53 protein-coding genes (2 of these 53 cut by a window edge) are annotated in these 57,671 nt (G+C 45.3%); 26 read left to right on the forward strand and 27 right to left on the reverse strand.

Annotated elements, in window-relative coordinates:
• Positions 1 to 217: the start of a TetR/AcrR family transcriptional regulator gene (locus D5I41_RS13130; RefSeq protein WP_119010169.1), read on the reverse strand. It extends 380 nt beyond the left edge of the window; 217 of the gene's 597 nt are visible here — the first part of the coding sequence; the start codon lies at positions 215 to 217; the stop codon falls past the left edge of the window.
• 340 nt (positions 218 to 557) lie between these two features.
• Here D5I41_RS13130 and D5I41_RS13135 point away from each other — a divergent pair, with 340 nt between their 5' ends.
• A complete protein-coding gene (locus D5I41_RS13135) occupies positions 558 to 1,787 on the forward strand; it encodes a DUF3179 domain-containing (seleno)protein (protein ID WP_119010170.1) in 1,230 nt (409 codons plus the stop codon).
• 297 nt (positions 1,788 to 2,084) lie between these two features.
• Here the strand turns inward: D5I41_RS13135 and D5I41_RS13140 are convergent, their stop codons facing one another.
• Positions 2,085 to 2,339, reverse strand: a complete 255-nt coding sequence (locus tag D5I41_RS13140) for a CorA family divalent cation transporter (RefSeq protein WP_371860109.1) — start codon at positions 2,337 to 2,339, stop codon at positions 2,085 to 2,087.
• Positions 2,340 to 2,455: 116 nt separating this feature from the next.
• Between D5I41_RS13140 and D5I41_RS13145 the strand changes: the two genes are divergently transcribed.
• Positions 2,456 to 2,851: a DUF2391 family protein gene (locus D5I41_RS13145; RefSeq protein ID WP_119010171.1), complete on the forward strand. Its 396-nt coding sequence runs from the start codon at positions 2,456 to 2,458 to the stop codon at positions 2,849 to 2,851.
• A 22-nt stretch (positions 2,852 to 2,873) separates the two neighbouring features.
• On the opposite strand, the gene D5I41_RS13150 is transcribed toward D5I41_RS13145, so the two are convergent.
• From D5I41_RS13150 to D5I41_RS13165, 4 genes are read right to left on the reverse strand one after another with little or no spacing between them, the layout of a single operon-like run.
• Positions 2,874 to 3,632, reverse strand: coding sequence for an iron ABC transporter ATP-binding protein (locus D5I41_RS13150; RefSeq protein ID WP_119010172.1), 759 nt, complete (start codon positions 3,630 to 3,632; stop codon positions 2,874 to 2,876).
• Between the two features lie 2 nt (positions 3,633 to 3,634).
• Positions 3,635 to 4,585 carry an iron chelate uptake ABC transporter family permease subunit gene (locus D5I41_RS13155; RefSeq protein ID WP_119010173.1) on the reverse strand — a complete coding sequence of 317 codons (951 nt, stop codon included), beginning with the start codon at positions 4,583 to 4,585 and terminating at the stop codon, positions 3,635 to 3,637.
• Complete coding sequence (locus D5I41_RS13160; RefSeq protein WP_119010174.1) at positions 4,578 to 5,534, reverse strand: ABC transporter permease; 957 nt, start codon at positions 5,532 to 5,534, stop codon at positions 4,578 to 4,580. The genes D5I41_RS13155 and D5I41_RS13160 overlap by 8 nt, the downstream gene beginning before the upstream one ends.
• 22 nt (positions 5,535 to 5,556) lie before the next feature.
• Positions 5,557 to 6,477: a siderophore ABC transporter substrate-binding protein gene (locus D5I41_RS13165; RefSeq protein WP_208639144.1), complete on the reverse strand. Its 921-nt coding sequence runs from the start codon at positions 6,475 to 6,477 to the stop codon at positions 5,557 to 5,559.
• A gap of 105 nt (positions 6,478 to 6,582) precedes the next feature.
• Here D5I41_RS13165 and D5I41_RS13170 point away from each other — a divergent pair, with 105 nt between their 5' ends.
• Both D5I41_RS13170 and D5I41_RS13175 read left to right on the forward strand, forming a co-directional pair.
• Positions 6,583 to 7,521 (forward strand): LysR substrate-binding domain-containing protein, encoded by a 939-nt coding sequence (locus tag D5I41_RS13170; protein WP_119010176.1) that lies wholly within the window; start codon positions 6,583 to 6,585, stop codon positions 7,519 to 7,521.
• Between the two features lie 140 nt (positions 7,522 to 7,661).
• Entirely contained in the window at positions 7,662 to 9,635 is a 1,974-nt protein-coding gene (locus tag D5I41_RS13175) for a TonB-dependent receptor domain-containing protein (RefSeq protein ID WP_119010177.1), read from the forward strand.
• An 81-nt stretch (positions 9,636 to 9,716) separates the two neighbouring features.
• On the opposite strand, the gene D5I41_RS13180 is transcribed toward D5I41_RS13175, so the two are convergent.
• The 4 genes from D5I41_RS13180 to D5I41_RS13195 all read right to left on the reverse strand — a co-directional run bounded on the left by D5I41_RS13180 (position 9,717) and on the right by D5I41_RS13195 (position 13,553).
• Positions 9,717 to 10,769, reverse strand: a complete 1,053-nt coding sequence (locus tag D5I41_RS13180) for a DUF2955 domain-containing protein (RefSeq protein ID WP_119010178.1) — start codon at positions 10,767 to 10,769, stop codon at positions 9,717 to 9,719.
• A complete protein-coding gene (locus D5I41_RS13185; protein WP_119010179.1) occupies positions 10,759 to 11,934 on the reverse strand; it encodes an HlyD family secretion protein in 1,176 nt (391 codons plus the stop codon). Before D5I41_RS13185 ends, D5I41_RS13180 begins: the two co-directional genes overlap by 11 nt.
• 103 nt (positions 11,935 to 12,037) lie before the next feature.
• Positions 12,038 to 13,186 carry a DUF481 domain-containing protein gene (locus D5I41_RS13190; protein ID WP_119010180.1) on the reverse strand — a complete coding sequence of 383 codons (1,149 nt, stop codon included), beginning with the start codon at positions 13,184 to 13,186 and terminating at the stop codon, positions 12,038 to 12,040.
• A 97-nt stretch (positions 13,187 to 13,283) separates the two neighbouring features.
• Positions 13,284 to 13,553 (reverse strand): hypothetical protein, encoded by a 270-nt coding sequence (locus D5I41_RS13195; protein ID WP_119011514.1) that lies wholly within the window; start codon positions 13,551 to 13,553, stop codon positions 13,284 to 13,286.
• Positions 13,554 to 13,772: 219 nt separating this feature from the next.
• On the opposite strand from D5I41_RS13195, the gene D5I41_RS13200 reads away from it, so the two are divergent.
• Positions 13,773 to 14,189: a CBS domain-containing protein gene (locus tag D5I41_RS13200; protein ID WP_119010181.1), complete on the forward strand. Its 417-nt coding sequence runs from the start codon at positions 13,773 to 13,775 to the stop codon at positions 14,187 to 14,189.
• A gap of 223 nt (positions 14,190 to 14,412) precedes the next feature.
• Positions 14,413 to 15,183 carry a uridine phosphorylase gene (udp, locus tag D5I41_RS13205; protein ID WP_102451815.1) on the forward strand — a complete coding sequence of 257 codons (771 nt, stop codon included), beginning with the start codon at positions 14,413 to 14,415 and terminating at the stop codon, positions 15,181 to 15,183.
• Positions 15,184 to 15,257: 74 nt separating this feature from the next.
• Here udp and D5I41_RS13210 read toward each other — a convergent pair whose 3' ends face one another.
• Complete coding sequence (locus D5I41_RS13210) at positions 15,258 to 16,418, reverse strand: Card1-like endonuclease domain-containing protein (protein WP_119010182.1); 1,161 nt, start codon at positions 16,416 to 16,418, stop codon at positions 15,258 to 15,260.
• Between the two features lie 224 nt (positions 16,419 to 16,642).
• Between D5I41_RS13210 and hinT the strand changes: the two genes are divergently transcribed.
• The 6 genes from hinT (at position 16,643) to D5I41_RS13240 (ending at position 21,790) form a co-directional block, all read left to right on the forward strand.
• Positions 16,643 to 16,993, forward strand: coding sequence for a purine nucleoside phosphoramidase (hinT, locus tag D5I41_RS13215; RefSeq protein WP_017029721.1), 351 nt, complete (start codon positions 16,643 to 16,645; stop codon positions 16,991 to 16,993).
• Positions 16,994 to 17,001: 8 nt separating this feature from the next.
• A complete protein-coding gene (locus tag D5I41_RS13220) occupies positions 17,002 to 18,396 on the forward strand; it encodes a COG3014 family protein (protein ID WP_439959659.1) in 1,395 nt (464 codons plus the stop codon).
• On the forward strand, positions 18,396 to 18,785 hold the full coding sequence (locus D5I41_RS13225; protein ID WP_119010184.1) for a YcfL family putative periplasmic lipoprotein: 390 nt from the start codon (positions 18,396 to 18,398) through the stop codon (positions 18,783 to 18,785). The genes D5I41_RS13220 and D5I41_RS13225 overlap by 1 nt, the downstream gene beginning before the upstream one ends.
• Before the next feature lie 9 nt (positions 18,786 to 18,794).
• Positions 18,795 to 19,385 carry a penicillin-binding protein activator LpoB gene (gene lpoB, locus D5I41_RS13230; RefSeq protein WP_017029724.1) on the forward strand — a complete coding sequence of 197 codons (591 nt, stop codon included), beginning with the start codon at positions 18,795 to 18,797 and terminating at the stop codon, positions 19,383 to 19,385.
• Positions 19,386 to 19,620: 235 nt separating this feature from the next.
• The gene (ycfP, locus tag D5I41_RS13235; RefSeq protein WP_119010185.1) at positions 19,621 to 20,160 is read left to right on the forward strand and encodes an alpha/beta hydrolase YcfP; all 540 of its coding nucleotides are present in this window, start codon (positions 19,621 to 19,623) and stop codon (positions 20,158 to 20,160) included.
• Between the two features lie 340 nt (positions 20,161 to 20,500).
• Positions 20,501 to 21,790, forward strand: a complete 1,290-nt coding sequence (locus tag D5I41_RS13240; protein WP_065598955.1) for an NAD(P)/FAD-dependent oxidoreductase — start codon at positions 20,501 to 20,503, stop codon at positions 21,788 to 21,790.
• Between the two features lie 85 nt (positions 21,791 to 21,875).
• Here the strand turns inward: D5I41_RS13240 and D5I41_RS13245 are convergent, their stop codons facing one another.
• Both D5I41_RS13245 and mfd read right to left on the reverse strand, forming a co-directional pair.
• The gene (locus D5I41_RS13245; protein ID WP_119010186.1) at positions 21,876 to 22,685 is read right to left on the reverse strand and encodes a peptidoglycan binding protein CsiV; all 810 of its coding nucleotides are present in this window, start codon (positions 22,683 to 22,685) and stop codon (positions 21,876 to 21,878) included.
• Between the two features lie 167 nt (positions 22,686 to 22,852).
• Positions 22,853 to 26,308, reverse strand: coding sequence for a transcription-repair coupling factor (gene mfd, locus D5I41_RS13250; RefSeq protein WP_119010187.1), 3,456 nt, complete (start codon positions 26,306 to 26,308; stop codon positions 22,853 to 22,855).
• A 227-nt stretch (positions 26,309 to 26,535) separates the two neighbouring features.
• Here mfd and lolC point away from each other — a divergent pair, with 227 nt between their 5' ends.
• The 3 genes from lolC to lolE are packed head-to-tail and all read left to right on the forward strand — an operon-like array spanning position 26,536 to position 29,673.
• The gene (gene lolC / locus D5I41_RS13255; protein ID WP_119010188.1) at positions 26,536 to 27,744 is read left to right on the forward strand and encodes a lipoprotein-releasing ABC transporter permease subunit LolC; all 1,209 of its coding nucleotides are present in this window, start codon (positions 26,536 to 26,538) and stop codon (positions 27,742 to 27,744) included.
• Positions 27,737 to 28,432, forward strand: coding sequence for a lipoprotein-releasing ABC transporter ATP-binding protein LolD (gene lolD, locus D5I41_RS13260; protein ID WP_119010189.1), 696 nt, complete (start codon positions 27,737 to 27,739; stop codon positions 28,430 to 28,432). The genes lolC and lolD overlap by 8 nt, the downstream gene beginning before the upstream one ends.
• Entirely contained in the window at positions 28,429 to 29,673 is a 1,245-nt protein-coding gene (gene lolE / locus D5I41_RS13265) for a lipoprotein-releasing ABC transporter permease subunit LolE (RefSeq protein ID WP_119010190.1), read from the forward strand. The genes lolD and lolE overlap by 4 nt, the downstream gene beginning before the upstream one ends.
• A gap of 90 nt (positions 29,674 to 29,763) precedes the next feature.
• Here lolE and D5I41_RS13270 read toward each other — a convergent pair whose 3' ends face one another.
• The gene (locus tag D5I41_RS13270) at positions 29,764 to 30,309 is read right to left on the reverse strand and encodes a DUF2062 domain-containing protein (protein ID WP_017243895.1); all 546 of its coding nucleotides are present in this window, start codon (positions 30,307 to 30,309) and stop codon (positions 29,764 to 29,766) included.
• An 8-nt stretch (positions 30,310 to 30,317) separates the two neighbouring features.
• On the opposite strand from D5I41_RS13270, the gene D5I41_RS13275 reads away from it, so the two are divergent.
• From D5I41_RS13275 to kdsB, 5 genes are read left to right on the forward strand one after another with little or no spacing between them, the layout of a single operon-like run.
• Positions 30,318 to 32,615, forward strand: a complete 2,298-nt coding sequence (locus D5I41_RS13275) for a DNA internalization-related competence protein ComEC/Rec2 (protein WP_235868917.1) — start codon at positions 30,318 to 30,320, stop codon at positions 32,613 to 32,615.
• A 32-nt stretch (positions 32,616 to 32,647) separates the two neighbouring features.
• Positions 32,648 to 34,396: a lipid A ABC transporter ATP-binding protein/permease MsbA gene (gene msbA / locus D5I41_RS13280; protein WP_119010191.1), complete on the forward strand. Its 1,749-nt coding sequence runs from the start codon at positions 32,648 to 32,650 to the stop codon at positions 34,394 to 34,396.
• 3 nt (positions 34,397 to 34,399) lie between these two features.
• Positions 34,400 to 35,398 carry a tetraacyldisaccharide 4'-kinase gene (gene lpxK, locus D5I41_RS13285; protein ID WP_119010192.1) on the forward strand — a complete coding sequence of 333 codons (999 nt, stop codon included), beginning with the start codon at positions 34,400 to 34,402 and terminating at the stop codon, positions 35,396 to 35,398.
• Positions 35,388 to 35,567: a Trm112 family protein gene (locus D5I41_RS13290; protein WP_017029737.1), complete on the forward strand. Its 180-nt coding sequence runs from the start codon at positions 35,388 to 35,390 to the stop codon at positions 35,565 to 35,567. Before lpxK ends, D5I41_RS13290 begins: the two co-directional genes overlap by 11 nt.
• Before the next feature lies 1 nt (position 35,568).
• Positions 35,569 to 36,315, forward strand: coding sequence for a 3-deoxy-manno-octulosonate cytidylyltransferase (gene kdsB / locus D5I41_RS13295; RefSeq protein WP_119010193.1), 747 nt, complete (start codon positions 35,569 to 35,571; stop codon positions 36,313 to 36,315).
• A gap of 363 nt (positions 36,316 to 36,678) precedes the next feature.
• Here kdsB and D5I41_RS13305 read toward each other — a convergent pair whose 3' ends face one another.
• The 3 genes from D5I41_RS13305 to D5I41_RS13315 all read right to left on the reverse strand — a co-directional run bounded on the left by D5I41_RS13305 (position 36,679) and on the right by D5I41_RS13315 (position 41,622).
• Positions 36,679 to 38,205 (reverse strand): SpoVR family protein, encoded by a 1,527-nt coding sequence (locus D5I41_RS13305; RefSeq protein ID WP_119010195.1) that lies wholly within the window; start codon positions 38,203 to 38,205, stop codon positions 36,679 to 36,681.
• A 23-nt stretch (positions 38,206 to 38,228) separates the two neighbouring features.
• Positions 38,229 to 39,500: a YeaH/YhbH family protein gene (locus D5I41_RS13310; protein WP_119010196.1), complete on the reverse strand. Its 1,272-nt coding sequence runs from the start codon at positions 39,498 to 39,500 to the stop codon at positions 38,229 to 38,231.
• 187 nt (positions 39,501 to 39,687) lie between these two features.
• Positions 39,688 to 41,622: a PrkA family serine protein kinase gene (locus tag D5I41_RS13315; RefSeq protein WP_017030883.1), complete on the reverse strand. Its 1,935-nt coding sequence runs from the start codon at positions 41,620 to 41,622 to the stop codon at positions 39,688 to 39,690.
• A 205-nt stretch (positions 41,623 to 41,827) separates the two neighbouring features.
• On the opposite strand from D5I41_RS13315, the gene D5I41_RS13320 reads away from it, so the two are divergent.
• Positions 41,828 to 42,571, forward strand: a complete 744-nt coding sequence (locus tag D5I41_RS13320) for a MipA/OmpV family protein (protein WP_119010197.1) — start codon at positions 41,828 to 41,830, stop codon at positions 42,569 to 42,571.
• A gap of 373 nt (positions 42,572 to 42,944) precedes the next feature.
• Here D5I41_RS13320 and D5I41_RS13325 read toward each other — a convergent pair whose 3' ends face one another.
• From D5I41_RS13325 to D5I41_RS13345, 5 genes are all read right to left on the reverse strand, one after another.
• Positions 42,945 to 43,445, reverse strand: coding sequence for a YfbU family protein (locus D5I41_RS13325; RefSeq protein WP_119010198.1), 501 nt, complete (start codon positions 43,443 to 43,445; stop codon positions 42,945 to 42,947).
• A gap of 62 nt (positions 43,446 to 43,507) precedes the next feature.
• Positions 43,508 to 44,242, reverse strand: coding sequence for a pyruvate formate lyase 1-activating protein (pflA, locus tag D5I41_RS13330; protein ID WP_017030881.1), 735 nt, complete (start codon positions 44,240 to 44,242; stop codon positions 43,508 to 43,510).
• A gap of 130 nt (positions 44,243 to 44,372) precedes the next feature.
• Positions 44,373 to 45,377 carry a lipid A deacylase LpxR family protein gene (locus tag D5I41_RS13335; RefSeq protein WP_119010199.1) on the reverse strand — a complete coding sequence of 335 codons (1,005 nt, stop codon included), beginning with the start codon at positions 45,375 to 45,377 and terminating at the stop codon, positions 44,373 to 44,375.
• 128 nt (positions 45,378 to 45,505) lie between these two features.
• The gene (gene pflB, locus D5I41_RS13340; RefSeq protein ID WP_119010200.1) at positions 45,506 to 47,782 is read right to left on the reverse strand and encodes a formate C-acetyltransferase; all 2,277 of its coding nucleotides are present in this window, start codon (positions 47,780 to 47,782) and stop codon (positions 45,506 to 45,508) included.
• Between the two features lie 355 nt (positions 47,783 to 48,137).
• On the reverse strand, positions 48,138 to 49,679 hold the full coding sequence (locus D5I41_RS13345) for a DUF3360 family protein (RefSeq protein WP_119010201.1): 1,542 nt from the start codon (positions 49,677 to 49,679) through the stop codon (positions 48,138 to 48,140).
• Positions 49,680 to 50,290: 611 nt separating this feature from the next.
• Here D5I41_RS13345 and D5I41_RS13350 point away from each other — a divergent pair.
• The 5 genes from D5I41_RS13350 to D5I41_RS21240 all read left to right on the forward strand — a co-directional run bounded on the left by D5I41_RS13350 (position 50,291) and on the right by D5I41_RS21240 (position 53,870).
• Positions 50,291 to 51,061: an ABC transporter ATP-binding protein gene (locus D5I41_RS13350; RefSeq protein WP_017030367.1), complete on the forward strand. Its 771-nt coding sequence runs from the start codon at positions 50,291 to 50,293 to the stop codon at positions 51,059 to 51,061.
• A gap of 66 nt (positions 51,062 to 51,127) precedes the next feature.
• Positions 51,128 to 51,904 carry an ABC transporter substrate-binding protein gene (locus tag D5I41_RS13355; protein ID WP_017030366.1) on the forward strand — a complete coding sequence of 259 codons (777 nt, stop codon included), beginning with the start codon at positions 51,128 to 51,130 and terminating at the stop codon, positions 51,902 to 51,904.
• A gap of 170 nt (positions 51,905 to 52,074) precedes the next feature.
• On the forward strand, positions 52,075 to 52,815 hold the full coding sequence (locus D5I41_RS13360; protein ID WP_119010202.1) for an ABC transporter permease: 741 nt from the start codon (positions 52,075 to 52,077) through the stop codon (positions 52,813 to 52,815).
• Between the two features lie 3 nt (positions 52,816 to 52,818).
• Positions 52,819 to 53,502, forward strand: a complete 684-nt coding sequence (locus D5I41_RS13365) for an ABC transporter permease (protein WP_102555289.1) — start codon at positions 52,819 to 52,821, stop codon at positions 53,500 to 53,502.
• 215 nt (positions 53,503 to 53,717) lie between these two features.
• On the forward strand, positions 53,718 to 53,870 hold the full coding sequence (locus tag D5I41_RS21240) for a hypothetical protein (protein WP_162892839.1): 153 nt from the start codon (positions 53,718 to 53,720) through the stop codon (positions 53,868 to 53,870).
• A gap of 54 nt (positions 53,871 to 53,924) precedes the next feature.
• Here D5I41_RS21240 and xthA read toward each other — a convergent pair whose 3' ends face one another.
• The 5 genes in view from xthA to dinG are tightly spaced (at most 42 nt apart) and all read right to left on the reverse strand, a layout consistent with a single transcriptional unit that may run on beyond the window.
• Positions 53,925 to 54,731: an exodeoxyribonuclease III gene (xthA, locus tag D5I41_RS13370; protein WP_102555290.1), complete on the reverse strand. Its 807-nt coding sequence runs from the start codon at positions 54,729 to 54,731 to the stop codon at positions 53,925 to 53,927.
• A gap of 42 nt (positions 54,732 to 54,773) precedes the next feature.
• A complete protein-coding gene (rsmS, locus tag D5I41_RS13375; RefSeq protein WP_119010203.1) occupies positions 54,774 to 54,941 on the reverse strand; it encodes a pleiotropic regulatory protein RsmS in 168 nt (55 codons plus the stop codon).
• Positions 54,941 to 55,489, reverse strand: a complete 549-nt coding sequence (locus tag D5I41_RS13380; RefSeq protein ID WP_119010204.1) for a primosomal replication protein — start codon at positions 55,487 to 55,489, stop codon at positions 54,941 to 54,943. The genes rsmS and D5I41_RS13380 overlap by 1 nt, the downstream gene beginning before the upstream one ends.
• Positions 55,490 to 55,498: 9 nt before the next feature.
• Positions 55,499 to 56,278, reverse strand: coding sequence for a sulfite exporter TauE/SafE family protein (locus D5I41_RS13385; protein ID WP_119010205.1), 780 nt, complete (start codon positions 56,276 to 56,278; stop codon positions 55,499 to 55,501).
• Between the two features lie 17 nt (positions 56,279 to 56,295).
• A protein-coding gene (gene dinG / locus D5I41_RS13390; RefSeq protein ID WP_119010206.1) for an ATP-dependent DNA helicase DinG crosses the window boundary here: on the reverse strand, positions 56,296 to 57,671 show its 3' portion. Its footprint extends 694 nt past the window's final position; only the last 1,376 of its 2,070 coding nucleotides appear in the window; its start codon lies beyond the right edge, outside the window; its stop codon occupies positions 56,296 to 56,298.

Genomic DNA, 57,671 nt, shown 5'->3' on the forward strand with positions numbered 1-57,671 from the left:
CAACTTCATCCAGAACCTCTGTCGTTAACTGCTCTCTCGATGCGAAGTATGAGAAGACTGTCGGAGGAGCAACTCCCGCGGCTTTGGCAACATCAGCATGCTTGACAGCGCCAATACCTTCAGCAACAAACACATCAATGGCGGTTGTGATTAACAGCTGTTTTCTCTCTTCTGGCCTTAACTTACGTGCTCGAGTGTGTTTTGTTTTGGTGTTCATTACTCTTGCCTTTTATTTACACCCATCATATTGCTATCAGCAATGGTTTTGTTTTCTGTAGTTGTTGTTAAAGCAGTATTAATCGATGAAGTTTCATCAAACTATAGCGCTATTTTTTGATAGCGAAAGCATTGTAAGGCAAAACCAATTCATGTGAAATACATGACTCAAATATAATGATTTAAAATTCAATGATGATTTAGTCATTGACGTTGTGGTCGCTATGGGTAATACTAGCTCTAGAGTTGAGAATTTGAATGTTTTAGAGGGAAGAGTACGGAAGCTTACAAACGCAATTAGCTCAACGATTTTTTAATTTATTGCTATTTGGAGTTTCATTATGTTTATAGAGATTTTGTTTTGGGTGGCACTTGTCCCAGCAACCATTACTTCTTTTATTTATTTTCGAGATCTCGGAGATATCACTCAAAGCTTTTTACCCGTAAAGCGCAAGGATATGATGTTCGCTATACGCAACGAAAAGAAGATGATTTTAATTGGAATTATTGGCACATTGGCCGCCCTTATTTTGCATCTAACTCAAGGGGCGGGAAGCAAGTGGGTCATTTACTTACTTACTCCCATTAACCTATTTTTTTCGTGTTTCCCTTATATTTGGCTATACGGTGGGTTGCGTAATCAGCAAAGCCGCGCGAAATACTACGGTGTTGAAGAAGCGAGAGATTATGTCCGAGGTGATGAAAGTGTGATTGTGTTAGAAAACAATGGTCATGCTCGTGCGCACTCTGACTACCATATTAAACGTCCTCACCTAGCGGGCAACGAAGAAGGCTTAGGTGGAGAAAACGTGATTATTACTTACTGTTGTATGACCCATTTAGGGCATGGTTTTAAACCAGAGATTAACGGCGAAGTACTCGATTTAGAGATTGTGGCGCAACACGGTAACAATCTTATTATGCGAGATAAAAACACCGGCGAGCCAGTACAACAAATGTATGGTACTCGTGAGTGTGATGGACGCTGGAGCGAAAACAAAATGCAAGAATGGCCAACATTCAGAATGCCATTCAAAGAGTTTACTAAAGCCTACCCAGATGGTGAAGTGTTCTTAAACAAAATCACTCCGTTCACTAAGAATCCAGTATTGTTCTTGTGGGATTGGATAGTAGAAATAGTGTTCCTATGGGCAACCGTGGCGCACCATCGCACCCAAAGCCTATTATGTAAGACCATGGACGTTATCGATGACCGTTTGTATCGCAAAGAATTAGTATGGGGTTTTACTATCGATAAAGAATCAATGGCGTATACCGAAAATTATATTATCGAAAACGGTAACATTGTGAATGCAAAGGTAGGCGGTCGAGACATTGTTGCTGCTTATGACTCAGAGTATAAATCAGTCAATATTTGGTACAACAACAGTGGTAAACCTGTCACCGTTGTAGATTTCTTTGGTAAATCAGACCAAGGTGAACTTAAGCGAGTAGAAACCGTTAAAGCGGGCATGTACTGGTTTGTATGGATTAACTACTTCCCTGAAAGTGAACTGAATGATGATGGTGTAGTCAGCCAAGAATACACGCATCTATTTGGTCCTGCATAATACCAAATGGATGACTACATAGGATAATCTGCGATAAATAAGTCAATTTGGTAAAGTCACCAATATAGAGATGTTTAACTTCGAGTCAGCGATATCTATGCTAACTCACTTTTGTCCAGAACCTTGCTGAAGGGGCGTAACACGAATCTGTGACCACCAAGCAATTCTGTCGTACCTTAATTACCAAGCGACTTTGTCATTACATTAACTACCAAGGGATTTTGACGGAACTCATTTAGCTTACCTTTTAAAGTAATCAATCGAGCTTTAGAAGGGGCGAAGGCTAAGCATGTCATCTTAATCGGCATTATGGTTGAGGTTTATTCCTCTTAGAATAATTAAGAAACAATCCTCATCAGACTGCTCGAATCTAGGGCGGGTGTCATTGGCCAATAAGGATTCAATCATGGCGGTTGGTATCATTTGTTGTGCAAGTTCGCTGTGATCTCTTTGGCAATGATACCAACATTCAGCTTTAAGTTTGTCGTATGACTCAACCGTATAGGCCTTGCCTTTTGAAAAATCCCAACTAGAGATAACGAATTGATTCATAAGTAACCTTTGTGTGTTTGCCTAGCAACAACTAGCATTAATCTTAGTCAATCAAATCAATCCGACAGCGACAAAAACTGTATTTATTTAGCCTATAGCGTTAATGGAGAGAGTCGATGAAGATCAGCTTCAATATGGAGGATGCCAGTCAGGTATTTGTAGGGGCGTTTGCTCTTGCGGTGCCTATTTCATTTTCCGAAGAGGCTTGGCGGTTGGGGGAAACTTTACCACTGGGAAACTTGATGATGTTGTTTACATTATCGGTGATATTTCTGGGGGTATTTACCTATCAGAGTGTGTTTCAAAAGAACGTTCGACATCGGTTATTTGTGTTTCTATTTCGTATCTTTATCGCTTACGTTATTACTGCGCTGGTGGTGAGTTTAGTGCTGTTTTGTTTAGATAAGCTACCATTGCTGACTGACCCAATGACATCTCTAAAGCGCGTTATTGTTATTACGATGCCGGCATCAATGGGGGCGATTGTTGTGGATAGCTTTGATAAAGAGTAGCTACCCACAATCCATCATTTTGCTAGCTGTAATACAGACAAATTTTCTGGCCGTTGGCTTCACTGATAGTAAAGTCAATCTCGTATATCCCGCTTAGTGTTTCGGCATCAATCACTTGCTCAGTTTTGCCTTGTACTACCACCTCTCCAAGTTTCATGGCGATGATGTTGTCGGAGTACACTGACGCAAAGTTAATATCGTGAATAACAATAACCACCGCTTTTCCTGACTCGTGAGCAAGTTTTTTCAGCGACTTCATAATGGCCACTGAATGCTTGATATCAAGGTTGTTTAGCGGCTCATCAAGGAAGATATAGTCCGTATCTTGAGCCACTACCATGGCAATAAAGGCCATTTGTCTTTGACCACCAGAGAGCTGGTCTAGAAAGCGGTCTTGAATATCGATGATATCTAACTGCTTTAGAGCGCGGTCAATGATCTCTTCGTCGATAGGGGTGAGTCGACCATTGCTGTGAGGAAAGCGACCAAAGGCAACCAATTCACGCACGGTGAAGCGCATATTGATGTTATTGCTTTGACGCAGCACAGCTAGGCGTTTAGCCAATGATTGAGTGTCCCATTGAGATAGGGGCTTTTCAGCGATTAACACCTGGCCAGCATCACTATCGGTCAGACGACTTGCCATCGACAGTAATGTACTTTTTCCTGCACCATTAGGGCCAATGATGCTGGTAACTTCACCCATGGGGAAGAGGGCATCTGCGTTATTAACAACGTATTTGTCGTTGTATTTTTTACTTAGTCCAGTAATTTTAATCATGGTTAGCTGATCTTGTTTCGTACGAGTAGGCTCAGGAAGTAACTTCCGCCGACAAAGTTAATAATAACGCTGATGGTGGTTTGAAAATCGAGTAAGTGCTCAACCAACCACTGGCCACTGATCAGTAATGCAATAGAGACTACACAACTGCTAGCGATGAGAAATCGGTGCTGGAAACCGGTAAATATTTGCCTAGTCAGACTCACTACAATAAGACCAAGAAACAGTACCGGGCCCACTAGTGCTGTCGATATCGAGACTAATAAGGTAGTAACGAACATGATCTTTTTAGTGAGCTTTGCAGTGTCTACACCCAGGCTTTTGGCGTTGTCCACACCCAGCCAAAGCACATCCAATTGCGAGGCATATCGATAGAGATAAGCAATGCACGCCAATAAGGGCAGGGTGCACCAATACACCAGTTCTGAGCTGACATTGTTGAAGCTCGCAAACATCGAATTTTGAATAGCAATAAATTCGTCAGGGTCTATCACCATGGTAAAGAAACCAGTGACACTGTTAAATAAGCTGCCACAAACCACGCCGATCAACAGTAAGGTAAAGATATTGGTTCTCTGTCTTTTAAAGTAGAGCCCGAATAAGAATGTCGCCAATACCGCCATGATCGCTGTTGAAAGCACAAAATTGACCTTGGCGTTGGTAATCCAGAGACTTAGTCCGCCAAAGCTCGCCACCAAGATCACTTGAATCATGATGTACAGTGCATCGAAGCCGAGGATTGAAGGGGTCAGAATTCGGTTATTAGTGACCGTCTGGAACACTAAGGACGAGGCCGCAATTGCCATGCCTGCCAATACGATGGCCAGTACTTTAGGTATACGGCGTGACAGGAAGAATTGGTAGTTGTCGACGGTCAGTCCTTTTCCAAGAAAGTAACCAATGAACAACAGAGAAAAGCCTAGGATGAGGGCAAATTTGGTTGAATCACGCATTGCTCTTATCCTTCAATATCAGGTGAATGAAGACCACACCGCCTAAGATGCTGATCACCATGGAAATAGGGATTTCATAAGGGAATAAGATCACTCGGCCTAACACATCACAGGCCAGCACTAGCATGATCCCGGTATACGCTGTCCATGGCAGATTCTTGCGCATATTATCGCCAACAAACATAGACACAAGGTTGGGAACAATAAGCCCAAGGAAGGGGATGACGCCCACAATCATGACTACTGATGAAGAGAGTACGGCGACTAATAGCACGCCGATAAAAACGATTTTTTGATAGTTCAGACCAATATTTTTGGCAAAGCTTTCGCCAATACTGGCCGCGCTAAACTGGCTGGCAAACCCATACGCGAGTAATGATGCAGGTATGGCTAAGTAGAGAAATTCGTAGTTGCCTTGTAGAACAGAGGCAAAGTTCGCTACGGTCCAAGAAGACATGCTCTGTACTAGGTCATATTTATACGCAACAAATGTAGTCAGCGCCGAAATAACGTTGCCGTACATGATGCCGATCAGAGGCACCAGCATGGCATTTTTGAACTTCAGGCTTTGCAAGAAGCGGACGAAGACTAACGTGCCGATTACGGAGAAGGTGAAAATAAGAGCAAGATGCGCCCAACCGCTGATGTCTGAGAAAACCACCAGGCTCAATACATAGCCCAATAGCGCACAGTCTATGGTGCCAGTGGTTGAGGGAGCGGCAAAGCGGTTTTGCACGATTTGCTGCATGATGAGACCGGCAATACTCAGGCCTGCCCCTGCAAGGCAAATCGCAATGAGGCGTGGAAGTCGGCTCTCAAATAGAATGTGCCAAGCGTGGCTGTCTCCCTCTAATAGAGCAGACAAGTTCATGCTGGCGACGCCAATAAACAAAGAGGCTGACCCTAATACAATTAAGGCCAGCGCAGACAGATAGTGATGTATTTTCATCTGATTAGTCGTTCAGAACCTACTACAGTACAGATTCAACATCATCAATCATGATGTGTGTTGCTTTATATCCGCCAGCACTTAGATACCAAGCTGCTGGGTCCATAAAGATCATCTTTTCATGCTGATAGGCTGGAGTGCTATGCACTAAGGCATTATCAAATAGGGCTTTCGCACGGCCGTTACTGGTGCCGATAGCTTGTTCTCTATCGAGAATAATCATTGCGTCAGGTTTCGCTTCAGCGATGTATTCAAAGGAGATGAGATTACCGTGAGGACCTGTCGGTTTGGTCGATGGTGCGCTTGCCGATTTAAAACCAAAGTCTTCAAATATGATTGAGAAGCGACTCTGTTCACCATACATGGCCAGATTGTTGCCATTGTTCATTACAGCCAAAGTGCGAAGGTTTTCTTTGCTTGCTAGGGTATGAATGTTTTGCATTCTTTCATCGGTATTCTTGATAAGCGACTCAGCGATGTCTTGCTTATCAAAAATGTCACCCAAAACACGCCAATGGTGCTGAGTAGTCTTCCAATAGTCTTTGTTATCGATCTGGAACAGGTAAGTCGGTGCAATCTGGCTTAACTCACTATACATTGCCGCCTGACGACCTTCGGCAATGATGATATCTGGCTTAAGCATGTAGATGCTCTCAAAGTTTGGCTCTTTTAAAGAGCCAACCGTTTCATATTCATTCCCTGCATACTGAGAGATAAAGTGTGGAAGCAGAGGCTTTACAACGCCAACAGGCTTAACACCTAATTCATCCAGAATATCTAGGCTACCATGACCCAAAACCACTACACGCTTTGGTGTTTGATTAATTTCGATAGTTCCCATTGTGTGGGTTATCTCTTTCGCTTGAATCGCTTGCGGCAAAAGGACTGAGCAAAGAACGGATAAGGAGGTCACTAGGTGCTTTATGGTTTTATTTTTTAACATAGTGCTAATATCACAACCTGTTTAATTACAAATGAGAATTAATTTCAATTGACATAAGTTATCAAATGCATAAAATCCGTCAAATATATATTTGGAATAATCACTATGCGCATATTGAATACCAGCCAGTTAGATTTGAATCTGCTGGTGGTTCTTAAACAACTCCTTGAAGAGAAACATGTTTCCAACACGGCACTATCCTTGGGAATGAGTCAGCCAGCAGTAAGCCGTGCTCTGCACAAACTGCGAGTCGTGTTTAACGATGAACTTCTTATTCGTTCAGGCGAAGGCTACCAGATCACCGAGCGTGGCAAGGTGCTGCAGTCGGAGCTTGATCAGGTATTGCAAGGATTGGAAACCTTGATGCAAGGTGACAGTTTTGATCCAGCCTCCTCAACCAAGACAATCAAGATATTTGCTTTGGTGCCTCAAGCTACAGCGCTTATCCCTAAGTTGTTTTCTGAACTGAGAGAGCGTGCGCCCAATATGCATATGGCCGTAGATACCGTACCACAGCACCACTTTTCAGGATTAGAAAGTGGTGATGTGCACTTTGTCATGAGTACCGCGCAGCCTGATTATCGCCAACAGAATCTCTATCGATTGCCAATTCAAAAACGAGACTTTCGCTTATTGATGAGTGAAACCCATCCATTGGCCAGTAAAGAAACACTAGAAGTTGATGAGCTATTAAGCGCATCAATGGGTCGTATTTCATTGTATGGAGATACTCGCTTTAATCTGCAAACTCGATTGAGAGAAAAGGGATACCTAGGACGAGACGAGTCTCTGAATGTGCCAATTTCTTTAACCAATTTTAACCTTGCCGCCTCTATTGCTGAAAGTAGTGATGTGATCTTCCATTTACCGACTCCCTACGCCAAGCAAGTTGCCAAGACTGGAAAGCTGATTCTAAAAGAGGTCCCTGAGGATATACGCTCAGACAAAGAACAGGTCTATTTGTATTGGCATAAACGCTTTCAAAACGATGGTATGTGCACTTGGTTTAGAGAGCTAATCAAAGAAGTGTATAGCGTGAGCTAAAGGGATTGTCTGATTCTTACACACTATTCATAAGCTGAATACTAACAATTCACCTTATGAATTCGGTTGTGTTTGTTAACTATAGCCACTGTCGAGTATGTTAATGCGAAACATTATCATTACACAAAACAGTGGTATTCATGTCAACTCGCACTAAAGTCTCTACTGCCATACTCGCAGTTCTTTCTTCTTCTGCTTACGCCAACGAAGCGATTGAAACTGATGAGCAAATGGTAGTTACAGCAACACATACAGAAACATCCGTTATTGAAGCACCAGCAACCATCTCTGTGATCACAGAAGAAGAGATCATGGCCGAACCTGGCACAGCTCTTAACGATCTCGTCAAAAATATAGCCGGTGTTGAGAGCCAAATGGACGGGGGTCGTGCGGGTAGAGAGATGATATCTATTCGTGGTATGGACTCAAAGTTCACTATGATCTTGGTCAATGGCAGAAAGTTGAGTTCTTCAAATGCCATCTTCCGAGGCAATGATTTCGATCTATCCACTATTCCAAAAGAAAGCATTCAACGTATCGAAGTGATCCGAGGCCCAATGTCGGCTCTGTATGGATCTGAGGCTCTAGGTGGCGTAATCAATGTGATTACTAAACAACCTGATAACGAATGGCGCACTCAATTTAATGCTGATTACGGTTATCGTGATGACGATGATGGTGGCGAATATTCTACTGGCCTAAGTACGTCTGGTGCCTTGATTGATGACACATTATTCATGTCCTTTTCTGTCAGTCAAAGCGCGCGTGATGCATGGAGTCCTTATACGGGAACTGCTACCGGAACCAACGGTGAGTATGACCGCTCACAAGCAACCGCACTAGAGGAGCGTGATACGCTGGCTTTAACCGGTGGTTTGTTATGGTACATCAATCAAGACCACGACCTTGCGTTTGATTTTACTTATTCAGATGATGACCGAGAGGGGATCATTGAGTCTACCGCAGGACTGACTGAGTCGGATATGCGTGTTAAGCGTGATACTCAAGCGATCACCTACAACGGTATTTGGAACTGGGGTGATACCTTGCTTCGCTATAACCGCGATGCGGTAGTTAGCAAAGATAACTACAACAGCAAAAACACGGCTCTTGGTTATTATGACATTGATGAGGTGAACCACTCTGTTGATGGCCATGCTACGACTTACTTGGGTGACCACACTCTAACCTCGGGTGCGGACTGGAATTACTCAGAACTGAACAACCCAGATAGCTTGACTCAAACGGGTACAGCGAGCGTTAACCAATACGCATTGTTTGTTCAAGACCAATGGGCATTTGCAGACGATTACACTCTCACCTTCGGAACTCGTGTTGATATGCATGATGACTTTGGTGCTCATTGGAGCCCAAGAGCGTATTTAGTCAATAACTTTAGTGACAAGATTACCATCAAAGGTGGTGTGGGTACTGCATTTAACGCACCAACCTTATTGCAGTTATCTGAAGAAAACATCATCAATAGCTGTAAAGGCAGTTGTCAGGTTGTGGGTAATCCTGACTTGGATCCAGAAACCAGCATCAGCTATGAGGCTTCTGTGGCCTATGTTGAATCAAACTGGCAGGTTGAGTCTGGCGTTTTCCGCAATGAAATCAGCAATTTGATCGATCAAGATCGTGATAATCCAGTGGGTAACATTGGTGGTCAAGATGTGTATACCTATAAGAACATTGATGAAGCTGTTATTCAGGGCTTTGAGCTAACGGCAAGCTACAATATCACTGAATCGGTAGACCTAAGAGGTAACTATACCTTCTTGGATACTGAAGATAAGACGACCAACGAAGCACTAGAAGACCGTCCGGATCATGCGGCTATGGCTAGACTGGGCTGGGCTGTGACTAACACTCTTGATACCTTCGTTCGTGTGAACTACACGGGTGAGACCATTATCTCTAACGATGATGATGTGACGCGTCCTTCTTTTGTGACTGCAGATCTTGGCGTTAACTATGCTATTCATCGTCAATTCAGATTGCGTGCTGGTGTACACAACCTAACGGACGAGCGCTTTGATGAAGTAGAGGTGACCTCTCGCGGTTATGCTATCGACCCAAGAACTTGGTATGTCGGTATGACAGCAGATTTCTAGAGCTTAGCTCTATTTTCGCTCTCATAAAAAAAGCCAACCACTGTTTTCAGTGGTTGGCTTTTTGCGTTATTGGCTTGGCTTTTAGGTGGCTTTCTTTTTATTGAACACAAAGGCGTCCAATACTCGTAGCGCGACAATAATGTACAAAATCGCTAGTGAGATGAAGAATATTCGAGAAGCCAAAGCACTGATGAAGTCTGAGTCTGCTCCCATATTACCGTTGATTAAAACGATGATACAGGTCATCGCTGAGCCGTAATACTTACCTCTTGGGTTAGATGAAAAAATGTTCATCCCCATATAAAGCGCTATTCCGAACATCAAGATGATGAAAAACTGGAATAGCGGCACCGCGACTAACCCCCAATAGAATAGAAAGGCGATTAAGCCACCAAGAATGGTAGAGATAAGAGAGTTACGTCCTGCCTCTTTACCTGCGCTAAGCTCTGGTTTAAGGGTAAACATGGCTGCAAAAATCATGGTTAGCAATAGGTCGGTGCGAGCAAAGGTGATACAAAATGCCACAATCGGGAAGGCAACTAGAGTACTTTTTAAAGCAAATTGCGCGGCAACCGGGGAGTAAACATTTTTAAATGGGGCCGGTGAGGGCAGGGTAACTTTGTTGGTATCTGGAATAATAAAGTGCAGAACAAACACAAATAGCATTGCGGCCCATGCGGACCCTACAAACCCTAATGAAAACCCAATGGCTAACCCCTCAGACATATAGGTAAGCATAGGTAGGATCAACATTGAAAACATGGTCATTAGAGTAAGCCAGAATGACCCGCCTCGGTTGATGTAGTAGTAAATGTTGAACAGGGCGATAAACATCAAGATCAAGAATATGACAGGAAACTTGATCAATACCACCGAAAAAAACAAGCCAAAGCAAAAGCCCTTTACTGTGTTCACTAGCCCAACACCTAACTGCCTTGGTGTCATTTGAGGAACCGGCATTGATAACAGCAGTGTGGAGAAAATAGGGAACAAGAATGCCAGAGGCCAATTAAATATATAAGCGATGGCAGAAGAAACGGCGACCCCTACTGCAAATCGAAGCTGTCGTATCATAGCCGCATCTTGCAATGCAGCTTTGATATTAGAGCCTAGAGCGTTGCCCTTAGTAGACATAAGAGAACCAGCTCAACAGACGTATATAGACCTTCGCAATACCATTTAATATAAAGTTGTTGCTGGTATAGAACTGCACATCAGCTTGTCCACCTACACGGCGAAGCCCCTTCGGAAGCTCTTCATCAAAAGAGATAACCACAGGGAAGCGTTGCGGATCGCGAAGCCAGCCAGAGCCTGATTTAACGGTAACCAACCCGCCAACAGCGTCTGTAGAGCCACTTGCAACAGCAAAGCCGATACTGCGTACTTTACCTTTGTAGATTTTTCCCGGAGTAATGTCTAAAGAAATGTCCACTGGGTCGCCAATCTTCAAGTTTGCGAGGTTGTTTTCTTTAAGGTTTGCTTCAATCCAAGAATCGTCGGCATCAATGAAGGTCATCACTGGCGCGCCGGGATTGGCGTAGTAACCAACATCAACCTGCAAGTTCGTGATGCCACCGATAGTTGGGGCAAGTACACGGGTTCTGCTGAGATCTAATTGTGCCTGTTTGAGTTTAGCCACTGCGGTTCTTACCCTAGGGTTTGCTGCCCCTTCAGGGCCAAGAGATTGCTTGGCTTTATCAAGGTTTGCCTCGGCGCTACTAACTTGTGCTTTTGCTTGTTTAATTGCAGCTCGCGCTTTATCGCCATCAGATTTTGAGTAAAGTTTGCGTTGTTCAAGTTCAAAAACACGCGCGCTTTGTACATTAACATGCTCTAGGTTGGTTTGGGCTTCAACGAGACCAGCTTGGGCTGTTACCACACTTGCCATTCCTGCGCCGATTTCTTGGCCAGCGATTTCTAGCTCCGACTCTGCCAACTCAACACTGAGCTCATAATCAGCAGGATCAATACGAAAGAGCTGGGAGCCACGCTCAATAACATCATCTTGGGCAACATTAACTTCTAGTATCTTGCCTGAAACCTGAGGAATGATTGGGATCACATAGGCTTGAACACGGGCCTCGTCAGTCCATGGGGTATGTCTGTCGGCAAACAGATACCAAACAAAAATAAGACCAACGACGATAAAGACATTACGCGTGATTTTCTTCACTGGGTCATGGGTTTCTTCTGCAGGTGTTTCAGGCGCTTGAGCGGTTTCTTTCTCCGCCTTAGGTTGAGTCTCGGCTTCTGGTTGTGTTTTTTCGGCTTCGGTTTGATTTTCTTTGTTGTCGCTCATTGTTACCTCTGACATCCAATTTCAGACAAGTTCCACGTTATTGAATTGTGAAATATCGTTACATTTTATGTGCTTATCATGCTGTTGTATAGCATTTGCGAGCTTAAAATTCGTATTCGATGCCGACGGTGAACACGACATCCGTGGCTTCTGGTTGATTTCCATCTTCATCGGCAATGGGGTCAATGGTGTTGTCGATAACGGTAATCAGCTCCAAGTCAAAGTCGTCGATGAGTTCGATATCAAATCCAGTCTCAATACGTTGTATGAAGCTACCAGACTCTCTATTCACGACCTTGCCATCGTAAACAAGGAAGAATTCAATATCAGAGGTGATGTCATATTCAAAATCAAGGCCAAACGCGATCACAGGAGAGTAAACCTTATCATCCTCACCGACCTCGACATTCACAAAGCGAGTGTACTGAACGCTTGGGCCGGCATAGACCTCTAGATCCATGCCCTTGATGTCGATGACCTCATAGCCGACCGCAACACCCAACGAGGTCTGATGGTCGATGTTTCTAAACTCATCTAGGATGAGGTCGTAACTGGGCAGGGTGAAATACATTTTTTTTGAGTAGTAATAATCGTATTTAGCAGTAAAGCGATGATTGTCTTCTGTCGTTACACTGGTGCCGTTGACTTCCTCGCGAACCTCTTCGTAGACGCCTCTGTAGGTGACGTTAAAGCGCCCTGAAGTAATCAGGTAACGAACATCACCGGCAATATAATAATCGAAGCTTTCGGTGTTACCGGATTTAAAATTTAACCCAGCACTAAGCTCCCCAGTCCATAAGCTCTCCCCACTTTTCTCTGATGGAGAAATTGACAGTATGTTTTCTCTTGGATAGGTGACCGAAGGCAGTTCCATGAGATAGACGTTCTCTTCATCAATGACGATATGACCTTCAATGATGGTGCCATCAAGAAAACGAAGCAGCATGATATCTTTGGTTCTTAGCTCCTTGATATCTTTCATCTTTACTTTGTGGATGCCCACTTCATCACTATCAAACTCGACTCTTTCGTCGTACATAGCAATGATGTCACCACCGAGCAACTCGCCCTTGTGAACGAGTAGCCAATCAAACTTTGTGGGTACAGAGGGGACTTCAACAAACCAAGCAGGAGCCGTCAGTTCTGGTTTTTCGCTAGTTGAGTCTAGTTCTGACTCAGCGAAGCTGGTAAAAGAAAGGGCAATGGCGCAGAAAGCGGCGCTAATTTTCTGTTTGTGAGACGTCATTGTCATAATGAAACCAAATCCTTGTGTTCCATTAAAATTAGACTATTTCTCGTTAAAAAACAGTAAGTTTGTGAAATAGCTTTAAGCAATTATGTGAGGGTGGTTATTTTACTCTCATCAGTTGATGTTCGATATGTGAGAACTTAAAAACGCGAACTTGCGAAGGCTTCATCTTCTCAACCAATTCAAGCATCTCTTGTGTGTAATCTCGGCGTCGCATCCACTCTAGGTCTTCTTTAAAGTTGTCTTCACAGATGACGAAGGATTCATCTTTGAAACGACTTTCCTTAACGTGCACTACCCAAACTCGAGATTGAAACTCGCTCAGCTCCGACAGCCACTTTTTAGCAGAAGAAAAAATTTGATTTAGCATGGTATAGAGCCCTAGAAAACGACGTACAAGAGTAACAGAATTCGCTAGCGCAAGCATCGCCAGTGTTACGAACAAAAGTGGCACTGAAAACACGCTACTGATGGCACCACTTGTTGAAAGAGAACAGTTATTACTGAAATAGGCAAAAACAATTTAGTAAATTCTCAAATTTGGTCGACACTTAACAGGTAGCGTGACGTTGTGTGGAAGGAGTCCAGAATGCAGTCATTGAAAGTTAAAGATTATATGAGTCATCAAGCAGTTACCTTTACCCCTGGCATGTCATTGTCTGCAGCACTAGAAAAAGTTTTGCATTCCACGCATGTAGGTGGTCCGGTGATTAACGAAAGAGAAGAAGTAGTCGGTTTCTTATCAGAGCAAGATCTACTCGATAAATTGATAAAGGTGAGTTACCACTGTCAGGACACGCATATTGTCAGCGACTGTATGTATAAGGAAGTGTTATCTGTTTCCCCAGAAACTTCAATTATTGATTTAGCGTCGATGATGCAAGTCGGGAAGCCAAAAGTTTATCCAGTAATAGATAATGGAAAATTGGTGGGTATCATTTCACGCAGTGACGTTCTTAGGGCTGTAGGCGCATCCATTGAGTTGTGCTTCAAGAATCCTATCTAGCGTTTGACATCCGATATAGCAATCCATTAAGCCTCGTTTTTGCGAGGCTTTTTTATTTGAACCACGAGATACCACTTTTCTTGTTCTAGAATGTGATAGCAACCGTTTAACCTTGAAACCTCCTCAATAAGGTAATTGATAATCGTGATCATACTCACAATTGGTCGGGGTTATATTGTCTAGAGTAGTCGCTAAATACTGACCACATTAGAAGGGTATTGTGATGACAACTGAACAAAACGTGTTTCACTTGGGTGTAAATAAAACTGATCTGCAGGGCGCAACACTGGCCATTATTCCGGGTGATCCGGACCGTGTTAAGCGTATTGCTGAATGTATGGACAACCCTGTGTTTCTCGCCAGTCATCGGGAATACACCGTTTATCTAGCTGATCTTGCGGGCAAAAAAGTGGTAGTGTGCTCTACAGGTATCGGCGGACCATCCACCTCTATTGCAGTAGAAGAGTTGGCTCAGCTTGGCGTAGATACATTTTTGAGAGTGGGAACAACCGGCGCCATTCAGCCTCATGTGAATGTGGGAGACATGATTGTCACTACTGGCTCTGTGCGTCTAGACGGTGCTAGTTTACATTTTGCACCAATGGAATTTCCTGCGGTAGCGGACTTTAATATTGCTCTGGCTATGAAGGAAGCTGCGCTGAGCGAGAAAGCGACTGTGCATACGGGCGTAACAGCATCGAGTGACACTTTTTACCCAGGCCAGGAACGTTACGATACCTTTAGCGGTCGCGTAGTTAAGCGATTCCAAGGGTCTATGCAGGAATGGCAAGACATGGGGGTGCTAAACTTTGAGATGGAATCTGCGACCTTACTGACTATGTGTGCTAGCTCAGGACTTCGAGCGGGGTGTGTTGCTGGGGTTATTATCAACCGAACTCAACAAGAGATCCCTGATCAATCGAAGATGAAAGAGATTGAAGGGCTATCTATTCGAACTGTAGTGGAAGCGGCAAGACGTGTACTAGGATCTTAGTCTGAAGCTTAATTGATGAAAAAAGGCCTGACTTCGGAAGAATATCGAACTCAGGCCTTTTACTTCTTGAGGGGTTAGATCAGCTCGGTTCCGCCAGCTTTGATTAACCACTCTCGCAAATGGCTTCTCAAATCTTTTAACTCTTCAGGGCCAATCAAACCCAGTCCTAGATCCATTGCTCGGGTAATGTCGTTATAGCGCAGCGGCCTGAAGCTAACGAGCATTGCCCTAGCTTGTAATCCACCAAGCAGATCACGCAGGGATTCGAGCTTGTAGAGTGTATCGTCACCGTCATCACGCATACCTTTGGTCTTACACTCAATGATATGCAGTTTGTTGTTCACAACAGTGGCAACATCCAATTCATTACGAACCTCTTTCTCGCCAATCTTACGCGTTACTTGAACATTCAAAGAACAGTCTTGGATAGTGGTCAATTCTTGCTGTACAGATTTTACTTGGGTATGAACATAAGACTCTAACCACTCACCGTTAGAGAAGCGTCTTGCTTGCTCGGAACGGAAGGTTAAAACACCGTTGCTGTATGCGGCTAACTCAGAATCCACTAAATCTTGAAGCAGGATATTAAGCTCACGATAACCTTGCTGCTTTTCAGATAGGGCTACATCAAGCTTCTGTTCTTTACGACAGGTAGTCGCTAAGAAATTCAGTGTGGCAAGGCCAGGGCCAAGCTCCAGAGCGTTACTTGCCCACTTTTCACAGATCTTAAGCAGCGTATCGTCAATTTGGATAGCATCATTGGGATCTGGGAACTCAGATTGAGCACCGAAGATAGTGAGGTAATCAGCAATGGTGATATGGTCTTGTACCTGAGCGTCTTGTAGACCATCGGGGTACAACCAACTTAGGCTATCGGTATTGGGCTCAACGACAAAAATAGGCCATCTGTAGCTGCGTACGACTTCATAGACTGAGAGTAAACGGTGGCGAAGTCCGCAGCTTGCGTTAAGTTTGATTTCTTCACCCGTGAGCTTCAAGCGCTCAGCCAACTGGGTGATCTCTTTTTTAATGATGGCAGTGTTGGAGACGTTGGGGATTTCAAAAAACTCACTCTTAATGCCGCGCATACCAAGTACAATGCTCAGTTTATCGAACATAGGTTTTTGAGAGGAATCGCCTATAAAGATCGTATGACGACTTGAGGCTCTATCATCGAGTAAAGGGGTGACCAGTCTGATCGGGTCTTTGTCGATAATACCAATTTGAATTGGCATAAGGGGTCCTTCTTTTAATTGTTATAAGATTCGTCGGAACGAATGCGACCGACATCTTATCTCTATAGATAGCGAGGATGTCTAAAAATTACAATTGCTTACATTAATCTTAGTTTCCAATTTTGAAAAGGTACTCCTTTATTATTTTACGCCTTAGGAAGTTTGCTTTTATCTAGGGAATGATACAATCTTGATAAAACTAAGGAACGGGCTAGAGAAATACCATGGCTGAAGAAACTATTTTTAGTAAGATCATACGTCAAGAGATACAAACCGAGCTTACATACCAAGACGACTTGGTTACCGCCTTTCGCGATATTAATCCGCGAGCGCCTTCACACATTTTGATTGTTCCAAATCATGTTATCCCAACAGTCAATGACGCTACTGAAGAAGACGAACGTGCGTTAGGCCGTATGTTTACTGTTGCAGCAAAAATCGCTAAAGAAGAAGGTATTGCAGAAGATGGCTATCGCCTTATTGTGAACTGCAATTCTTTTGGCGGCCAAGAGGTTTATCATATCCATATGCACCTAGTCGGTGGCAAGCCATTAGGACCAATGTTGGTTAGTTAATGCAGCGAGTGAATAAATCGATACGACTTTGTTTGATTGTAATGAGCAGCGCAGTGATTACTGCCTGCTCTTCTCTTTCTGCCGGTAATTTGTTCAGTCACTACACCGCTCAAAACAAATCAGTTCATCAAGCACTGCAAGCCGGTGACTATGTAACCGCGCAGGAAAAGCTTCCTGATTATCGCGCTGGCGACATTCTGGATAATATGGAAAAAGGACGCGTTAATTTCTTAGCTTCCACTTATCCTGCTAGTAAAGCGTCTTTTGAATTAAGCGATAGAGCGGTACGGGAGTGGCAAGACCAAGCACTGATTTCTGTTAGCGATACGGCAACTAGTGTTGGCGCTTTGGCAGTCAATGACAACATCACCAACTATGAACCCGCTGACTATGAATTGGGCTTTTTACACTTGTATCTGGGGTTAAACTACATCCAGATTAACAGTCTTGAAGGGGCGTTGGTCGAGATGCGCCGTGCCAATCAAGTGCAAGAGCGTGCTAAGCAACAAAGAGAGTCTGATCTTAAGTCAGCAGAAGCTGATTTGAAGAAAAGTGGCTTGAGCCCGAATTTAGGGAGCGTATTGTCTCGCTACCCAGATGCGGGTGATAAGCTAAAAGCGGTTCAAAATGGCTATTTGTTGTATCTGTCAGCGTTGCTTTACGAAACGCAAGGTGACCCTAACAGTGCCTATGTCGACTATCGCCGTGCGCTGGCGGTAGCGCCTGATAACAGGCAAGTCATAGACGGAGCGCTTAGAGTAGCAACCCTGTTGGGGATGCGACAAGATTTAGAGCTTCTCACTAAACAATATGGCCCTTATCAACCCTTACCTAAAGGCGAGGGACGTGTGATCATCCTTGATGAGCGAGGGGTGGTTAAGGCGATGGATGACTGGCGAATCACTATTCCTGTTAGGGATAGTCGTGGCGATGTTGGTTTCTATTCGGTTGCTTTACCGTATTACAATAATAATACAGGTCAAAGATTTGGTACATTGCAGTTGGATGGCAAAGGGCTTGTTGGCGACGAATTGGTCGACGTTAATCTCATGGCCAGTAATCAGCTAACGGAGCAGATGCCAAGGATCTTAGTGCGTCAGGTATTACGCACAGTAACAAAAGACCGGTTGCGTAAAGAGACCGCAAGCGGTAATGATGTGGGCAACGCTTTGTTTAACGTTTTTAATACCCTAACCGAACAGCCAGACACTCGCAGTTGGCAATCGCTGCCTGCAGAGGTGTACAGTTCAGGTGCTACACTAAAAGTAGGAACCCATAGGTTAACTGTGGCAGGGAAGAGCCATGAGTTTTCTGTACGAGAAGGTGAGACTACCTTAGTATGGCTATCAAGACAGGGTAGTAACGTGACAATATGGCACAAACAATTGGGAGCGATACAATAATGAAAAAACTGGCACTACTGTTGGTGGCTCTTGTAGCACTGGCAGGCTGTTCTCAGAACACCGCAGGCTTAAGAGTGGATGGAAAGAGTCAAAAGGTACTCTTTGGCGATAACGTCTTGGGCAGTCGCCTTGTCGTTGATGATATAGCGACGGTAGAAAAAGAAGGCCGCACTAGAGGTATAGTGACGGTAAGTAGTGCTTATAAGGCTGATTTACGTATCCAATATCGCTTTTATTGGTATGACGACAGTGGGCTAGAAGTAAATACCAAGCCTTCAGCTTGGAGACAAGATGTAGTGAGAGGTTTCGAGACTCGAACCTTCTCTGAAGTTTCAATCCATCCGGAAGGGACTCAGTTTAGAGTACAAATCCGAGAGTCGGACAACTAAGGAAATAAGATGAAAAAAAGTGTAGTTGCGTTATTAGGCCTAGCTGTCATTCTTGGTGGCTGTTCAAACAAGGTAAACTATGGTGACGCGCAAGCTGTCGAAACAACGACGGTTGATTTTGGGTCTACCGATTTGCAAAAAATTGCAGGTGAAATGGTAGATAGCATGCTCAACTCAGGTTCAGTAGCAGCGATTACTAAAGACCAGCGTCCGATTGTGTTTGTAGAGCGTATTAAAAATAAAACCAGTGAACACATTGATACCGAATCAATTACCGATTCCGTCAGCACTAAGATGTTGAACTCGGGTAAGTTCCGCTTCGTCGATATGGACCGTGTTGAGTCTGTGCGTAAGCAGCTTAACTTCCAGAACAATGATGAGCTTGTAGATCAAAGCAGCGCGATTCAATTCGGTAAGATGGTGGGTGCGCAGTACATGCTGTACGGCAACCTATCAAGTATCGTAAAAGATGCGGGTAGTGACAAAGATGTGTACTACAAGATGACGATGCGTTTGATGGATCTAGAGACCGGCTTAATAGAGTGGGCTGACGAAACTGAGATTCGTAAACAACAGTCTAAAAGCTTGTTCGGACTGTAATTTAGTCAAAACGTTAGAGGCCAGCAATTTGCTGGCCTTTTTTATTTTTCACGGCTCGGTTTGTGGTTATCAATAATTTCTTCAATACTTGATGTGGCTCAAGAAATGATGGCAACAATTTATCTTCGATAACTTCTTATTGTCTGAATACGTGTTAGATTTAAATGAGTAGTGACTATTTTCGGCAGACATTATTTCTCAACCAGTGGCTGTCAGCATTTACAAGGAAGGCTCCATGATTATCTATCTTCACGGCTTTGATTCAACTAGCCCAGGTAACCACGAGAAGGTACTGCAACTTCAGTTTATTGACGAAGACGTACGTTTTATCAACTACAGTACGTTGCATCCTAAGCATGATATGGCGCACCTTCTAAAAGAAGTACACAAAGCCATTGAGTCATCAGAGGATAAGAATCCGATTATCTGTGGTGTAGGTTTAGGCGGATATTGGTCAGAGCGTCTTGGCTTCTTGTGTGGCATTAAGCAGGTGATATTTAATCCTAACCTGCATCCTGAGCGCACTATGCAAGGTCGAATTGACCGCCCAGAAGAGTACGATGATATTGCGACTAAGTGTGTGGAGCAGTATCGAATCAAGAATAAAGACCGCTGCATGGTGATACTGTCGAAGCATGATGAGATTCATGACAACACAGTGACCGCTGATGCGCTGGAAGACTACTACCAAATTATTTGGGATGAGCATGAGACCCACAAGTTCAAGAAGATCTCTCAGCATTTGCAAACCATGAAAGCATTTAAGAATGCCTAGCGCTCAAAACCGCTAACTAAACACTTTGACAAGGCCTGCTTATGCAGGTCTTTTTTTATCCAGATCGTGTGTAATTGGCGCCCTTTCGAATAAGATAATCTCAATTTCATTACAGCAATTGGGGTTATTTGCAGATTGTTGGTTGCTCAGTTAGTCGATTTGGATATAATGCGATTAAAAATAAATTGATTTAGATCAAAAAAAATTGAGAGGCGAAATAGAATCGCCCCATAAAACTTAACGTAAACAACAGTGTCTACTGATACTCAATCAAATTCTCACAGGTGCGCATAAGCGGGCCTGAAATCAAAAATTATCATTTGTATCAAGGAGTGTTGAAATGACACGAATCATTATTGTAGGCGGCGGTGCTGGTGGATTAGAACTAGCGACCAAAATGGGTCATAAGTTTAGACGCAACGAAAACACCAGTGTGACCTTAGTTGACCGTAAAGCGAGTCACCTTTGGAAACCTCTGCTACACGAAGTAGCAACAGGCTCTCTGGACGCAGGTGTGGATGCGCTAAGCTACCGCGCTCACGCCAAGAACCACGGCTTTGACTTCCAAATGGGAAGCCTTTGCGACATCGATCGTGAACGTAAGGTGATCATTCTTGAAGAGCTAAAAGATGCCAACGGCGAACTATTGATCCCTAAACGTGAAATTGAGTACGACTACCTGGTAATGGCGATTGGCTCAACCTCAAACGATTTCAATACTCCAGGCGTACGTGACAACTGTATCTTCCTAGACAGCCCTGAGCAGGCGCATCGTTTCCGTGAAGAGATGAACAATCAGTTCCTTAAGCTTCACGCACAGTCGGGACAAGGACAGGTTGATATTGCCATCGTTGGCGCAGGTGCTACGGGCGTTGAGCTTTCAGCCGAGCTGCACAACGCGGTTAAAGAGCTGCGTAACTATGGCTTCGGCGATCTAGATTCAAGTAAGCTAAATGTAAGCCTTGTAGAGGCTGGTGAGCGTATCTTACCTGCTCTACCTCCACGTATCTCTCAATCGGCTCACCAAGAGCTGACTAAGCTCGGTGTGAACGTTCGCACAGCCACTATGGTGACACTGGCTGATGAATCTGGCCTGACAACAAAAGATGGTGAGAAGATCCCTGCACAGATCATGGTATGGGCTGCCGGTATCAAGGCACCAGACTTTATTAAAGATATCGCAGGCCTAGAAACAAACCGTATTAACCAGTTAGTGGTTAAAGATACGCTACAAACTACTCGCGATGATAATATCTTCGTTATTGGCGACCTTGCTCAGTGCACGCAAAAAGACGGCAAGTTTGTGCCACCTCGTGCGCAGGCGGCTCACCAGATGTCTAGTCATGCATTCCGCAATATCTTAGCGATGATGAACAACAAGGCGCTTTCTGCTTACGAATATAAAGACCATGGCTCATTGGTATCACTTAGCCGCTTCTCTACCGTAGGTAGCTTGATGGGTAACCTAACCAAGGGTTCTATGATGGTTGAGGGTCGTATTGCTCGCGTAGTGTATATTTCTCTATATCGTATGCACCAAATGGCGCTGCACGGCATGTTTAAGACGGGCTTGATGATGTTAGTAGGACGCATTAACCGAGCGCTACGTCCAAACCTGAAGTTGCACTGATCTTTTAGCCCTAGTTAAGAGAAAGCAATCGAAAAAGGGGGGAGTTGGCTTAGCCAACTCCCCCCTTTTTTATATCTAGTAGAGATTAATTTTCTACTCTTCGCACCTGAATAATCATGCCCATAAGAGGGTGATCTAGGTAGTGTGTTTCGCTACTGCGCATGCGACGCTTTTGTTCCATACGGTAGCTTTTCAAGAACTGCTCTTCAACTTTTTCAGGGGAGACTTTCTGTAGGTTCCCAGCCTGTACATTGCTGTTTTCTGCTTCAGTGTCTGCTAGCACAGCAAAGTTTTCACTGTCCTTAAGCTCATCCGGTGCTTTCTCAGTAAAGGTAACGCTGCGAACACCCGGCTCGCGAAGATCCAATTCTGTTTCTACAAACAGGTAGTGCTGAACATAAACCTGAATCGCGCCGTCCAGTTCATACAGAGGCTGAGCAATAGTTTTCTCTTGGATATCATCGCCCATACCCGTATCACTGCTTTGAGAGCCAATCTTTGAACCGTCTGGGTTAAAGGTTTTAGAGAAATCTTTACCGGCCTGGATATGGAACTTAGGAGCACTGGCTCGACCTTGATCCCCTTGACGCCATGCAGTATGCAATAGCACCTCAAAACCTGCATGATTCTTCAGTACGTCACGCTCTTTAATAAGCTTATAGTTGTCGTAAGAAAGCATTTGCGCTCCCTTCTTTTTACGATAAGCATGGTTGTCGAAGGGCTCGACTCCTTCCATGTTGATCTGATTTAGCTCGTTTGGCCATGATTCAGAGGTCTTTTCAGGGTCGATCGAACGCTTGAATATCAGGACTTCAATGTCAAATTCTCTCTGTTGTGCTTGTGCGAGTGTTGGAATCAGCAACAGCATCATCAATAGAGGAATAATTTTTTTCATTCTGGCTCCATGGCTTATCAAAAGGCCGTTTATCTTTATGAATACTATGAGATTATTCTTATCTTCATACTAAATTTGAGTGTGAGTAAAGTCGTCACGAGAGGGAAGTTTACCCTAGTTTTAGGCAGTATAGCAGATCTCATTTTATTGCTATGACGGCCAAGCCTTTACGCTACTCTGTTTTTTGCAAAATCTTCGATTAATTGCTTAACGTAAGAGAGGCGATCTCTGCGGTCGACCAAGCTTTGCATAAATTTAATCTTAGTCGGCCCGTCCATAGCAAATTTGTTAGGTTGTGATTGCAATAGCTTAACCAAATACATTGGGTTTATGTCAGCATCCGGATAGAACTCGATGTAGCCACCTTTTTCATGAGCCTCTACCTTGTCTACCTTGATGGCAGCCGCTGCCAACTTTATTTCAGAGACTTGCAGTAGGTTCTTAGTGGCATCAGGAAGTGGCCCGAAGCGGTCTATGAGCTCGACCTTCATCTCGGTAAGTTGGTTATCGTTAGCCACGCTGGCAATACGTTTGTATAGAGACAAGCGAGTGTTTATATCAGGGATATAGTCATCCGGTAATAATGCAGGTAATCGCAGTTCGACCTCGGTTTGCTCACGCAGTAGGTCGTCCAGCGATGGCTCTTTACCTTCTTTTAGGGCTTCAACAGCTTGCTCTAGCATCTCCATATACAAGGTGAAGCCGATAGAGTGGATCTGGCCACTTTGCTCATCACCCAGCAACTCGCCGGCGCCACGTATTTCAAGGTCGTGCGTAGCAAGAGTGAATCCTGCGCCCAAATCCTCAAGAGAGGCAATGGCCTCAAGACGCTTGGCTGCATCCTTAGTGACGGCTTTAGGATGCGGTGTAAGCAAGTAAGCATAGGCTTGGTGGTGAGAGCGACCCACACGTCCGCGCAATTGGTGAAGCTGCGCTAAACCCAGATTGTCTGCGCGGTTCATGATGATGGTATTAGCCGTTGGCACATCAATACCGGTTTCAATGATGGTGGTACACACCAAGAGGTTAAAACGCTGGTGGTAGAAATCGTTCATTACTGACTCCAGCTCACGCTCACGCATCTGCCCGTGTGCGGTGGTAATACGAGCTTCTGGTATCAATTTAGCTAGGTCTTCCGCAACCTTGTGAATGGTGTCGACTTGATTATGTAAGAAGTAAACCTGGCCACCACGCATGATCTCACGCAGAACGGCTTCTCGAACAATGGCATCATCACTTTGACGAACAAAGGTTTTGATTGCTAAGCGGCGAGCCGGTGGTGTGGCGATGATAGAGAGGTCGCGCATGCCACTCATTGCCATATTCAGCGTTCGCGGTATTGGGGTCGCGGTCAGCGTTAGGATATCCACATCCGCACGCATCGCCTTCATTTTCTCTTTTTGTCTTACGCCAAATCTGTGTTCTTCATCGACAATCAATAAACCAAGATCGGCAAACTTGATGTCATCTTGCAGAAGTTTGTGAGTGCCAACAATAATATCGACCTTACCTTCTGCCACATCAGCCAGAATTTGTTTCTGCTCTTTGGCACTCTTGAATCGGGATAAGACCTCTACACGCACGGGTAGGTTGGCAAAGCGATCTCGAAAGTTTTCAAAATGCTGCTGAGCGAGTAGGGTCGTTGGCACAAGTACCGCGACTTGCTTAGCATTATCTGTAGATACGAACGCGGCGCGCATGGCGACTTCCGTTTTACCAAAGCCAACATCACCACACACCAGTCTGTCCATGGCTTTCGCTTGGCACATATCCGAGAGAACGGCGTTGATCGCTTGAGCTTGGTCATCGGTTTCTTCAAATGGGAAACCAGCTTTAAACTGGGCGTATTGCTCTCTATCTAACTGAAATTTATAGCCTGGTTTAAGCTCACGCTTGGCGTACACATCAAGCAATTCAGCGGCCACATCTCGAACTCGCTCTGCCGCTTTACGACGAGCCTTACCCCATGATTCACTGCCAAGTTTGTGTAGTGGGGCGGTATCTTCCGCGCCGCCAGAGTATCGGCTAATGAGATTGAGTGAAGACACTGGAACGTACAGCTTCGACTCATTGAGGTATTCAAGGGTCACGTATTCGGTTTTGATGCCTCCAGCCTCTAGGGTCTGCAGGCCAATATAGCGACCAATACCATGGTCTAGATGCACTACGGGCTGGCCGGGTTTAAGCTCCGCTAGGTGGCGGATAACGGTATCGCTATTGACCGCTCGCTTATCTTTTTTGCGCCTTTGAATAACGCGATCGCCAAGTAGGTCACTCTCACAAATCAGTGCAAAATCAGGGTCTTCATGAATGAAGCCATGCTCTGAAGCGCCAAGAACTAGAGTGAACTTATCATTCCCAGCAAGGGCCTCTTCGAGACTCGACACTGCTTTTGGCGCAATCTTGACAGGGCTTAGTAGCTCAAGCAGGGCCTCACGACGGCCTTCAGACTCAACGGAGAAGACGATCTTGCCGGTGTAGCCTTCGCTGAACTGACGCAGAGCCGACATTGGCTCTTTGGTTTGCGGGGCTGCGGCAAGCGCCGGTAATACCTCTATGTCTAGGTTGAAACGACCTGCTTTGGTATCAGTACTCTCTTTGTTTAGCTTTACCTGTGGCCATTGCTTAATGGAGGCAAAGAGCTCGTCTTTCTTCATCCAAAGCTCTGTTGGTTCCAGCAGTGGACGCAGCGGATCTACACGTCGCTGATCAAAACGATAATCAACGTCGGTGAGGAATGTGTCTATTGCCGGTTCTATTTCACCAACAGAGAGCAGTAAGGTGTTTTGTGGCAAATAGTCGAACAGGGTTTCTGTATTCTCAAAAAACAGCGGTTGCCAGTACTCAATCCCCGCGGGCCAAGTGCCCTTTGACACTTGCATATAAACCGACTCGGGCTCGCGTCTTGCGTCGAACTTTTGTCTCCAACGAATACGGAAGTCTTCAATGGCTTCTTCATTGGTCGGAAATTCATGGGCAGGTAACAGTCTAATCTCATCGATATCGGCAATAGAGCGCTGATTCTCAGGATCAAAGGTTCGAATGGTGTCGATCTCGTCATCGAAAAAGTCAACACGATACGGGTCAGAGCTTCCCATAGGGAACAGGTCTAAGATAGAGCCACGACTGGCGTATTCACCAGGACCAAATACTTGGTCAACGTTTCGATAGCCTGACTTTTCAAGTTGCATCCTGAGCTTTTCTAGAGAGAAAAGGTCGCCCGCTTTAACCATCAAGGTGTGTTGTAGGAGAAACTCTCTGGGAGACTGCCTCTGCAATAGAGTGCTAATGGGAACAATGATGATGCCTTGGTCAAGGGTCGGCAGTTGGTACAGTGTAGAAATACGATCGGAAATAATATCTTGGTGAGGAGAAAAACTGTCATAGGGCAGTGTTTCCCAGTCTGGGAACAAGGACACAGGCACAGAGCTAAATTGCTCCAATTCCATCTGCAATTTTAGTGCTGTTTGCGGGTCACTCACGATTAACAGTGTTGGTCCTTGGTGTTGTTTGTTCAACTGAGCTACAGCGATAGCTAATGACGCACCTTGTAGGTTGCCGAGCTGTTTTCTATCACCAGCGGTGGACGCAATCGGTAGAGCAAAAAGCGAGTGGTTATCCATAAGAGTGTGAGTTTCCAAGATAAATTGATCAGCATGTAATGTAATTGATTATCGTAAACCCAGACGGGTTTATCTATCAATAAGTGGTCAAAACTGGCGGATAGTTGATGTGATTGCTCAATTATTGACTTTTTGTGGAAGTTTCCAAATAAAAACAGGGGCAAACACTACTCGAAAAGGCGATTAGTGGTTACATTAAGGGCATTGTACTCATTTTTCGGTTGGTTATGTTTCGACCCGTTTCGCTTTATATTGGCCTGCGTTATCTCAGAGGACGTTCGGGAGATCGATTTAGTCGATTTGTTTCCTACATGTCTACCGCAGGTATCACCATAGGTGTGTTGTCTCTCGTCACTGTAATGTCTGTGATGAACGGTTTTGAAAGCCAGTTAAAGGGACGCATTCTTGGGGTGCTACCTCAAGCTATCGTGGGTGATGTGTCTGGAAAAACCGCATTGACCGAAGAACCCCCGCAATTTATTACCTCTCTTCCTCACGTTATCGAAAGCGTTCCGATTGTATCGAGTGAAGCCGTGTTGCAAAGCCCTGCACAACTGACTGCGGGTCAATTGATTGGTATTGAGGGGAATGCAGACGAGCCTTTGCGTCAATTTATGCTGTCTGGAAGCGTGGATTCTTTGCAGCAAGGAAAATACCGAATCATCATTGGTCATACTCTGGCGCGTAAGCTAAAGGTAAATCAAGGCGATAAAGTGCGCCTTATGGTCACCAGTGCCAGTCAATATTCACCTCTTGGGCGCATTCCTAGCCAGAGAAACTTTACCGTATCGGGCATATTTAACACCGGCTCCGATGTGGACGCTCAGTTAATGGTGACCAATATTGAAGATGCTGGTCGCTTATTACGAATGAATAAGGAGCAGGTCTCAGGTTGGAGACTTTATCTTGATGACCCCTTTGCCGTAAGCACTCTCGCAGCAATGCCGCTAGAAGAGGGCTGGGCTTGGCAAGATTGGCGCGCACAACGGGGCGAGCTATTTCAGGCGGTTAAGATGGAGAAAAACATGATGGGCCTTATGCTCGGTCTCATCGTGGGTGTGGCGGCATTTAACATTATCTCTGCGCTGATTATGGTGGTCATGGAGAAGCAATCTGAAGTGGCCATTCTAAAAACTCAAGGGATGACCAAGCAACACGTGATGGCCTTATTTGTGGTGCAGGGCGCAAGCAGTGGCGTGGTTGGCGCAGTGTTTGGTGGCTTGCTCGGCGTTCTGCTGTCAAATAATCTGAATCTAATACTGCAAGCCATGGGAGCATCCCTTTATGCCTATGGTGGGCAACTGCCTGTGTTGATTGAGTACGGTCAAGTACTCCTAGTGGTTGGATTGGCTGTGTGTTTGAGCATAGTGGCAACCCTTTACCCTTCCTACAGAGCTGCATCCGTTAAACCCGCTGAGGCGTTAAGATATGAGTAATTTACTAGAGTGTCAGAATCTAAAGAAAACCTACACCGAGGGCAGCGTTGATACGCAAGTGCTTAGAGGTGTGAGCTTTACGGTCGGACACGGCGAGCTGGTCTCAATTATCGGTAGCTCAGGCTCGGGTAAGAGTACCCTACTGCATATATTAGGCGCATTGGATGATGCGACAGTGGGAGACGTGCAGTTCAACGGGCAAGATCTCAGCGCACTCTCAAGTAACCAGCAAGCGAAACTGCGTAACCAGCATTTGGGCTTTGTATATCAATTCCACCATCTATTAGCGGATTTCTCTGCGGTAGAAAACGTGGCGATGCCTCTATTGATTGGCGGTGAAAAGCCAGCTAAAGCCAAGCAAGCGGCTAAGGAATTGTTAACTCGTGTTGGTTTAGAGCACCGTTTGGAGCATCGTCCATCAGAACTGTCTGGCGGAGAGCGTCAGCGGGTGGCCATCGCACGAGCTTTGGTGAATAAACCCTCTTTGGTGTTAGCCGATGAGCCTACAGGTAACCTTGATCACACTACAGCTCTAGGCATTTATGACTTGATGCGAGAGCTGAACCAGAAATCAGGCACGGCCTTTTTAGTGGTGACTCATGATGGTGAACTGGCTGCTAAGATGGACAGACAAATGCATATGCAAGACGGCCTTTTGGTTCAAGTAGCAGAAGAGGTTGCCGAGTGATCAACTCTTTATCACTGTTTATTGGTGGGCGTTTTAGTCGCGCCAAGCAGCGGAACAAGATGGTGTCCTTTATTTCCCTTTCATCAACCTTGGGGATAATGGTGGGTGTTGCGGTGATCATTATCGGCCTATCTGCGATGAACGGCTTTGAAAGAGAGCTGGAGAATAGAGTGTTATCAGTGGTTCCCCATGGCGACTTTTCTGCGGTGAACAAGCCAATCCAAGATTGGCCTCAGCTGGTAGAACATATCAACAAGCAACCACAGGCTGTAGCGGCTGCCCCTTTTGTGAAGTTCACGGCATTAGCGGAGCGCGGTACACACCTTAAAGCAATCCAAGTGAAGGGTGTGAATGCGGCACTGGAGAGTGAGGTATCTAGCCTGTCTCAGTTTGTGCAAGGGGATGCATGGCAAAACTTTTCTCCGGGTTCAAACCAGGTGGTGTTGGGCAAAGGCGTCGCTGATCAGTTGGGCGTTGACGTCGGTGATGGCATTTCTCTTATGATCCCTGTGGCATCGAAAAACGGCCGTACACAAGCACCAAAGCGTGTTCGCCTAAAAGTCAGTGGCATCTTCTCGCTTGGTGGGCAGTTGGATCATGCCTTAGCGATGGTTCCACTTGAAGATGCTCAGTCTTATCTTGGTCTTGGCGATACCGTGAGTGGAATTTCGGTGAAGACGACCAGCGTATTTGATGCTCCAGATTTGATGAGAACGCTAGGCAGTAGTCTGCCAGTTTATGTGTATATTAATAGCTGGAAGCAAGAATTTGGCTACATTCATCGAGATATTCAGATGGTTCGTACCATCATGTATTTGGTAATGGTATTAGTTATTGGAGTTGCTTGCTTTAACATTGTTTCTACTTTGATGATGGCTGTAAAAGATCGCTCTGCTGAAGTGGCTATTTTGCGCACGATGGGGGCTCAAGACTCTTTGATTAAGGCTATTTTCATGTGGCAAGGTGTGTTGTCAGGCGTTATGGGGGCGGTAGCGGGCAGTGTGCTTGGATTATTGGTGGCGCTAAACTTGACCACATTGATCCAACTGGTTGAGAAGATCATTGGGCACAAGTTCTTATCGGGTGACGTTTATTTTGTGAACTTCCTGCCATCCGAGGTTAATCCAATGGATGTGTTGATTGTATCCGGGACTGCAATTCTATTGAGCTTAGTAGCGACTTGGTTCCCTGCAAGTAAAGCAAGCAAATTGAACCCCGCGACGGTGTTGAGTGCTAAATAACATTTATACCAATAAGTATGAATAAAGAATTAAAAAAGCGTTGCTCAACGAGCAACGCTTTTTTTGTGTCTAGGATTTTTGTTGTGAGGGTTAGTTTGTGTCTTTCTTGGCAAATGGGTTTAGCTTGAGTTTTAGCTTTCGCTTTTGCCAGCTACGCACCACAGAATATCGCCATAGCGCGCGAATACCGAAGTAGCCCATTGCAGAGAATATTACCGCACAGATAGCACAGCCAAGCAGGAACGGCGGTCCGATAGTAGACATCTGAGAGACTAAGTAGTCCCAAGATAACTCAAAATGAAACGCCTGTGCGGGCAAATGCATTACCCAAGCACCAAGCTTGTAGGCCAGATAGAACATAATTGGCATGGTGACAGGGTTACTGATCCATACCAAGGCTACCGAGAGCGGCAGGTTGACGCCAAACATGATTGCAAGCCCTGCTGCCATTATCATTTGGCTAGGAAGGGGAACAAAACACATGAAAAGGCCTACAGCAAAGGCTCCTGATGCGGAGCGTCGATTCAAAACCCACAAGTTTGGGTTGTAGAGAACATTTCCAAATATTCTAAGCGCTTTTTGACGTTTAATCAGTTCATGGTCCGGCATGAAGCGTTGAATAAATTTTCTAGGCATGAGGGAATATGGCTCTCTTACTAGGTAACTGGAATCTTATTTCATTCTCAGCGACGATTGTCGCAGCAATGTATTGGCACACTCTTCCTGAATTGCAGTGGCTTGTTCCGATACTTGCCATAGTGTTGTTCTGTTGCCGATTTAAAGCACTAAGAATAGCACTCGGGGTCTCGTTGGCATCAGTGGTTAGTCTAGTACAGAGTCATGTTTTTGTAAGAGACGTCAACACCTTATTCGATTGCGCTGAGAATATTACCATAAATGTTGAGTTGAACAGCACATTTAGATCAAATCTTTACTTTTCAAATTCGGTAGTTAACGTCGAACAAATTCATGGTTGCGATGCCGACTTCTCCGGCTTGCTATTACTCAAAGTTCCCTTAGATTTGGCGCAGAATATAAAACTAGGGGAGATTTGGCGTGTCGAGGCTGAGATAAAACCCATTTACGGCCTGCTCAATGAAGCGGGCTTTGATGCGGAGCGCTTTTATTTTGGGCAGCGAGTCATAGCTCAAGCTAGGGTGCATAAACTACTCCAGCGGATTGAGAAGGCGGACCTAAGAGGCCGTTGGTATGACGATGTTTACCTGCAAACGGCGCAATTGGAATCTCGACCACTAATCTTAGCCCTATTGTTTGGGGAACGCTCTCTCATTGATAATCAGCAATGGAGTCACCTAAAACGGACCGGAATTGCGCACTTGATTGCGATTTCTGGATTGCACATAGGGCTAGCCTATATGGTGGGCTGGTGGGGCGGACATATCTTGCGTATTGTTATCCCAACCTGGCTTTGGCTACCTGTTTTGTCTGCTGTGGGCATGGCAACCTTTTACGCGTGGCTTGCTGGGTTTAGTTTACCCACACAACGCGCCTTGGTTATGTGTCTGATTACCGCTACCGCACTAATTCTTGGGATTCGTTTAAGTCGCTGGCGAATATTGTGGCTGACCCTGGCAATAGTGCTAACCCTATCACCCATGTCAGCGGTATCTTCTAGCCTTTGGCTCAGTGTTGGGGCCGTCATTATTATTTTTCTGGCGATTGGGCCAAATCAACGCCGTCTCGAAAAGCAAAACCCCGAACAGCGAGTTGGCAAAGAAGAGAAGAAGCAGAGCAAGATAGGCATCAAGAAACTGTACACCTGGTTTCGAATCCAGCTCTATCTCAGTTTAGGGCTAGCGCCAATATCGGCTTGGTTGTTGGGCGGGGTTGCTTGGCTCTCTATCTTGTTCAATGCCATCGCTATTCCTCTAGTTTCACTGTTTGTGGTTCCGCTATTGCTTGCCGGTATCTTGTTAAACCCCGTATCTAAGTCATTAGGTTTTGGCTTATTTCAATTGTCCGATATGGGTTTGAGTTTGCTGACAGAGCTAATTTCGAAGACGCAGGTCTATCCTAACCTATGGTTTCAAGCCTCACAGAGCCATATATTGGGGTTAGTTTTGTTATTCGCTCTCATCTGCGTGAGAAATCGTCGGCAGGTTTTCATCCTATGTATCGGTGGACTATATGTCGCGATGGTTGGATTAGAAAACAATGATACAAAATGGCGCCTTGATGTGCTGGATGTCGGTCATGGCTTAGCCGTGCTGATAGAGTCAGATGAGCGCTCAATTCTCTATGATACAGGGGCGGGGTGGGATGAGGGCAGCATAGCGCAGATGGTTGTAGAGCCCATAATTGTGCAGCGCGGTACTAGCATTGACGCTCTTTTCATAAGCCATTGGGACAATGACCATCAAGGTGGCATGAACCACCTTATTGCGCGCTTTTTACCTAGATATGTATTTACTCCTCAACAAGACATCAAGACGCTACCTTGCATGCAAGGGCAGTTCTGGTGGTGGCAAGGATTGCAGTTTGAAATAGTTTGGCCTCCGAGGACAGTCTCTAGAGCCTATAACCCTCACTCGTGCGTCATGCGGATCTCTGATGGGACTTATTCGGTGTTATTGACCGGAGATATTGATGCAATTTCAGAGTATCAATTGGTTGATGATGTTGCTCAATCTGACGTGATTATCGTGCCTCATCACGGTAGCAGTACCTCTTCAACTCAAGTATTGGTCGATAAAGTTGATGCAAATATCGCCATAGCCTCAACTTCTAAGCAGGGACGTTGGTCGCTTCCCAACCAAATTGTAGTGGATAGGTATCGCCAATCTGGCTCCCAATGGCTGAATACGGGTACCGATGGGCAGGTATCTGTACGTTTTTTGAGTGATGAGGTGAAGGTTATGACTCTGCGCAACCCACAAACTGCTGCTTGGTATAGGCAGATTTTGCGGAAGGGAGTAGAATAACTATTAACTGAATAAAAAATAAAGCAATTCTTATGACACAACTTGAAGATGAGTCTACGTGGAAAACCTTTAAACGCCTGTGGAAATACATTCGTTTATACAAACTAGGACTCTTCGTTGCAGCGTTCGCCCTGATCATCAATGCGGCTGCAGATACCTATATGATTTCCCTATTAAAGCCACTGCTTGATGAAGGCTTTGGTGATGTAGAATCCAATTTCCTTAAAATCTTACCTATGATCATCCTAGGTATGATTGTGGTGCGTGGTCTCTCTGGATTTGTATCCACCTATTGCTTGAGTTGGGTGTCGGGCAATGTGGTTATGTTAATGCGACGCGCTATCTTTAACCACTTTATGCACATGCCAGTCCCCTTCTTTGATAGAGAATCTACCGGTGGTTTGCTGTCTCGCATTACCTACGACAGTGAGCAGGTCGCGGCCGCCACCAGTAAAGCCTTAGTGAATCTAGTGAGAGAGGGCGCAAGCATTATCGGCTTGCTTACCTTAATGTTCTGGAACAGCTGGCAGCTCTCTTTAGTACTTCTTGTTGTAGCGCCCGTTGTGGCCTTCGCTATTCGCGTCGTTTCAAAGCGTTTTCGTAAGATCAGTAAGAACATGCAAACGGCAATGGGACAGGTAACCTCTTCCGCTGAGCAGATGCTTAAAGGCCATAAAGTGGTTTTGAGTTATGGTGGTCAAGAAGTCGAAAGTGGCCGCTTCGATCAAGTCAGCAATAAAATGCGCCAACAAACGATGAAGATGGTGACAGCGCAAGCCGCTGCAAACCCAATCGTTCAGTTGATTGCTTCCTTTGCTCTAGTGACGGTGCTGTATCTGGCAAGCTTTGAGCAAGTGAGAGCAGACCTTACTCCGGGTGCATTTACGGTTATCTTCTCTGCTATGTTTGGCATGATGAGGCCTCTAAAATCATTGACTAACGTGACCTCAGAGTTTCAGCGTGGTATGGCAGCAGCTCATACCTTGTTCTCTTTAATGGATTTAGACACTGAAAAAGATACTGGTGACAAAGAGATCAAGCGCGCGAAAGGTTTGGTTGAGGTTAAGGATGTGACCTTTAGTTATCAGGGTAAGGATAAGCCTGCACTGTCTCATATTGATTTTACTATTCCACAAGGTAAGACAGTCGCTCTAGTGGGGCGCTCAGGTTCCGGCAAGAGTACCATTGCCAACTTATTTACCCGTTTTTATGAGGTAGATGATGGTGAAATTTGCCTTGATGGCGAGAATATTAACGACTACAAGTTGACAAACTTGCGAGAGCAATTTGGTCTTGTTTCGCAAAATGTTCACCTGTTCAACGATACCATTGCCAACAACATAGCGTATGCCGCTGAGGGTGAATTCACTCGTGAGCAAATAGAGCATGCCGCTAAGTTAGCTCACGCAACTGAGTTCACTAAAAATATGCCTGATGGTCTAGATACTATGATTGGTGAAAATGGCGCGAGTTTATCTGGCGGCCAACGTCAAAGGGTTGCTATAGCTCGTGCGCTACTGCGTGATGCTCCAGTATTGATCCTAGATGAGGCAACCTCTGCTCTTGATACCGAGTCAGAGAGAGCTATTCAGGCAGCGCTGGATGAACTGCAGAAAGATAAAACAGTACTGGTGATTGCGCACCGTTTGTCGACGATCGAAAATGCAGACGAGATCTTGGTTGTGGACAACGGCGAGATTATTGAGCGCGGTACGCATGCTGAGTTAATTGCCAAGGGCGAAGCCTATGCGCAGTTGCATAAAATACAGTTCGGTGACTAGTTAGTGATACATCTACTCTGGTTTAGCTCTAACCCTGTGCGATGGTTATTTTGGCCACTATTGTGGCCTTTAAGTCAGCTCTTTAAGGTGATTAGCCAAGGGCGTAGGCGTGACTATCTGCAAGGTAAAAAGCCTAGCTACCGTGCACCTGTTCCTATCGTTGTGGTAGGAAATATCACCGCGGGTGGCAACGGCAAAACACCCGTAGTGGTGTGGTTGGTTGAAAACCTCCAAGCTCAAGGCTTAACCGTTGGTGTGGTTTCCAGAGGGTATGGGGCCAAGGCTCCTAGCTACCCCTTGCTGGTAGGTCAGGATACGCCAACCAAACATTGTGGTGATGAGCCGAAACTTATTGCTCAGCGCACCGGGGCGATTGTGGTGGTCGACCCTGTGCGTTCGAATGCGGTTAAGCATCTGCTACAGAACGACGTGGATATTGTGGTTACAGATGATGGACTACAACATTACGCCCTACAACGCGATATAGAGTTTATTGTTATCGACGGTAAGCGTCGCTTCGGTAACGAGCACTTGATTCCTCTAGGGCCCCTAAGAGAGAAGATGAGCCGTCTCCAAACGGTGGACTTTCGCATTACCAATGGCGGAGAGGCACAATCTGGGGAAATTGGCATGACGTTGCAGCCGTCTCTGGCGGTGAATCTTGTGACTGGAGAGAAAAAGTCCGTTGATCTGTTGGGAGCACTTACCGCTATAGCCGGTATTGGTCACCCCCCACGGTTCTTTGATACCTTAGAGTCAATGAAGGCCAACGTAATCACGACCAAAGGATTTGCTGACCATAAGGCGTTGCTAAAGGCGGATATTACCCCTTTAATTGCCGATGGCCATCAGCTAATAATGACAGAAAAAGATGCGGTTAAATGCCGTGACTTTGCAGATGATAATTGGTGGTATCTACCTGTGTCAGCACAGATTAGTGATGATAACCGCCATAAAATAATGAATAGAATTCAAGAGGTTTTAAAGGAATATGGATCATAGATTGTTAGAGATCGTTGCATGCCCAGTATGCAAAGGAAAGCTGACTTTTGATAAAGAGAAGCAAGAGCTAGTGTGTAAATTGGATCGTCTTGCTTATCCAATCAAAGAGGGAATTCCTGTACTCCTTGAGCCTGAAGCTCGCTCAATCTCAATGGACGAGGGGCGTTAAGATGTCATTTACCGTTATCATTCCTGCGCGATATCAATCAACGCGTTTGCCGGGTAAACCCCTGGCGGATATCTGCGGAAAACCAATGATCGAGCACGTGTATCGACAGGCGATTCAGGCTGGTGCTGATCAGGTGATTATTGCTACCGACGACCAGCGTGTGGCGGATGTGGCGGCTGGGTTTGGTGGTACGGTTTGCATGACCTCACCTGACCACGAATCGGGCACCGAACGCTTGGCTGAGGTAGTGGAGAAGATGGGAATTGCACCGGACCATATTGTGGTGAATGTGCAGGGAGACGAGCCCTTGATTCCACCCGTAGTAATCGCTCAGGTTGCCGATAATCTGGCCGCTTCTACGGCGCCAATGGCGACACTTGGGGTTGCTATTGAGGATGCAGAAGAAGCATTCAACCCTAATGCGGTGAAGGTGGTGATAGATAACCAAGGCTATGCACTCTACTTTAGCCGTGCAACCATACCTTGGGACAGGGACCAGTTTGCTGATGATAAATCTCAGCTAAACCAACCCCTAATGCGTCACATTGGTATCTATGCTTATCGTGCTGGCTTTATCAATAAATACATCAACTGGGCACCCTCTGCCCTTGAAAAGATAGAAAGCCTCGAGCAGTTACGCGTGCTTTGGTACGGCGAAAAAATCCATGTTGCTCTGGCCAAACAAACACCGCCACCAGGTGTAGATACGCCAGAAGACTTAGAAGCAGTAAGAGCACTGTTAAGCTAGGTTTTACTAGGGTCTGTTGACCTTTTGCGATTAAATTTTGCTCGACCAGAAGCCATTTAATCAAGGCGAGGGACTTGCCGCCTAGTCATCTAAGCAAGAGTCGCTCAACGAAGAGTAAATGGCTTCTGGACGAGCCCTTCTTGCCGAGCCCTTCGGGTAGCGCTTTGTTGGGCATTAATACAAGGCAGTCACTTTTCATGTGGAACCCCACACCTAAAAGCGACTGCCTTGTATTAATACCCAACAAATCGCTACAAAAATAACCTCAAAAGGTCAACAGACCCTAGATATAGAAAAGGGAAACAGTTTGCTGTTTCCCTTTTTCGTTTTGAGCGTGGTAAAAGTATCTAAGGCCAACAGACCCTAGATATTTTTACCAAAATCAGTGCGTTTTGGGCAAGAGGCGAGCACGTCTCTGTGACCCGATTCTTTAAGCTCTTCCAAAATGACATCAAAGCCCCATAGTCGATACAGATGCTTAAGAACATCATCGTAGCTCTTGTCTAGCGGAATGCGTTGATGGGGGATGTGTTGTAGCGTTAGAGAGCGATCACCTCGCACATCGACATTCCATACCTGAATATTGGGCTCTAGGTTGCTTAGATTGTATTGAGCGGCTAGCTTTTCTCTGATTTCCTTGTAGCCCATTTCGTCATGGATGGCATCAATCTCAATGTAGTTCTTCCTGTCATCGTCTTTGATGGCAAAGAACTTAAATTCGCGGATAAGCTTTGGAGATAAATACTGGCTGATAAAGCTCTCGTCCTTGAAGTTCTGCATCGCAAAATGCACAGCTTCTAACCAGTCACTGCCTGCTAAATCTGGGAACCACTCTCTATCTTCGTCGGTGGGCTCTTCACAGATTCGACGGATGTCTTGGAACATGGCAAAACCCAAGGCATAAGGGTTAATTCCACTAAAGTACGGGCTATTGTAGGCTGGCTGGGCAACGACGCTGGTATGGCTGTGCAAGAACTCCAGCATGAACTTATCGGAGACTAACCCTTCGTCATACAGGTGATTGAGAATACTGTAATGCCAGAAGGTCGCCCAACCTTCGTTCATCACTTGGGTCTGCTTCTGCGGATAGAAGTATTGGCTGACTTTACGCACGATGCGCACAATTTCACGCTGCCATGACTCTAACAGGGGCGCATGCTTCTCAATAAAATACAGAATGTTTTCTTGTGGCTCTGAGGGGAAGCGCTTCTTCTCAATCTCTGCACTGTCAACGGATTTTGGAACGGTCCTCCACAGTTCGTTGACCTGTGATTGCAGATACTGCTCGCGCTCTTGCTGTCGGATAGTCTCTTCGGCGATGGAGATCTTCTCAGGGCGCTTATACCTATCAACACCGTAATTCATTAATGCATGACAAGAATCGAGTAGCTTTTCTACCTCATCAACGCCGTATTTCTCTTCGCAGTTGCTGATGTAGTTTCGAGCAAAAATCAGGTAGTCGATGATCGAACTGGCGTCAGTCCAGGTCTTGAACAAGTAGTTGCCCTTAAAAAATGAGTTGTGGCCATAGCTTGCGTGAGCCATGACCAAAGCCTGCATAGTGACAGTGTTTTCTTCCATTAAGTAGGCAATACAGGGATCCGAGTTGATGACGATCTCGTAGGCAAGCCCCATCTGACCATGCTTATAGTTTTGTTCGGTCTGTATGAATTTCTTACCAAATGACCAGTGGTGGTAGTTAATAGGCATGCCAATACTGGAATAGGCATCCATCATCTGCTCGGCAGTAATGACCTCAATTTGATTGGGATAGGTGTCTAGCTTGTAGTGTTTAGCGACACGCTTTATTTGCTGGTGGTACTCTTCCAGCAAATTGAAGGTCCAATCGGGACCGTCAGGCAATGTCTTGGATTTAACTTCTGCTGTCATAGCGCATCCTTACTCGTATTCCCTTAGCTATGTTCCTTCTGGAACAGCTCCCTAAATACAGGGAAGATATCTTCCACCGCTCGGATATTTTTCATAGCAAAATTATCAAACTGCGACTCTAGCTTTTCGTATTCGTGCCACAAGGTTTGATGACTTCGACGCGTGATCTCTATGTATGAGTAGTACTGGCAAATTGGCAATAGGGCTTCAGTGAGCAACTTCTTACACCTTGGAGAATCGTCAGCCCAGTTATCGCCGTCGGATGCTTGTGCCGCGTAGATATTCCATTGATTGGTGGGATAGCGCTCTTTGACAATCTCATCCATCAGTTTTAAAGCACTGGAGACAATGGTTCCACCGGTTTCTTGCGAATAGAAAAACTCGTGCTCATCCACCTCTTTTGCTTGAGTATGATGGCGTATAAACACCACTTCTACGTTCTCATAGGTGCGATTAAGGAACATATACAACAGGACATAAAAGCGCTTAGCGATGTCTTTAGTGGCTTGATCCATTGAGCCGGATACATCCATTAAGCAGAACATTACCGCCTGGCTGGATGGGATAGGGCGTTTTTCATAGTTTTTGAAGCGCAGGTCGAAGGTGTCAATAAATGGCACCCGCCTCATTTGAGCGCGAATCTCTTCTATTTCTTCCTTGATGCTTTTTTCTTGCAGTGGTTTTGCTGGCTCACAATTTTTTAGGGAAGTCAGTTCATCTTCTAACTCACGGAGTTTACGTTTCTTACCAGCGGACATTGCAGTGCGTCGCGCCAGAGATTGTTGTAGCGAGCGAACGACGGCTATGTTGGAGGGAATACCAGCGGTTTGGTAACCCGCTCGATGGGTTTTCCATTCAGTGATGCGGTTAACTTGGTTTTTCTTAAGGTTTGGCAGCGCGAGATCTTCAAACAGAATGTCTAGATACTCGTCTTTTGATATTTGGAATATAAATTCATCTTGGCCTTCGCCGTCAGGGCTAGCGTCTCCGTCACCAGAGCCCCCTTGACCACCGCCCCCTGGAGGGCGTTCTATCTTGTCTCCACGGATAAATTGATCGTTACCTGGGTGAACACGTTCGCGACGCCCACCTTGACCTTGATGAAAGGCAGGTTCGGTAATGTCACTTTTAGGGAGGGTAATATCCTCGCCGTTATCGGTATCCGTAATCGAGCGACGATTTACCGCATCAGAAACGGCTTCTTTAATTTTTTGCTTATGTCGGCGAATAAAGCGCTGTCGATTAACAGTGCTTTTATTCTTGCCATTGAGCCTTCGGTCAATAAATTGAGCCATGCGCCACCTCAATAAGTCCTACATGGTGATACTCGTACAACCCACTGTTGAGTCGACATTACCAGTCGAGTCATACGCGTATGATCCTTGCGCCACAACCTAAGTTGCATCAATGCCCCCAACTGCTCATACGCAATAAAGAGGGCATAGTGTCCACGGAGTGACAGGGTTAACGTCACTCTATCTATTAAGAAGACTTACGTACTCGCAAGTACCATTCAGATAGCAAGCGAACTTGCTTCTCTGTGTAGCCTTTCTCCATCATGCGATTAACAAAGTCGTCGTGTTTCTTCTGATCCTCGGTAGAGGTTTTTGCATTAAACGAGATAACAGGGAGCAGCTCTTCCGTATTGGAGAACATTTTCTTCTCAATAACAGTGCGAAGCTTCTCGTAACTTGTCCAAACAGGGTTAGTGCCACCATTGTTGGCGCGAGCCCTCAGAACAAAGTTTACGATTTCGTTTCGGAAGTCTTTCGGGTTACTGATACCCGCTGTTTTCTCAATTTTTTCTAGTTCTCCATTGAGCGATGAGCGGTCAAATAGTTGCCCTGTCTCAGGATCGCGATACTCTTGATCTTGAATCCAGAAGTCAGCGTAGGTGACGTAGCGATCAAAGATGTTCTGTCCATATTCAGAGTACGATTCTAGGTAAGCCGTTTGGATCTCTTTACCAATAAACTCAACATATCGAGGCACCAAGAAGCCTTTCAAGAACTCAAGATAACGCTCGGCTTGCTCTTGAGGGAACTGCTCTCTTTCCACTTGCTGCTCAATGACATAGAAGAGGTGCACTGGGTTTGCGGCAACCTCAGTCTGGTCAAAGTTAAATACTCGAGACAGGATCTTAAAGGCGAAACGGGTAGAAAGCCCTGCCATCCCCTCATCGACTCCTGCAAAGTCTTTGTACTCTTGGTGACTCTTCGCTTTAGGATCGGTGTCTTTTAATGTCTCACCATCATAGACTCGCATTTTACTAAACACAGAAGAGTTCTCTGGGTCTTTCAGGCGAGAAAGGATACTAAATTGTGCCAGCATATCTAGGGTGCTAGGCGCACAAGGTGCATTAGTTAACTCACTGTTTTGCAGTAGTTTCTCGTAGATTTTCACTTCCTCAGAAACTCGCAAGCAGTAAGGGACCTTCACGATGTAAACACGGTCAAGAAATGCCTCATTGTTTTTGTTGTTGCGGAATGTGGTCCACTCGGATTCATTGGAGTGAGCCAAAATCATTCCATCAAACGGCAGTGCGGACAGTCCTTCGGTACCGTTAAAGTTGCCTTCCTGAGTCGCGGTTAGCAGTGGGTGTAGAACCTTGATTGGTGCCTTGAACATCTCTACAAATTCCATCAAGCCTTGGTTGGCCTTACACAATGCGCCGGAGTAGCTGTAGGCATCCGGATCATCTTGAGAGAAGTGTTCAAGTTTGCGAATATCGACCTTACCCACAAGAGACGAGATATCTTGGTTGTTCTCATCACCGGGTTCGGTTTTAGCCACACCAATTTGGTCTAAAATAGAAGGGCGTAATTTGATGACTTTAAATTTCGATATATCACCACCGAATTCGTGCAGACGTTTTGCTGCCCATGGTGACATTATGGAACGTAGGTAGCGTTTATCTATGCCATATTCACTACGCAGTATTTCGGCGTCTTCAGATGGATCGAATAGGCAGAATGGATGGTCATTGACTGGGCTGCGTTCCCCATCGGCGGACAACACATAAATAGGTGCTTGTTGCATTAGCGCTTTTAACTTCTCGGCCAGCGATGATTTACCACCACCAACAGGGCCAAGTAGGTACAAAATTTGCTTCTTCTCTTCTAAGCCTTGCGCTGCATGCTTAAGATAAGAGACGATTTGCTCTATAGCATCTTCCATGCCATAAAAGTCTTTAAAGGTTTTATACCTTGCTATGACGCGGTTTGAAAAAATGCGACTTAAGCGAGGATCCAGAGCAGTATCAATCAGTTCCGGTTCGCCAATAGCATGCAAAAGACGCTCAGCAGAGTTTGCATATGCCATTTTGTCTTCGCGACACAATGACAAAAACTCCTGAATCGAGAGCTCTTCTTCCTTTGCAGCTTCGTATCTGTGCTGAAAATGTTCAAAAATACTCATAACAAAAATCCCCTTTAAAATGTTATAAGACCCAAGCCAATCGTTACGCTTATCCCAACTTTAATCCTAGACATGAAAAAACAGATTTGCTTGAAATATAATAACTTTTTCATTATTTAGCACTAAACCGACTATCAATATGTGTGTATTATAAGACCTGTAAATAAGCAACAAAATTACAACATTGACGCAAAAGGATTTGCCTTTGAAATGGATTGGATTTTCGGCCGCGCTTCTGGCTCTGTCATCTAGCCCTGCAATAGCAGGGTGGTCTTTGGGTGTTGGTGCCTCATATTCGCCTGCGGTTTATAAGGATACGCCCTCTAATCAGGTTGTGATCCCTGTTATCGGATATGAAGGAGAACACCTTTATCTGCGTGGTTTTACCGCCGGATATCGAGTTTGGGAACGCCGTTCTCCACACAACCTCATCTTTCGTCTAGCCTATGACCCTAGAACCCTGCAACCTTCTGACTCAGATGACCCCATCATTCGCCAAGTGGATAAGCGAAAGAGTACTGGGCTAGGGGGCATCAGTTATCAGTATGCCAACCGCTCTATCGGTCAGATACAGCTCACTGTTGCTGGCGATGTTGCTGGTGTTCATGATGGGTTATACGCAGAAACGGTTTACAGTATGCCAATTCGTACTAAGCGCTGGATGCTTACGCCCTCTATCGGTTACTCGTGGAATTCATCAAAACTGAATAATCACTTGTACGGAGTCTCTCAATCAGAGGCAGATCGAATTAATGGATTAGATGAGTTTTCTCCAGATGGAGATGGGCAGTTCTTTTTGGGTTTACGAGGATTGTTTAAGTTTACTGAGCATATCGTTGGAACGGCAGGGGTACGCTATACCAATCTAGAAGGGGACTTAGAAGACAGTCCATTGTTAGAAGATACAGATTCGTTCTCTGTAAATATTGGCTTAGTCTATGCGTTCTGACAGCTGATAGCCTAACTTTCATACACACCTAATCCTGGAGACGTCATTGCCGAGGTCTCTTATCGGCAATCTTAGGCTTGTACGTTTATAGAACCTCGATAGGAGCGCTCGAGGATGACTGGATTGACCTTTGTATACGCGACTAGCCTAGGAAAACGTGTCATTGCCGAGGTCTCTCATAGGCAATCTTTAGCTTGTGCGTTTATAGATCCTCGATAGGAGCGCTCGAGGATGACTAGGGTTGCCTTCTGTGCAGGTTACTAGCCTAGTGAAAAACGTCATTGCCGAAGTCTCTTATCGGCAATCTCTGGATTAGCGAGATCCCCCGATAAGAACATTCGGGGGATGACGAAATAAAGGCTATCAGTAGATGTTATGCGTTAAAGATCTGAGTGATCTCAGTAGCACATAAGTGGTATTGACGTGGGCAGTTGCGCCAAGTTGTCAGCATGCGGCGGTACTTGTCTAGCATCGGCATTTGGCTGTTGAAGTGGTGATCCGCTTTGTCGAACTGAGGGTAAAGGCCCTCTGATTCAGTTAGGAAGCGCACGTAGTTTACGATGCTTGCTTCAGTTGCGATATCAAAGCCTAGGAACATAAGGCGACGCTTGTCCACGTTCGCTTGCTCTGAGGTAGCCAGCATGTTGAACGACTCTTGCATCGCGTGGTACATCTCCATGATGTCGATGACTTCACGACATTCACTCTCGCTGATTGCACCAAAGTCTTTATCTAGTTCACGCATTTGCAGACCGTAGCCACGCTCAACGATTTTTTGTAGACGCTCGTACTTGTCTTTGTTTTCTGGAGAAAGCTTAGACATTAGGTAGTATTGGTTCGAAAGGATCAAACGCTGTGCGTTGGTCATTTCCATAGATAGGTTTCCTTAATGAGATCTAAAAGTACTGTAGTGCCACAAATTGGCTAAGTACAAAGTTAGTATTTAACGTTGTCGTTGTACTGACTAAGAATACCGACAATCTTGTCCATTGTTTCTTTCGATGGTGGCTCTGTACCCTCTAGAGGGTAATCGTAACCGAGCGCTTCCCATTTGTGCGCACCGAGTTTGTGGTAGGGTAGTAGCTCTACCTTCTCGATGTTGTCCATATCTTTAATAAACTCGCCAAGCATGTGTGCAGATTCGTCATCGTCAGTGTAGCCAGGAACGATTACGTAACGAATCCAAGTTGTTTGGCCAATTTTGTGCAAGTAGCGAGCGAAATCTAGAGTACGTTTATTGGATACACCGATAAAATCTTGGTGGATTTCATCTTTCATATGCTTGAGATCGAGCATAACAAGATCAGTCGCTTCTAACACTTCATCGACCACATCAGTATGCTTGCGGATATAACCATTGGTATCTAGGCAGGTATGGATGCCTTCAGCTTGCGCTCTGCGGAAAAAGTCACGAACAAACTCAGGTTGAAGCATTGCCTCACCTCCTGAACAGGTGACACCGCCGCCAGACGCGTTCATAAAGTGGCGATATGAAGTTGCCTCTTTGACCAGTTCATCGACGGTAATTTCTTTACCGTCATGAGTGTCCCATGTATCGCGGTTGTGGCAGTACATGCAACGCATCAAGCAGCCTTGCAAGAACACGATAAAGCGAATGCCCGGGCCGTCAACAGTACCACAAGACTCAAATGAGTGAATTCTGCCTTTCATAGATTTTCTCAATTCTGATCATTTTGCGAATGTGATAAGTGTATTACAAACAGGGATCATTACCTAGACCAGAGACCAGATAAAGCCGTGAATATTCATAGATTTTTACGTATTACATTCAAGGCTCAATCTAGAATAAGTAAAACAAGGCAAGTGAACCGTTGGTGTGCACGCCTTTATCATCCTCTTGATAATCTCGGCTCTTACTCGAGATGGCTAAACTGGCTCCCCATCCTCGATAAAATCCGGCTAAACCCACGCTGGCAGTGCCTTGTAAATGCTCTACTTCGCTGGCGGTAATACCGTCATCTGGACGATCGCCGTCGATAGTGATGTCGTTGAAGCGCACTCGTCCTTCGACACCGGCAAACATGTACCAGCCGGTTTTATTTTGTACGATCAAGCCTGGGTCTATAGTGGATTCATTACTCACCTTCGCACTACCAAAGCTCTGATTTAGACCCGTACCCCAGCGCCACATTACACCGCCTGCTACCTCACTGCGATAATTACCACCCAATATTCGACTAGGTACGCTTATCTCATGGGTAGTATTGCCACTCGGTTCGGATTGATACAACTTGTCGGTTCTGTGATAGCCAAGGTTTAACACCAACTGATTATCGATTTGGTTGTCCCAGCCTTGAGGGTCCTCGGACTTAATGATGCTATGAACAAACTTTTGAGTTTCTTCAGCATAGGCGTTTGGGCCTACTGTACCGAACATTAGGCTATAGGCACTCACGCTTGAAGGCGAGATGGAGTAGAGAGTGGAGGAAACGTAAAGAAGACCGGCATAAGGGCGTTCGTCTGGGATCGGGTTGGGATCCTCAATATCTTCGGGGGTCCACATTTTCTGCCCAAGCTCGATGCTGTATTTGTGCTTTGTGGTACCCGTTGGATCGAATTTAAAGTGAGAGCCAGGAAGAGAGTCAAAAAAACTGTTGGGCTCAATACTAAAGTCGCTGGAATAAACTAAGAATAACCCGTTAGAGTAATCTTTATCTGTGGTAACGATACTGTCGTTATCTATACCGATATAAAAAGAGCTATCGGATTCGGCAAAAGCGAAATTGGACGCACATGCAAAAGAGCACGCTAGTAACAAACGCGCGTTGGTTGAAAAGTGGGACATACTACTCCGTGTTTGATCTAAACATCCTGTCTCGTGGCTATGAAGCTTATTACAAATTTAGGTAATAAAAAACCCCGCCGAGGCGGGGTTTTCGTTATATCTTGCGACTCAGTCTAAAGTTTTAAAACTTATAGAGACTCAGTGAAAGTACGAGCGATAACGTCTTTCTGCTGTTCTGCAGTTAGAGAGTTGAAACGCACAGCGTAACCCGATACACGGATAGTTAGCTGAGGGTACTTCTCTGGGTTCTTAACAGCGTCTTCTAGAGTTTCACGGTTTAGAACGTTAACGTTAAGGTGTTGACCACCTTCAATGTCAGACTCATGGTGGAAGTAACCATCCATAAGACCAGCAAGGTTAGCGCGTTGGCTGCTTTCTTCTTTACCTAGTGCGTTAGGCACGATAGAGAAGGTGTAAGAGATACCGTCTTGTGCATCAGCAAATGGTAGTTTACCTACTGAAGTTAGAGACGCTACCGCACCTTTTTCATCGCGACCGTGCATTGGGTTAGCACCAGGAGCGAAAGGAGCACCAGCTTGACGACCGTCAGGCGTGTTACCCGTCTTCTTGCCGTATACCACGTTTGAAGTGATAGTCAGGATAGACTGAGTAGGACGAGCGTTACGGTAAGTCTTAAGCTTACGGATCTTGTTCATGAATACAGAAACAATTTCACATGCAATGTCATCTACGCGAGCATCGTTGTTACCGAATTTCGGGTAGTCGCCTTCGATGTTGAAGTCGATAGCGATGCCATCTTCGTCACGAACTGGGCTTACTTTAGCGTACTTAATAGCAGCTAGTGAGTCAGCAGCAACAGATAGACCAGCAATACCACAAGCCATTGTGCGAGCAACGTCACGGTCATGAAGAGCCATAAGAGCTGCTTCGTAGCTGTACTTGTCGTGTGAGTAGTGGATTGCGTTTAGTGCAGTCACGTATTGTGTAGCTAGCCAATCCATGAAGTGATCCATCTTGTCCCACACGTCAGCGTAGTCAAGTACTTCATCAGTGATCTTAGGCATCTTAGGACCCACTTGGATCTTAAGTTTCTCATCCACACCACCGTTGATAACGTAAAGTAGTGTTTTAGCAAGGTTTGCACGAGCGCCGAAGAACTGCATTTGCTTACCAACAATCATTGGAGATACACAACATGCGATTGCGTAGTCGTCAGATTCTAGGTCAGGACGCATTAGGTCGTCGTTTTCGTACTGGATTGAAGAAGTATCGATAGATACCTTCGCACAGAAACGCTTAAAGCCGTCAGGTAGTTGCTCAGACCAAAGAACAGTGATGTTCGGCTCTGGGCTTGGACCCATGGTGTATAGGCTGTTTAGGAAACGGAAGTTAGAACGAGTAACTAGCGTACGTCCGTCAAGACCCATACCACCCATTGATTCTGTTGCCCAGATTGGGTCACCAGAGAACAACTCATCGTATTCAGGAGTACGTAGGAAACGAACCATACGTAGCTTCATTACGAAGTGGTCGATCATTTCTTGAGCTTCTACTTCAGTGATGTTACCAGCAGCAATGTCACGCTCTAGGTAGATATCAAGGAAAGAAGAAGTACGACCAAGAGACATAGCCGCGCCGTTTTGAGATTTAACCGCTGCTAGGTAGCCGAAGTAAGTCCACTGGATAGCTTCTTGAGCAGTTTGAGCTGGCTCAGAGATATCACAGCCGTACTTAGCTGCCATTTCTTTCATTTGACCAAGTGCACGGTATTGCTCTTGCAATTCTTCGCGCAGTTGCATAGTCAATTGAAGGTCTTCACCGCTTTCCAGTTTCTCTTGAGTAGAGTGGAACTGTGCAGCTTTGTTCTTCATTAGGAAGTCAATTCCGTAAAGAGCAACGCGACGGTAATCACCGATGATACGACCACGGCCGTATGCATCTGGAAGACCAGTTAGTACACCAGACTTACGACATTTTAGGATGTCAGGAGTGTAAACATCGAAAACACCAGCATTGTGAGTTTTACGGTATTCAGAGTAGATTTTGTTAACTTCTGGATCCAGTTCACGATCGTATGCTTTGCACGAACCCGCAACCATACGGATACCACCGTTAGGGATAAGAGCGCGCTTAAGTGGTGCTTCAGTTTGAAGACCAACGATAGTTTCAAGATCTTTGTTGATGTAACCAGCGTCGTGAGACGTGATGGTAGAGATAACAGAAGTATCGAAATCTACAGGAGCGTGGGTGCTGTTCTCTTGCTTGATGCCTTCCATAACTTTAGCCCAAAGCGTGTTAGTCGCTTCAGTGCCTTCAGTTACTAGGAAAGACTCATCGCCTTCATATGGCGTGTAGTTCTTTTGAATGAAATCACGAACGTTTACGTCGTTTTGCCAGTCACCTGCCGCAAAACCTTCCCAAGCTTTAGCAAATTGCTCTGCCATGATGTACCTACCTTATTAGTAGCAAAAACACGTGCCGTCCCACTACCCAAAATTGAGCAGCTAAGTGTCGCAAGCGACACAGCACACTTAAGATTAATAACAATATGGATAAGTTTAGTATCAACCTAATACTTATTCATATTGGTACGAACCAAACAACAAACAAGTCAATCTTCAAAAATAATTATAAGTTTTAAACTAAATTAATAAAAGCGTTTTTTTGCAATCTTTGAACTCAGTTTCACTTTGTTGACATTACTCAAAAGTATTACAAATTTTTAGACGACTTTTACCCAGTAATCAAACTCTAAATTGCAACAAAGGGTAGTGCGCTAGCACTACCCTTGATTTTGCATTACAGGAACGCTTTCAAGCCGTATTGTGGCTCAAGCATACCTACAGCCAGCATCGCGATTAGACATACTACGAATACGCCAACAGGGATGATGATTTTATCAGCGAAAGATAGACGTGAAGAACGCTCTTTGTCACCGATAAGGCCGTTGTTGTCCAAGAACATAGTCAGAGCCCAAGCAAGAACTGGGTTAGTCACTACAGCAGCAAAGATACAGATACCCGCCGCTTGTGAGTCTTTGGTTTCTCTAACCATCTGCATACCGGCTTCTAGAAGCGGTAGGAATACACCTACAAGAAGCGCAATACGCATCACTGGAGGCCATACTGCAACATCCATTGGGAAACCAAGGATTGCAACAACAATACACATCGCACCTAGCAAGATTGCGCCGCCTGGAATTGGACGTTTAGCAATCGCAGCTGGGATCATGTATGTACCCCAAGATGAAGTGATGTTACCACCACCCACTGCAGTACCGACAATCTGACGAACAGAACACATGGTCATAGTGTCATCTACGTCCATAAGTACTTTTTCAGTCTTTTTAGGGTAGTTCAATTCTTGGAAGATACGGTGACCTAGGAAGTCAGGTGACCACATTGCTACTGCAAGAATTGCAAACGGTAGAGATGCAACAAAGTGAGCAACATTAGGAAGACCTAACTGCCAACCTTGCTCTGTGCTGCCCCACCAGTAAACAGGGTTTAGGTTAGGGATACCCATTTGGGTTTCGAACGTAAGGTCAAAACCTGCGCCTAGACCAAGGGCAATAATTAGGCCCGCGATAGCACAAACAGGGATTGCTAACCAGCGCATACCAATCTTAGCTAGGTAAGCGTAGATAGCGATGTTGATGCCAAGAACGACTAGGCCAATGTAGCCAAGGCTACCAGCGGCTATGTCAGCAGACTGAAGACCTACAGCCCAAGATTGTATATCACCAATCTGGCTCATGGTTCCGGTAAAGCCGAGGAAGATCAATAGACCGCCGGCGGTACCCTCTGAGGTGAGGTTAACGAGTTTCGAGCCACCCTTAAAGAAGCTAAGCAATAAACCGAAGATACCAAGAAGAATAGCTAGCGCTAGAGGGTGAGCACCTGCAAGTGCAATAGAACCGATAAGAGGAATCATTGGACCGTGGTTACCGGCCAAGTTAGCTCTAGGGTTAAAGAAGCCAGAAGCAAGGATACAGAATAAAAGCGCAGGGATAAGCATCTCTACACGAGCGACTTCAATAGCGAACTCTTTGCCTAGGTTAACGTGGTCCCATGCTTGAGTTAGGCCATCAGCCCAAGACATCATTACAGCAGAGTACATTGCAATAATGCCGATAGTACCTGCTAGAGCTGGAACTAAATCTTCTAGTTCAAAGCGGAAATCACGACCAGGAAGGTTCAAACGGAAGCGGCGAGGCTTCATGATTTGTAGTTCGTGATCTAAGTAATCAGAACGGCTTGCGAATTCAGAGGCTGGTTTATGCAGTTCTGAATAGCTTTTTTCTTCAGCTTCAGACTGCTTGTTGTTGACAGCGTCGGACATAAAATCCTCGTTAACTTATAGGTAGAAATAAATCTGGGTTAATTTGACACGTTCGCGTGAATCATTTGCGACGGCGTAATTTCTCATACTTGTAAGAATGTAGCACGTCATTTCCGAAATAATCTTAGGCGAAAATTTGAAAAATACTTGTCAAATTTGAATTTGTTGGCCGGAGTGTAACAAGGTCGCAACTTAGAACAATTGATCTTGATCAGTTAAAGAAAATTACTGAAATAAAAGTACAGAAAGGGATCTGGGAAGATAACCGCACGAAAAGTGTGGTAATTACACTTACATTCACAAAGCCTTGTTTACCTTTGCTTACATTGCCAGCGCCCTTGCACAAAATATGCTCAAAGCCACAAAGTTGTTGCTAATGTGTAAAAATTTGTGGTTTTTTTATGGGTTTCATTTACATTTGTAGCCTGATAACGTGCTGTTGTTTGTGCGTTTATTCGCCAATTATAACGTCATTTGTATATATAGGCGGTAAATATGACTAAATATCCTAGAAATTCACTGTTGTTGAACCATTGCTAATCGTTTGCGCAAATGGTACCTTTCTTTCACCAACATAGCCTGATACTAGGATTACAGGGAGAAATAAGCGCATGACGGATGTACCCGCGCTAAGAATTAATAATCTGCATAAAACCTTTGGGCAGAATGAAGTACTGAAAGGCATCTCACTTGATGCACATAAAGGCGACGTCATCTCTATCATCGGTAGCTCAGGCTCAGGTAAAAGTACTTTTCTTCGCTGTATTAACCTTTTAGAGACACCCACAGCGGGTGAGATCTGGGTAAATGGCGAACTGATTGAGATGAAGAATAATCGTCTCGGTGAACCTTTCCCATCAAATGCAAAACAAGTACAACGAATTCGTTCGCGACTCGCTATGGTATTCCAAGGCTTTAACCTTTGGTCACATATGACGGTATTAGAGAACGTGATCGAAGCGCCTGTACATGTTCTTGGTGTACCAAAAGCACAAGCTATCGAAAATGCCAAACAGATCCTGCAAAAAGTGGGACTGTACGAGCGTAAAGATTACTACCCAGGGCACCTTTCCGGTGGTCAGCAACAGCGTGCAGCAATAGCGCGTGCGTTGGCGGTAGATCCAGAAGTAATGCTATTTGACGAACCTACCTCAGCTCTGGATCCAGAGTTAGTAGGCGAAGTGCTTGGCGTTATGCGAGACCTTGCCGAAGAAGGCCGCACCATGTTGGTTGTGACACACGAAATGGCATTTGCTCGTGATGTGTCTAACCACGTTATGTTCTTGCATCAAGGTTTAGTCGAAGAGCAGGGCGATCCTGCCAAGTTGTTCACTAGCCCTGAATCAGAACGCCTACAACAGTTTATTTCATCAATTTACTAAACGAAGTGCTCTTAAAGCGCTCACTTAAACACAACAAAAAAACACTTAAATCACAGGAGTATGGATATGAAAAAGTGGTTATTGGCTGCAACACTAGCAGCAACAGCACTTTCTGGCGTTGCACAAGCGAAAGAATGGAAACAAGTTCGCTTCGGCATTGAGGGTGCGTACCCTCCATTTAGTAAAACTGAAGCCGATGGCTCACTAAGCGGCTTTGACGTGGATATGGCGAACGCGCTGTGTGAAGAGATGCAGGTTAAGTGTGTACTCGTTGCTCAGGATTGGGACGGTATCATTCCTTCTCTACTAGCACGTAAGTACGATGCGATTATCGCTGCAATGTCTATCACTGAAGAGCGTAAGAAGCGTATCGACTTTACTGGTAAATACGCTCAAATCCCTAACAAGTTTATTGCTAAGAAGGGTGCTGACCTTGAGTTCACTAAAGCGGGCCTAGACGGCGTTAAGATTGGTGTTCAGCGTGCAACAACTCACGATAAGTACCTATCTGATAACTACGACGGTCAAGTAGAGATCGTTCGTTACGGTTCTTTTGATGAGGCGTACCTTGACCTTGCAAACGGCCGTATTGCGGCAGTACTAGGTGACGCATCGGCACTAGAAGAAGGTGTTCTTAACTCTGCTGAAGGCGACCAATACGAATTCGTTGGTCCTTCTCTAACGGATCCTCAGTGGTTCGGTGAAGGCATGGGCATCGCGACTCGCAAGCAAGACAAAGAGCTAACGGCGAAACTAGACGCTGCAATCCTTGCTCTACGTGAGAAGGGTGTGTACGACGAGATTGCTGCTAAATACTTCAACTACGACGTATACGGCGAGTAAGCCAATTAGGTAACAGCTATAGCCCGGTAATAGATCGCTATTTCCGGGCTATTTTTCTCAGCCTCATCAGATGTTGTTTGATGAACGCTTCAACGGTTTGTACTGTTGTAAACAGGCAACTGTCATCAACTAGGACGCCAACATAGCCGTAATAGTGTTGGAAGATAATTATGTTAGATTTACAGGGATATGAAGCCTCGATTCTCAGTGGAGCTTGGCTGACGTTACAGGTAGCTGTGCTATCACTGCTTTTGGCAGTAATACTCGGCATGGTGGGCGCGTTAGCTAAGCTATCGCCTTATCGTGTGGCTCGTGGTATTGCGACCCTTTACACCACCATTATTCGTGGTATCCCAGACTTAGTGCTGATGATGCTGATTTTCTTCGGTGGCCAGATCCTGCTTAATAATAGCTTGTATGGCATCAACGAATGGCTTAATGAGTACTTTACATCAAGCGACCCTAGTCATGAGTGGGTTTCTTATGTTCCAGATTATATTGATGTTAGCCCTTATGTGGCGGGCATCCTTACCATAGGTTTTATCTTTGGAGCCTATATGGCGGAAACTTTCCGCGGAGCGATAATGGCGGTCGACGCTGGCGAACTAGAGGCGGGTAAAGCCTACGGTATGAGCCCAGTACTTGCCTTTAGACGTATCCTTTTACCGCAGATGATTCGACATGCATTACCTGGCTTTGGTAACAACTGGTTGGTACTGCTGAAAACCACCGCGCTCGTTTCCATTATTGGCTTGGAAGATATGGTTCGCGTGAGTGCTATGGCTGCGGGTACGACGAAGGCGCCGTTTACCTTCTACATGGCGGTATCGCTGATTTTCTTATTGTTTACTGCTGTTTCTACTGGCTTATTAAAGCTTGTTGAACGCAAATTTAGTATCCAAGCGAGGTAGGACATGGATTTCTCAATTATCCTCGACAGCTTCGACATCTATTTAGAAGGCCTGTACACCACGGTGTGGCTGGTAGGCTTGGCACTGATCATCGGTTTGTGCATTGCCATTCCTTTAGCCATTGCGCGCAACAGTAAAAACTGGTTGTTCGTAGGGCCGACTTGGGCATTTATCTATTTCTTCCGTGGCACGCCTTTATTGGTGCAGCTGTATCTGATTTATTACGGTATGGATCAATTCTACCCAGTAAAAGATACCATGTGGGAGAATGCGTGGTTTTGTGCGTTAGTCGCATTTATCCTAAATACCTCGGCGTACACCTCTGAAATCATTCGTGGCGCAATTAATGGTTTACCTAAAGGTGAAGTAGAAGCGGCTAAGGCTTATGGCATGAGCCCATTTGCGACCTATAGAAGAATCATTTTGCCAAGCGCACTTCGCCGTGCCTTGCCTGCTTACAGTAATGAAGTGATCTTCATGCTGCATGGCTCAGCCGTTGCGGGTATTGTCACCATACTTGATCTGACAGGTGCAGCGCGCCTGGTTAATTCTCGATACTACGCGCCGTTTGAGTCTTTCCTAACGGCAGGCCTGTTCTATATGAGTTTGACCTTCATTATCTTGTTCGTGTTCAAACATGCAGAGAAGCGATTCTTAGCTTATCTAAGACCATTAGAATCGAAATAGAAAAACGATGAACCTAAAGCCGACTTGATGAAAATCCAGTCGGCTTTTTTGTGTTTATTACTCATGGCTCATACATCGAAGGTCAAGATTAGTGAACGATAAAATTTAATCATCTAGACGACAAATAATCGGATTAGTCCAGAGCCTAACAATCTGTTTCAATACCGCCCAAGCAAAAGAGTCAGTTCTATTTTATCTGTAAATTGGGTAGTTAAATGTTTGAAATCGAAGACGTAGTTGTAGCAACCAAGGGTATTGATCTTGGCCAAATGGTAGTCACAGGTTTAAGTGCTGGTGGATATTATGTCCATGTAACAGTAGAAGGTATGACATTGACATACCCAGCGCGTGACCTAAATAAAGCATAAAATAAAAAAGGTAGCCCAATGGCTACCTTTTTACGTTTCAAGTGGGCAACTCCGCTATTTAAATGTTGCCCAGATCGGCGCGTGATCAGAAGGCTTCTCGATGCCACGCAGTTCGTAATCAACCTCTGATTCGATACACTTCTCCGCAAGAGAAGGCGTTGCTAATACCACATCAATACGTAAGCCTCGATTATCAGGGAAGCCCTTAGAGCGATAGTCGAACCAAGAAAAACGGTCATTCACTTCAGGCTGTAGCTTGCGGAACGTATCTTCAAAGCCCCAATCCATCAAAGTTTTTAGCCACTCACGCTCTTCAGGTTGGAAAGAACACTTACCCGTCTTAAGCCAGCGCTTGCGATTAGGTTCGCCAATGCCTATATCGGCATCGATAGGGCTGATATTGATATCTCCCATGACGATCAACTGCTCATCGCTGTTGTGATGATCATTTAGGTAGGTCATGAGATCTTTATAGAACTGGCGCTTATAGGGGTACTTAGTTTCGTGGGAGATATTATCGCCCTGCGGGAAATAGCCATTAAGGATGGTCACTGGTTGGCCTTGTTCATCTTCTACTGTCACCATGATCATGCGCTTTTGATGATCTTCATTGTCAGTAGGGAAGCCTTTTTGTACTGAGATCGGCTCTTTCTTACAAAGCATCGCCACACCGTAGTGAGCCTTTTGACCATGATGATAGACCTTGTATCCCATTGCTTCGACATCTTCGATAGGGAAGGCTTCGTCATGTACCTTGATTTCCTGCAGCCCGATAACGTCCGGCTGATGCTTGTCTATAATGGCTTGCAGTTGGTGAAGTCGGGCACGAAGGCCGTTAATATTGAAACTAATTACTTTCATTATTCAATTCCGTTGATTGAGCAGGGCTAGGGTCAATAGACCCTAGTCTTGTTGCTGTTGTTTTTTACTGATCAGATCGCTCTTAACGATCTCAAGGGCAGAGAGGGCGGTATCGATATCTACCTCGTTGGATTCAAACAGGTAGATAAGGTCGACAGCCAGTTTAATGTCATCTGGTGCATTATCTAATGGCGATCTAGGTTCACTCATTATTGATGTTGCTCCCTAAAGGTTATCTGTTTTTCTATCTTGATAATGGCATCTTTGCAACGTTGCAGGCGCTGCTCTGCGGTGATCAGGGCTTTTTGAGCTTGGCTCAGATTAAAACCCACTGCCGTGTCTAAGGCGCGCTGCCTATCTATCACCATCTCCATGAGCTGGCGCTCCCACTCTTTGTGTTTAGCAAGGTCTTGATAGATGGCGTTGATAGGTTTGCGGTAATAGCTCTTATGCTTAGGCTCATCTTTACGAAAATAAGCGGTGGAGAGCTCGCGCGTTATGGCGCTTATTTGTGCTAGCAGTCGTTCGGATAAATATTCTGCACGCTCAGTTGTGAGTAGTCCGTGCTGCTTCTCACGGCTTATCGCTTCATAGGTGTTAGTGGCTTCTTTGACGCAAGGTAGCAATACCTTAGCTCGGCAGTTAAATAAACTGCTATCAAATAAAGGCAGATGATGTTCCCCGCGCTGCTTGTCCAGCTGTTCTGCGCTGTACGCCATTTGCGATAGTTTTTCTTTTAGTTGTGCGAATTGACTCATCAAGATCCCTTACAGAGTGACGAACCAAGCGTCATAAGCAAGCTTAGCCGCTAGGATAGTCACCACAGTGACAAATACAGGGCGGATAAATTTAGCGCCAAATCGTATGGCAGAATGCGCACCAAAATACGCGCCAAGCATTAGACAAAAGCCCATCGTTAGACCTAAAAGCCAATCGATATGCCCCAAAATGGCAAAGGTAATTAATGAGGTGAAATTACTAGTGAAGTTCATTGCCTTTGCAAGACCGGATGCCAGTAGTATATTCAGGCGATAAAGCGCCATGCTACTAACGGTCCAAAACGCGCCGGTTCCAGGTCCTGCCACGCCATCATAAAAACCTAGACTAAAGCCTTGCGTCACTTGCGTGATGTTGTGCTTTCTACCTGGTTCGGGCATTAGGTTCTTATTGGCATCAGTGGTTTTATGAATGATGGTATAAAGAGCGGCAGCCAAAATGACAAGAGGGAGCACCTTTTCTAACCACTCGGTAGAAATAGAATCTACAAACAAGGTGCCGCACGTTGCGCCAATGAGAGTGGCAATGAACGTAGGCAGCCATAATCTAGGCTTAAACAGCTTTTTCTTGTAATAGGTAAAGGCCGCTGTCGAAGAGGCAAAAGACGCGGCTAATTTATTGGTACCCAAAGCGATATGAGGAGGTAAGCCAATAGAAAGCAATGCAGGGACAGTAAGCATCCCACCACCGCCAGCAACTGCATCAATAAAGCCTGCAATAAAGGCAACAAGGGCCAATATGAGCAGCATACTTGGTTCTATGTATTCCATTGAGTAATGAATCAGTCCTAATCGATGCGACGTTTAAAGGGTGGTAAAGAGTCTAATAGTGCCTTGCCGTAACGTTTGGTTACGATACGGCGGTCGAAGATAATAACTCTACCAGAATCTTGCTCCTTGCGCAGTAATCTCCCTACAGATTGGATCAGCTTTTTGCTCGCTTCTGGCACCGCAATTTGCATGAACGGATTGCCGCCACGGCTTTCGATATACTCTGCGTGAGCTTCTTCTACAGGAGAGGTGGGTACCGCAAATGGGATCTTGGTAATGACCAGGTTCTCTAATAACGCTCCAGGTAAATCAAGGCCCTCAGAAAAGCTACCAGTACCAAACAATATGCTGGTTTTTCCTTTCTTTACGGCGGTTTTATGATTTTTTATGATTTCAATTCGAGAACTATCACCCTGGACCTGTAATTGCCAACCCTTTTTGGTGAGCTCTTTTTGCATTGCGTCCGCGACTTGGTTCATTTGCCAGTAAGAGGCAAATAACACTAGATTTGCCTTATCAGGCACTAGCCAATTAATCAGCTCTTCACTGAGGTATTCGGTAAATTGTGGTGCTTGAGGCTCATACTTTGCTTTAGGCACTATCAATTCGGCATTGTTTTGATAATCGAAGGGCGAGGCTAGGGCTAAAAACTGTGTTCCTTCCTCTTTATCATAGCTAACACCACTTTGCTGGCAAAAAAACTGGAACGAATTGAGCGCTCTTAGTGTGGCTGAGGTTAATACCGCGCCAACACACTTGCTCCAAAGCTTCTGATCTAGAGACCAACCGACCTCGAGAGGTGAAACACTGACGATGAAGTCCAACTCCCGCTCTGGATTGGTTTCAATCCAACGGGCCAACGGAGCGCCTTTGTCTCGTGACGGTTCAGCCATTAACTGCCAAACCTTGGCAAGGTTTTCTAGACGTTGCAAAAAGAAGCCTGCTTCGGCAAGCGCAGGCTCGGCTAAGCGAGGGGATACCTCCCCGTCTTTAACGCGTTCACTAATCAGGTCGGTGATCTTAGCCAAAGCTTGTGCGGCCTTATTACAGACGGTTTTTAACTCTTTGCTTTGCTCTACTAGCCAATGGGGCAGTTCACCATGCTCAAACCTCAGTCGATTTTCTTTAAAACCGGCAGGATCGAGCTGACGCGCAACGTTATTAAGGCTTGGAATGATCTCACCGATAGAGTTTTGCAGCTCAGTAAGAAAGCGATCGACTCTTTTGGCATCGCCGAGGGAGGATATTTTGCTACTGCTTTTGTTTAGGGTTTCTAGCCATGCCGCCGCGCCTTTTAAGCTCGCTGAAGCGGAGGAGTGATCTCGGGCAACCTTAGGCAGATGGTGCGCCTCATCGAATACATAGATGGTATTTTCCGGCTCGGAAAGAATAA

It is taken from the genome of Vibrio superstes (genome assembly GCF_003569005.1).
In the GTDB taxonomy this organism is placed as follows: Bacteria; Pseudomonadota; Gammaproteobacteria; order Enterobacterales; family Vibrionaceae; genus Vibrio; species Vibrio superstes.

What these genes read in the sequence shown, in the direction of transcription:
- D5I41_RS13135 (WP_119010170.1), top strand. Translation starts at nt 558, where the DNA reads ATGTTTATAGAGATTTTGTTTTGGGTGGCACTTGTCCCAGCAACCATT.
- D5I41_RS13140 (WP_371860109.1), bottom strand. Translation starts at nt 2,339, where the DNA reads ATGAATCAATTCGTTATCTCTAGTTGGGATTTTTCAAAAGGCAAGGCC.
- D5I41_RS13145 (WP_119010171.1), top strand. Translation starts at nt 2,456, where the DNA reads ATGAAGATCAGCTTCAATATGGAGGATGCCAGTCAGGTATTTGTAGGG.
- D5I41_RS13150 (WP_119010172.1), bottom strand. Translation starts at nt 3,632, where the DNA reads ATGATTAAAATTACTGGACTAAGTAAAAAATACAACGACAAATACGTT.
- D5I41_RS13155 (WP_119010173.1), bottom strand. Translation starts at nt 4,585, where the DNA reads ATGCGTGATTCAACCAAATTTGCCCTCATCCTAGGCTTTTCTCTGTTG.
- D5I41_RS13160 (WP_119010174.1), bottom strand. Translation starts at nt 5,534, where the DNA reads ATGAAAATACATCACTATCTGTCTGCGCTGGCCTTAATTGTATTAGGG.
- D5I41_RS13165 (WP_208639144.1), bottom strand. Translation starts at nt 6,477, where the DNA reads ATGTTAAAAAATAAAACCATAAAGCACCTAGTGACCTCCTTATCCGTT.
- D5I41_RS13170 (WP_119010176.1), top strand. Translation starts at nt 6,583, where the DNA reads ATGCGCATATTGAATACCAGCCAGTTAGATTTGAATCTGCTGGTGGTT.
- D5I41_RS13175 (WP_119010177.1), top strand. Translation starts at nt 7,662, where the DNA reads ATGTCAACTCGCACTAAAGTCTCTACTGCCATACTCGCAGTTCTTTCT.
- D5I41_RS13180 (WP_119010178.1), bottom strand. Translation starts at nt 10,769, where the DNA reads ATGTCTACTAAGGGCAACGCTCTAGGCTCTAATATCAAAGCTGCATTG.
- D5I41_RS13185 (WP_119010179.1), bottom strand. Translation starts at nt 11,934, where the DNA reads ATGAGCGACAACAAAGAAAATCAAACCGAAGCCGAAAAAACACAACCA.
- D5I41_RS13190 (WP_119010180.1), bottom strand. Translation starts at nt 13,186, where the DNA reads ATGACAATGACGTCTCACAAACAGAAAATTAGCGCCGCTTTCTGCGCC.
- D5I41_RS13195 (WP_119011514.1), bottom strand. Translation starts at nt 13,553, where the DNA reads ATGCTAAATCAAATTTTTTCTTCTGCTAAAAAGTGGCTGTCGGAGCTG.
- D5I41_RS13200 (WP_119010181.1), top strand. Translation starts at nt 13,773, where the DNA reads ATGCAGTCATTGAAAGTTAAAGATTATATGAGTCATCAAGCAGTTACC.
- udp (WP_102451815.1), top strand. Translation starts at nt 14,413, where the DNA reads ATGACAACTGAACAAAACGTGTTTCACTTGGGTGTAAATAAAACTGAT.
- D5I41_RS13210 (WP_119010182.1), bottom strand. Translation starts at nt 16,418, where the DNA reads ATGCCAATTCAAATTGGTATTATCGACAAAGACCCGATCAGACTGGTC.
- hinT (WP_017029721.1), top strand. Translation starts at nt 16,643, where the DNA reads ATGGCTGAAGAAACTATTTTTAGTAAGATCATACGTCAAGAGATACAA.
- D5I41_RS13225 (WP_119010184.1), top strand. Translation starts at nt 18,396, where the DNA reads ATGAAAAAACTGGCACTACTGTTGGTGGCTCTTGTAGCACTGGCAGGC.
- lpoB (WP_017029724.1), top strand. Translation starts at nt 18,795, where the DNA reads ATGAAAAAAAGTGTAGTTGCGTTATTAGGCCTAGCTGTCATTCTTGGT.
- ycfP (WP_119010185.1), top strand. Translation starts at nt 19,621, where the DNA reads ATGATTATCTATCTTCACGGCTTTGATTCAACTAGCCCAGGTAACCAC.
- D5I41_RS13240 (WP_065598955.1), top strand. Translation starts at nt 20,501, where the DNA reads ATGACACGAATCATTATTGTAGGCGGCGGTGCTGGTGGATTAGAACTA.
- D5I41_RS13245 (WP_119010186.1), bottom strand. Translation starts at nt 22,685, where the DNA reads ATGAAAAAAATTATTCCTCTATTGATGATGCTGTTGCTGATTCCAACA.
- mfd (WP_119010187.1), bottom strand. Translation starts at nt 26,308, where the DNA reads ATGGATAACCACTCGCTTTTTGCTCTACCGATTGCGTCCACCGCTGGT.
- lolC (WP_119010188.1), top strand. Translation starts at nt 26,536, where the DNA reads ATGTTTCGACCCGTTTCGCTTTATATTGGCCTGCGTTATCTCAGAGGA.
- lolD (WP_119010189.1), top strand. Translation starts at nt 27,737, where the DNA reads ATGAGTAATTTACTAGAGTGTCAGAATCTAAAGAAAACCTACACCGAG.
- D5I41_RS13270 (WP_017243895.1), bottom strand. Translation starts at nt 30,309, where the DNA reads ATGCCTAGAAAATTTATTCAACGCTTCATGCCGGACCATGAACTGATT.
- D5I41_RS13275 (WP_235868917.1), top strand. Translation starts at nt 30,318, where the DNA reads ATGGCTCTCTTACTAGGTAACTGGAATCTTATTTCATTCTCAGCGACG.
- msbA (WP_119010191.1), top strand. Translation starts at nt 32,648, where the DNA reads ATGACACAACTTGAAGATGAGTCTACGTGGAAAACCTTTAAACGCCTG.
- D5I41_RS13290 (WP_017029737.1), top strand. Translation starts at nt 35,388, where the DNA reads ATGGATCATAGATTGTTAGAGATCGTTGCATGCCCAGTATGCAAAGGA.
- kdsB (WP_119010193.1), top strand. Translation starts at nt 35,569, where the DNA reads ATGTCATTTACCGTTATCATTCCTGCGCGATATCAATCAACGCGTTTG.
- D5I41_RS13305 (WP_119010195.1), bottom strand. Translation starts at nt 38,205, where the DNA reads ATGACAGCAGAAGTTAAATCCAAGACATTGCCTGACGGTCCCGATTGG.
- D5I41_RS13310 (WP_119010196.1), bottom strand. Translation starts at nt 39,500, where the DNA reads ATGGCTCAATTTATTGACCGAAGGCTCAATGGCAAGAATAAAAGCACT.
- D5I41_RS13315 (WP_017030883.1), bottom strand. Translation starts at nt 41,622, where the DNA reads ATGAGTATTTTTGAACATTTTCAGCACAGATACGAAGCTGCAAAGGAA.
- D5I41_RS13325 (WP_119010198.1), bottom strand. Translation starts at nt 43,445, where the DNA reads ATGGAAATGACCAACGCACAGCGTTTGATCCTTTCGAACCAATACTAC.
- pflA (WP_017030881.1), bottom strand. Translation starts at nt 44,242, where the DNA reads ATGAAAGGCAGAATTCACTCATTTGAGTCTTGTGGTACTGTTGACGGC.
- D5I41_RS13335 (WP_119010199.1), bottom strand. Translation starts at nt 45,377, where the DNA reads ATGTCCCACTTTTCAACCAACGCGCGTTTGTTACTAGCGTGCTCTTTT.
- pflB (WP_119010200.1), bottom strand. Translation starts at nt 47,782, where the DNA reads ATGGCAGAGCAATTTGCTAAAGCTTGGGAAGGTTTTGCGGCAGGTGAC.
- D5I41_RS13345 (WP_119010201.1), bottom strand. Translation starts at nt 49,679, where the DNA reads ATGTCCGACGCTGTCAACAACAAGCAGTCTGAAGCTGAAGAAAAAAGC.
- D5I41_RS13350 (WP_017030367.1), top strand. Translation starts at nt 50,291, where the DNA reads ATGACGGATGTACCCGCGCTAAGAATTAATAATCTGCATAAAACCTTT.
- D5I41_RS13355 (WP_017030366.1), top strand. Translation starts at nt 51,128, where the DNA reads ATGAAAAAGTGGTTATTGGCTGCAACACTAGCAGCAACAGCACTTTCT.
- D5I41_RS13360 (WP_119010202.1), top strand. Translation starts at nt 52,075, where the DNA reads ATGTTAGATTTACAGGGATATGAAGCCTCGATTCTCAGTGGAGCTTGG.
- D5I41_RS13365 (WP_102555289.1), top strand. Translation starts at nt 52,819, where the DNA reads ATGGATTTCTCAATTATCCTCGACAGCTTCGACATCTATTTAGAAGGC.
- D5I41_RS21240 (WP_162892839.1), top strand. Translation starts at nt 53,718, where the DNA reads ATGTTTGAAATCGAAGACGTAGTTGTAGCAACCAAGGGTATTGATCTT.
- xthA (WP_102555290.1), bottom strand. Translation starts at nt 54,731, where the DNA reads ATGAAAGTAATTAGTTTCAATATTAACGGCCTTCGTGCCCGACTTCAC.
- rsmS (WP_119010203.1), bottom strand. Translation starts at nt 54,941, where the DNA reads ATGAGTGAACCTAGATCGCCATTAGATAATGCACCAGATGACATTAAA.
- D5I41_RS13380 (WP_119010204.1), bottom strand. Translation starts at nt 55,489, where the DNA reads ATGAGTCAATTCGCACAACTAAAAGAAAAACTATCGCAAATGGCGTAC.
- D5I41_RS13385 (WP_119010205.1), bottom strand. Translation starts at nt 56,278, where the DNA reads ATGGAATACATAGAACCAAGTATGCTGCTCATATTGGCCCTTGTTGCC.